This window comes from Acidovorax cavernicola (genome assembly GCF_003581445.1).
Genome location: NZ_QXMN01000016.1, coordinates 55,490 through 110,353 on the forward strand (window position 1 = coordinate 55,490; position 54,864 = coordinate 110,353).

The following is a 54,864-nucleotide window of genomic DNA, read 5'->3' on the forward strand; positions in this document are numbered from 1 at the left end:
CGAGTGCACTCTTGTCTTTAACCTTGGTCATAGTCCCGTCCACCTTCCGAAATTTGATATACCCCGTGATTACCATCGGGGCACTTGCCGCACTGCCGCCCGCTCGCCTGCGCGGTGCCCTTCCCCGCAAGCGGGGCCCCTTCCCGCGCCGCGCTCGCAGTGACAGCGCATCCAGCGCAATTGCGGTCGCAGCGGTCGGCGAGGTAAAGGCATTGCAGGAGGCACGCGCCATCAGCAGAGGGCGTGTCCTGCGGACCGGGCTCTGGCCCTTCGGGTTGAGCCACCGGGTACGGCGTCTCAATCGCTTGCGCGACTAGCGATCCCTCACGCTTCAGGGGGATCACACGCTGTGGGCGGGCTACGTCGCTTTGCGCCGCAGCGATGCTCGGGCCATGGCTGCACGCCATGGAACAGCCGCTCAGCAAGGACGGGGGCGAGGCGAAGGCCCACGCCCGTAGCGCACGCTGTGCCGCGTCATGCGCCGAGACGAAGGGCGCCCCGGCCTGAGTGGCGGGATTCGTGCTCGAGCACTTGGCGGGTTTCACCATGCCGCCCCCAGCGCACGCTCGATCTTGCGTTTGACATGCGTAGGCACCACGTCGCCAGCCTCAGCACGCTGGAACGTACGCAACGACACACCACAATGCTTCGCGCACTCCGGTTGCGTCATACCCTGCTTGACACGCATACGACGAATCGCCGATTGATCGGGATATGCGACATAGGGACCGCGCCGCCCGGCCTGCTTGGCAGGATTCACAGCAAACAGCGTCATGCCGGTGCCAAGAGTGCCGGTAGTCATCGTGATCACAACCGCCCCTGCTGGCCTTCGAGGCGCAGGCATGCGACCTTTGCGCGGTCGGGCTGGACACCACGACGCACGAACGCCGCACACACGGCAGCGTCATCACGGTATTGAGAAGAAGCGACGGCCGACCCGATACGGATGGCCTGCGGAATAGGCGCATTGATCGCCATGAAGGCGCGGCGCTTCCATTCGAGCTTTTCAGCTGCAGTCATTGCAGGCCCTTGGAGCCGTAGAGACCGACCTGCTTCCAGTTGCGATTCGTCAGCGCGAAACGCGTAATGGAGCGCAGCACATCAGCCTCAGAGCAGCCGAGTTCACTGGCGATGCCAGCAATGGTTTGCTTGATCTTGGGATCGTCTGTGAACTCGATACGGCCCTTCGCGGCACGATGCGCACGAACCTTGGCGGCGTTGTCGACGTGAATGGCTGGACGACCAACAGCAGCGCGGACGATGCTCATGCGTGACCCCGCACGACCATTGAAAAACCGTCCGCGACCGCCTCGCGCCCACACTCCAACGAATGGTGCCCGCCAGCCGGCAGGAACTCAGGCGCATCGAGGAGGCCCTCACTCTGCCAATCCCCGAACCACTCCCCACGCCATCCGTCATGAAGATCGAAGACGCTCACAGCGCGCATAGGCACAAACACGCCGCCATAGGGCAACTGGGTGCACGCCCCCGACCCCGACAAGGCTGGAGCCGCCACAGCTTTGACCTCGACGGTTTGAATGGCCGAGGGCGCGCAATCGGCTTGCTGCTGTCGCTGCGCAAAGAGGGAGAAAGAAACTTGGTGCATGGCGGCTCCGGTGGCAGAATGTAGTTACCAGAAGCGGTTTTAGTTATCGCATCTGGTAAGTCACACTTTATCACTTGAGGTAACACATGAGCCAATTGAATGTTCTTATCGAGAAAGGTAAAGACATTTACGGAAGCTATGGCGCCTTAGCAGAAGCGATAGGCGTTCCGAATACCCACATCTCGATGTGGAAAGCGGGCAAGCGCTACTGCAGCCCGCCAGATCGGGCAGCACTCGCAAGCGCGGTCGACGAAGACCCGACCGAAGCAACCATCGAGGCGGTGATCGAAGGAATCAACCTCGAAAGCCCGCAAGGAAAGCGAGCCACCCATGCGCTGCAGGTGGCTCTGTCGAAGATTAAAAAGCTGTAATGACCGACACCGAGTACATGGACCACGCCGAGGCGGCGCTTGCCGCCATCGAGCAGGCCTGCGACCGCATCAACGATGCGACCGACGCCGACATCGACAACCAGCGGGTCGGCGGGATGATCACGATGTCGTTCCAGAACGGCAGCCAGCTGATCGTGAACCTGCAGAAGCCGCTGCATGAAATCTGGCTGGCGGCACGCTCCGGCGGCTATCACTACCGGCACGACGGTCGGGTGTGGGTGGACACCAAGACCGGGGAAGAGTTCTTCGGCAACCTCTCGCGCGAGGCGAGCCTGCAGACGGGGCTGGCGCTGGTGTTCGCGGCGGCCTGAGCCGCCGCTTTCCACCGATTTCCTTCTCTGTCGATCAGTTCCTGAACAGGTCGAGGATGCGGTTGCGCTCCTCGGGTGGCGCCGGCGCGCTGATCGCCGGGCCGCTCAGGGCTTCCGCGGGTGCCACCGGCGCGGAAGACTCCACGCCCAGACTCGATACGCCGCGGCCCGGCGCGTAGTCGTCGTAGTACCACTCGCCGCCGACGCTCACGATGCCCGAGGGCGGCGCGGTCGACAGGTCGGTCACGGGCACGCCCTTGAGGGCGGTTTCCATGTAGGTGATCCAGATCGGCAGGCTCAGGCCGCCGCCGGTTTCGCGGTCACCCAGGTTGCGCGGCGTGTCGTAGCCGATCCACGAGATCGCCGTCATGGTGGGCTGGAAGCCCGCGAACCAGGCGTCGAGCGAGTCGTTGGTGGTGCCGGTCTTGCCGTACAGGTCGGGGCGCTTGAGCATCGCCTGCGCCTTCGCGGCCGTGCCGGCGCGCGTGATGGACTGCAGCAGCGTGTCCATGATGAAGGCGTTGCGCTGCGGGATCGCACGCGACGCCTCGTTGAGCAGCGGCGGCTGGACGTCGACCAGCACGCGGTCCTTGTGGTCGGTGATGCGGGTCACGAGGTACGGATTCACGCGGTAGCCGCCATTGGCGAACACCGAGTAGCCCACCGCCATCTGCATCGGCGTGACGGCGCCGGCACCGAGCGCCATCGGGAGGTAGGCGGGGTGCTTGTCCTTGTCGAAGCCGAAGTTGGTGATCCAGTCCTGGGCGTAGCGCGTGCCGATGGATTGGAGGATGCGGATCGACACCAGGTTGCGCGATTTCATCAGCGCGGTGCGCATCGACATCGGCCCGTCGAAGCCGCCGCCGTAGTTCTTGGGCTCCCAGGGCTGGCCGCCGGTGGTGCCGGCGTCGAAGAACAGCGGGCCGTCGTTGATGACCGTGGCGGGGGTGAAGCCCTTTTCGAGCGCCGCCGAGTAGATGAAGGGCTTGAAGCTCGAGCCCGGCTGGCGCCAGGCCTGCGTGACGTGGTTGAACTTGTTCTTGCCGAAGTCGAAGCCGCCGACCAGCGCCTTGATGGCGCCGTCGCGCGGGTCCATGGCCACGAACGCGCCCTCGACCTCGGGCAACTGGGTGATTTCCCAGGTGTTCTTGGGCGTCTTGGCGACGCGGATCACGGCGCCGCGACGGATCTTGATGTTGGGCGGCGCCTTGTCGGAGAGGCCCGACTGCGCGGGCTTGAGGCCGTCGCCCGTGATCTGCACGGCGTCGCCGTTGGCGCGGATGGCCTGGATTTCCTTGGGTGTGGCCTTGAGCACCACGGCCGCCATCACGTCGCCGTTGTCAGGGTGGTCGTTGAGCACGTCGTCCACCGCCTCGTCGAGTTCCTTGGGGTCGTTCGGCAGGTCGATGAACTTCTCGGGGCCGCGATACACCTGACGGCGTTCGTAATCCATGATGCCCTTGCGCAGGGCCTTGTAGGCGGCGGCCTGGTCGGCGGCGACCAGCGAGGTGTAGACCTTGAGGCCGCGCGTGTAGGTGCTGTCGCCGTACTGCGCATACATCAGCTGGCGCACGGTTTCGGCCACGTACTCGGCGTGCAGGCGGTTCGGATCGGCGGCGTCGCGCAGGTGCAATTGTTCTTTCTTGGCCTCGGCGGCCTGCTCGGCGGTGATGAAGCCGGCCTCTTGCATGCGGTCGATCACGTAGAACTGACGTCCGCGCGCGCGTTGTGGGTTGTTGACCGGGTTGTTCGCGCCGGGGGCCTTGGGCAGGCCCGCGAGCATGGCGGCCTCGGCGATCGACATGTCGGACAGCGGCTTGCCGAAATAGGCTTCGGAGGCGGCCGCGAAACCGTAGGCGCGGTTGCCCAGGTAGATCTGGTTCAGGTAGATCTCGAAGATCTGGTCCTTCGTGAGCAGGTGCTCCAGCTTGAAGGTCAGCAGCACTTCGTAGATCTTGCGGGTCAGCGTCTTCTCGGAGCTCAGGTAGACGTTGCGGGCCACCTGCATGGTGATGGTCGAGGCGCCCTGGCTCTTCACGCGGTTCAGGTTGGCGATGCCGGCGCGGACCAGACCCTTGTAGTCGACCCCGCCGTGGTCATAGAAGCGGGCGTCTTCGGCGGCGAGCACCGCGTCCTTCACGACCTTGGGGATGGCTGCAATCGGGGTGAGGTTGCGTCGTTCTTCCCCGAATTCGCCGATCTGCGTGCCTTCGGCGGAGAACACCCGCAGCGGCAGCTTGGGGCGGTAGTCGGAGAGCTCCGAGATGTCCGGCAGGTTGGGATAGGCGACCGCCAGGGCCACGGCCACCACGCACAGGATGGAAAGCAGGCCCGCCGCAGCGAGCCCCGCACCCCAGAACACGAAACGCAGCAGCCATTTCAGCCAGAAGGGGCGTTCAGGGGGAGGGGTCTTGGCGCGCCCTTGGGGGCTGGAAGTTTCTTGCATGGGGGCCCGGAGAGTCACCGGACATTATAAAAAGCCGCCCCCTCGGCGCCCCTTGATCTTTGTTACCTCGCGCATTCCCTCTCCTGCCGCTAAGCAGAAAGTTACAGAATGCGGCTTTGACGTCACGTTTTGACAACGGTTGGCTGTTCTGGTCTTTCGGCGCGCTTGGTTGGCGCTGTGCCTGCTGCTAGCATGCAACCGAACGCATATTTTTCCATTGGTTACAAATAACAGGGGGAGAGGGACCTAACTTGGCTGCTCTTGGATCATTGTTTCGTCGTCAGAACGCCCCCCTGCTGGGTCTGGACGTCAGTTCGTCCAGCGTGAAGCTGGTGGAGCTCGGCCGCGAGGCCAGCGGCAAGCTGGTTCTGGAGCGCTGCGCCATCGAGCCGCTCGAACGTGGCTGGATCACCGACGGCAACGTCGAGAAATTCGACGAAGTGGCCGAGGCCGTGCGCCGCGTCGTGCGCAAGAGCGGCACCAAGACGCGCAATGTGGCGCTGGCGTTGCCGCCCTCGGCGGTCATCACCAAGAAGATCATTCTTCCGGGCGGCATGAGCGAGCAGGAGCTCGAGATCCAGGTCGAGTCCGAAGCCAACCAGTACATCCCGTTCTCGCTCGATGAAGTGAGCCTCGACTTCTGCGTGACCGGTCCGAGCACGACATCGATCGGCGACGTGGAAGTGCTGATTGCCGCCTCCCGCAAGGAAAAGGTGCAGGACCGCGAAGGCCTGGCGGAAGCCGCCGGCCTGAAGGCGATGATTCTCGATGTCGAGTCTTATGCCTCGCGACTGGCCACGGCGCGTCTGATCGAACAACTCCCGGGCAAAGGCGTGGACGCCATCGTGGCGCTGTTCGAGGTGGGGGCTTTCACCACCAGCATGCAGGTGCTGCGCAACCAGGAAGTGCTGTACGACCGAGACCAGGCCTTCGGCGGCGCGCAGCTGACCCAACTGATCGTGCGCCAGTACGGCTTTTCCGCGGAGGAAGCCGAGACCAAGAAGCGCAGCGGCGACCTGCCCGACGACTACGGCTCGGGCGTGCTCAAGCCTTTTGTCGAAAGCATTGCGCAGGAAATCGCGCGCGCGCTGCAGTTCTTCTTCACCAGCACGCCGCACAACCGGGTGGACTACGTGCTGCTGGCAGGTGGGTCTTCGTCGTTGCCGGGGCTGACCAACGCCGTCACCCGGCAGACCTCTTTCGCGTGCTCGCTCGTGAATCCGTTCGACGGCATGGACTTCGGCCCCAGCATTCGCGAGAAGAAGGTCCGCCGCGAAGCGCCTTCCTATCTGACCTCCTGCGGACTGGCCATGCGGAGGTTTCTGCAGTGATCCTGATCAACCTGCTTCCGCACCGCGAAGCTGCGCGCAAGCGTCGCCGCGAGGCCTTCTACGGCACCCTGGGCGGCGCCGCGCTGCTCGGCGTTCTGATCGCCGGCCTCGGCTACCTCTGGTTCGAGGCGCAGATTTCGGCCCAGCGCTCGAAGAATGGTTTCCTTCAAGCCGAGATCAAGAAACTCGAAGTCGAGATCAAGGAAATTTCCACCCTGCAAGAAGAAATCGCGGCCCTGCGCGCACGCCAACTGGCCGTGGAAGACCTGCAGGGCGACCGCAATCTGCCAGTGCACCTGCTCAACGAACTCGTCCGGCAACTGCCTGACGGCGTCTACCTGACCAGCATGAAGCAGGAGAGCCAGACCGTGACGCTGCAAGGCATGGCGCAGTCGAACGAACGGGTGTCGGAACTGCTGCGCAACCTCGGCAACAACAGCCCCTGGCTGGTGAAGCCCGAGCTGGTCGAAATCACCTCGGCCAATGTGAGCCTGAGCCAGCGTGACCAGCGCCGCGTGGCGAACTTCACGATGCGCATCGGCCTCAAGCGGCCGACGGATGCCCAGAAGGCGGAGGCCGACAAGGCCCTGGCCGCCAAGGCACAGGCGAAGGGGTAACCGATCATGGCCATCAGCAACCGATCCCTCCCCAAAGTCGACGTCGCCACCGCCCTGCGGAACTTCGGCGACCAGTTCCGCGGACTGAATCCGAACGACCCGTCGATGTGGCCGGCGGTACCGCGCTACGCGTTGTGCCTCGCCGTGACCGCCCTGGCATTGGCAGGCCTGTGGTTTCTCTGGCTGACGAACTCCAACGACGAGCTCGAAGCCGAGCGCGCCAAGGAAGTCACGCTCCGGACCGACTACACGAAGAAAGTGGCGCAAGCCGCCAACCTTGACCTGCTGAAGAAGCAGCGCGAGCAGGTGCAGCAGTACGTGATCCTTCTCGAGAAGCAGCTGCCCAGCAAGGCCGAAATGGACGCGCTGCTTTCGGACATCAACCAGGCCGGCCTCGGCCGCAGCCTGCAGTTCGAACTGTTCCGCCCGGGCCAGGTCTCGGTCAAGGATTACTACGCGGAGCTGCCGATCGCCGTGCGCGTCACGGGGCGTTATCACGACATGGGCGCCTTCGCGGCCGACGTGGCCAGCCTGTCGCGCATCGTGACGCTCAACAACGTGACCGTCACACCGCAGAAGGACAAGGACGTGCTGACGATGGACGCCACCGCGCGCACCTACCGCTACCTCGACGAAGACGAGCGGGCCGCCCAGAAACGCGCCACGGCGCCGAAGGCGAAGAAATGAAGGCGGTCGCCAAAGTTTTGTGGCTGGCACTGGCCACGGTCGGCTTGAGCGCCTGCGGCGATTCCGACCAGGAAGACCTGCAGCGCTGGATGGTCGAGCAACGCACCCAGGTGAAGCCCTCGGTGCCGCCGATCTCGGAGCCCAAGAAGTTCACGCCGCAGGCCTATACCGAGGCGTCGTCGTTCGAACCCTTCAACATGCTGAAGCTGACCCAGGCGCTGCGCCGGGAGTCGAACCAGCCGAGCACTTCCGAGCTGATCGCGCCGGAATTGGCCCGCCGCAAGGAAGCGCTGGAGGCGTTTCCGCTGGATTCGATGGCCATGGTCGGCAGCATGAACCGCAACGGCCAGCCGGTGGCGCTCGTGCGTGTGGACAAGCTGCTCTACAAGGTGCGCGTCGGCGAGTACCTGGGACTCAACTACGGGCGCATCACCCGTATCAACGAAACCGAAGTCGCCCTGCGCGAGATCGTGCAGGACGCCGCGGGCGAATGGATCGAACGCGTAGCCACGCTGCAGTTGCAAGAGAGTGCGAAATGAACCAAAAAAAATCAACGATGGCACAGTGGCTGCGCGCCGCCGGGCTGGGTCTGCTGGCTTTCGGTGCCCTGGCCGTTGCCCATGCGCAAAACGCGATCGAATCCGTGACGAGTTCGACGCAGTCGGGCGCGGAAGTGATTCGCATCGACCTGGCCCAACCGCTCACAGCGGTGCCCGCCGGGTTCTCCGTGCAGACGCCGGCGCGCATCGCGCTGGACTTCCCGGGCGTGACGAACGCGATCGGGCGCTCGGCCATCGAGGTCAACCAGGGCAACCTGCGCTCGGTCAATGTGGTGCAGGCCGGTGACCGCAGCCGCGTGGTGCTGAACCTGAAGCAGGCCACGGCTTACAAGGCCGAAATTCAGGGCAAGTCGCTGCTGGTGGTGCTGGAGCCGGTGGCCGGAACGGCGCTCGCGGCTTCCGTCGGAACGACCTTCGCGGAGAACCGCAACCGTGACACCTTGCCGCTGCGCGACGTCGACTTCCGTCTCGGCGCCGACAGCACCGGCCGCGTGCTCGTCGACCTGCCCAACAACCAGGTCGGCGTCGATGTGAAGCAGCAGGGCAAGAGCCTTGTCGTGGAGTTCACGAAGTCGACCTTGCCCGAAGGCCTGCGTCGCCGTCTCGACGTAGCTGACTTCGGCACGCCGGTGCAAATGATCACGTCGCAGCAATCGGGCGACCGCGTGCGCATGACGATCGATGCCAAGGGCGACTGGGAACACAGCGCCTACCAGAGCGAAAACCAGTTCGTGGTGGAAGTCCGTGCCCGCAAGGTCGATCCGAGCAAGCTCACGCAAGGGGTGGGCTACAACGGCGAGAAGCTGTCGCTCAACTTCCAGAACATCGAGATCCGCTCGCTGCTGCAGGTGATCGCCGACTTCACGAACTTCAACATCGTGACCTCCGATTCGGTCAGCGGCGCACTGACGCTGCGTCTGAAGGACGTGCCCTGGGACCAGGCGCTCGACATCATCATGCAGGCGAAGAACCTGGGCATGCGCAAGAACGGCAGCGTGCTGTGGATCGCGCCCAAGGACGAGATCAACGCCAAGGAAAAGCTCGAATTCGAAGCCAAGGCGGCGATTGAGAACCTGGAGCCACTGCGTACGCAGTCGTTCCAGCTGAACTACACGAAGGCCATTGCCATTGCGCAGGGCTTAACTGGGACTGGTGCCTCGGCTGGTGGTGGCGGTGGTGGCGGTAGTGGCAATGCCACCTCGCGCATCCTGAGCCCCCGCGGCAGCGTGATCGCTGAAGCACGGACCAATCAGCTGTTCGTGTCCGACATTCCCTCGCGCTTGGCCCAGGTTACCGACCTGATCCAGAAACTCGACGTCCCGGTTCGGCAGGTGCTGATCGAAGCGCGCATCGTGGAAGCCTCCGACACCTTCGGCAAGTCACTCGGCGTGCGGATGGGCGGCGGTATCTCCCGCGAACGCGTCGCGTCGGCCAACGGCAATCCGGCATACGGCACCTTCGGCGTCATGCCTGCCACCACCAATGGTGGCGGCGTCGGCGGCGCAGCAGCCACCTGGACCAACTCCAACTTCATCAACCTGCCCGCAGGCGATGCAGGCACCGGCGGCAACGCGGCGGGCACCTTTGCGATCTCGCTGTTCAACTCGAGCTTGTCGCGCATGCTGAACCTCGAAATCTCGGCGCTCGAGGCCGACGGCAAGGGCAAGCTGGTGTCCAGCCCCCGCGTCATCACGGCCGACCAGACCAAGGCGCTGATCGAGCAGGGCGAAGAAATTCCCTACCAGCAGGCCACCTCGAGCGGCGCCACCTCGATCTCGTTCCGCAAGGCGGTGTTGAAGCTCGAAGTCACGCCACAGATCACCCCCGAGGGCAACATCATCCTGACGCTGGATGTGAGCAAGGACGCCCGCGGCATCAACACCTCGGCGGGCCCGGCCATCAACACCAAGCACGTGCAGACCGAGGTGCTGGTCGAGAACGGCGGCACGGTCGTCATCGGTGGTATCTTCGAGCTCACCGAAACCAATGACGAATCGCGCGTGCCGGTACTGGGTGAAATCCCCTATATGGGGGCGTTGTTCCGCAAGCGCGAACGTATTGCCAACAAGACTGAAATGCTCGTCTTTATCACCCCGAAGATGATTACCGACCGCAACGCCGCGCGCTGACGCGCGGGCGTAGCAGCCACCGCGTGGCGGTCGCACTTGTCGGGTTGCCCGGCGCCGGAAAGTCCGCAGTGGGCCGGCGGCTGGGCGCTCGGCTGAACACTCCCTTCATCGACACCGATCACGTGATCGAGCAGCGCATTGGCTGCACGATCCGTGATTTCTTCGATCGCGAGGGCGAAGCCGCCTTCCGCGACATCGAGCAGGCGGTCATCGCCGACCTGGCCGCCCACCCCCACGGCGTGCTTGCGACCGGCGGTGGCGCCGTGCTGCGCGAGGCCAACCGCCAGCAGTTGCGCGGCCATTTCCACGTCATCTACCTGCGCTCCTCGCCCGAAGACCTGTTCCGGCGTCTGCGCCACGACGTCAAGCGCCCGTTGCTGCAGGTGGCTGACCCGTTGGGTCGGTTGCGTGAATTGCACGATGCGCGCGACCCGTTCTACCGGGAAACGGCCCACGACGTGGTCGACACCGGCCGGCCGTCGATTGCCGTGCTGGTCAACCTCATCGTGATGCAGCTGGAGTTGGCCGGGGTGGTCGAGCCCGGCGCCCATCCGGAAGAGCCCTCGGACTGACCCCGGCGGGCCCGAGCGCCTAAACTCGCGGCCATGTCCCTGTCCGTTTCGCCCGCACTTTCCGCACCCCCGCAGCCCGAACGCGTCGAGATCCAGCTCGGCGAGCGCAGCTACCCGATCCTGATTGGTGGCGGGCTGCTGGAAGATCCCGCCAGCTTCGGCGTTGTTCCCGCGGCCGCGAGCGCACTGATCGTCAGCAACACCACGGTGGCGCCGCTCTACGCCCAGGCCCTGCGGAACGTGCTGGCCGACCGCTTTCGCACGGTCCACTTGCTTGAGCTGCCCGACGGCGAGGTCTACAAGAACCTCGAAACCCTCAACCTGATCTTCGACGCGCTCCTGGGGCACGGCAGCGATCGCAAGACGGTGCTGTTCGCGCTGGGTGGCGGCGTGGTGGGCGACATGACCGGCTTCGCGGCCGCCAGCTACATGCGCGGCGTGCCCTTCGTGCAGGTGCCGACCACGCTGCTGGCGCAGGTCGACTCGTCGGTGGGCGGCAAGACGGCCATCAACCATCCGCTGGGCAAGAACATGATCGGCGCGTTCTACCAGCCGCAGCTCGTGCTCTGCGACTTGGACACGCTGCAGACGTTGCCCCCGCGCGAGTTGAGCGCTGGCCTGGCCGAAGTCATCAAGTACGGCCCGATCTACGACATGGCCTTCTTCGACTGGATCGAGTCGAACATCGAGGCGTTGGTGGCACGCGATCCGGCTGCGCTGGCGCATGCCGTCAAGCGCAGCTGCGAGATCAAGGCGCTGGTGGTCGGCCAGGACGAGCGCGAGACCGGCCTGCGCGCCATCCTCAATTTCGGCCACACCTTCGGTCATGCCATCGAATCGGGCCTGGGCTACGGCGAGTGGCTGCACGGCGAGGCCGTCGGCTGCGGCATGGTGATGGCGGCGCAGCTGTCGCAACAGCTTGGTGGTGTCGATGCGGCCTTCGTCGAGCGGCTCACCCGCCTGATCGAGCGCGCCGGTCTGCCCATCGTTGGGCCGGCGCTGGGGGCTGAGCGCTACCTCGAGCTGATGCGCGTCGACAAGAAGTCGGAAGCCGGGGAGATCCGCTTCGTGGTGATCGACCGGCCGGGCTCCGCTGTCGTGCGCAGCGCGCCCGACGCCATGGTGCGCGACGTGCTCGCGCAGTGCTGCGCGGCATGAGCCTTGCGGTCTTCGCCTGCCACCCCGCGCGCTCGCGCGGACGGCGCCACGCGGAGCCGCCCGCGCCGACGCGCGACGCCTTCCAGCGCGACCGCGACCGCATCGTCCATTCCACTGCCTTTCGCCGGTTGGTCTACAAGACCCAGGTTTTCCTGAACCACGAAGGCGACCTGTTCCGTACGCGGCTCACGCATTCGCTCGAAGTCGCGCAACTGGGGCGTTCCATCGCGCGCGCGCTGCGGCTCAACGAGGACCTGGTCGAGGCGATCGCGCTGGCCCACGACCTCGGCCACACGCCTTTCGGCCACGCCGGCCAGGACGCGCTCAATGCCTGCATGGCCGCGCACGGCGGCTTCGAGCACAACCTGCAGAGCCTGCGCGTGGTCGATGCGCTGGAGCACCGCTATCCGCAATACGACGGCCTGAACCTCAGCTTCGAGACCCGCGAAGGCATCCTCAAGCACTGCTCGCGCGCCAACGCCGAGCGCATCGAGGCCGCCGAGCCGCAGGGCGTGGCCCGTCGTTTTCTCGACCGCACGCAGCCTGGGCTGGAGGCGCAGCTGTGCAACCTGGCCGACGCCATCGCCTACAACGCGCACGACATCGACGACGGCGTGCGTTCGGGCCTCATCAGCGTCGAGCAGCTGGCCGATGTGGAATTGTTCGAGCGCTACCGCCGCGAGGCGCTGGCCGAGCACCCGCAGCTGCCGGGCCAGGGGCGGCGCGTGCTCTATGAAACCATCCGCCGCATGCTCAGTGCGCAGGTCTACGACGTGATCGACACGACGCGCGCGGCCGTCGAGGCGCTGGGGCCCGTCGATGCCGATGCGGTGCGCCGGGCGCCGCCGCTGGTGGCTTTCAGCGGCGCCATGCAGGCGCAGTCGGAGACGCTCAAGCAGTTCCTGTTCCGCAATCTCTACCGCCATCCGCAGGTCACCCAGACCACAGAGCAGGCGAGCGAGGTCGTGCGCGAGCTGTTCGACGCCTACCTGGCGCGCGGCACCGAAATGCCCGCCTCGTATGCTGAACGCCACGACCGGCACCGCGCCGTGGCCGACTACATCGCCGGCATGACCGATCGCTTCGCCATGCGCGAGCACGAGCGGCTGACCGGCCGCCGGGGCATCGCATGACGGCGGCTGTGCGTTCGAGCGCGTCGGCCCGCGTGCCCGCCGCTGCCTTCGCCGTCGTGCTGGGTGGCGTCAGCGCCGCGCTGCACCTGGGCAAGCTGCCACCGGCCGTGCCGGCGCTGCAGGCTTCGCTCGGCATCGACCTGGTCGAAGCGGGCTTTCTGCTGTCGTTGGTCCAGGTGGCGAGCATGACGCTGGGTCTGCTGGCCGGGCTCGCGGCCGACTCCATCGGCCTGCGCCGCAGCATGCTGGTCGGGCTGGCGGTGCTGACGACGGCCAGCCTGCTGGGCGGCGCTGTCGGCGCCGGCCTGTTGGGCGGCTCGCATGCGGTGCTGTGGCTGTTCGTGCTGCGCGCGGCCGAAGGCATCGGCTTCCTGATGGCGGTGATGCCGGGACCCGGACTCATCCGCGCCCTGACACCACCGGGCGCCGACAAGGCCGCACTGGGCCTGTGGGGCGCCTACATGCCGCTCGGCGTGGCGCTGGCGTTGCTGATCGGGCCGGCCCTGATCGCCTGGGGTGGATGGGCCGACTGGTGGTGGACGCTGTCGCTGGTTTCGGCGGGTGCGGCGCTCTGGGTGTGGCTGGCCGTGCCGCGCGATCGGGCCCGCGTGGCCGGAGCGAGCCTTCAGCCCGCGTCGTCCGGCTGGACCTCGCGGCTGCGCGAGACGGTCGGGGCGCGTGCGCCGTGGCTGATCGCGCTGACCTTCGCCGTCTACTCGTCCCAGTGGATGGCTGTGATCGGTTTTCTGCCCGCCATCTACGCCGACGCGAAGGTGCCGGCCGCCTGGAGCGCGGTGCTGACCGCGCTGGCTGCGGCGATGAACATCGTCGGTAACCTCATGGGCGGCCGCTGGCTGCAGCGCGGCGTGGCACCCGAGCGCCTGCTGCAATGGGGCTTCCTGACCATGGCGCTGGGCGGTGTCGCCGCCTTCGCGCAGGTGGGGCAGGGCGCGGGCGCCGAGGCGCTGGGCCTGCCGCCCGCGCTGCGCTATGCGGCGATCTGCGCCTTTTCGCTCGGCGGCGGCATGGTGCCGGCGACGCTGTTCCTGCTGGGTGTGCGGCTGGCACCGGGCCCGAGCACCGTCTCGACCACCGTCGGCCTGATGCAGCAGGCGTCGTCGCTCGGCCAGTTCCTGGCCCCGCCCGCGGTGGCCTGGGTGGCGCACCGTGTGGGCGGCTGGCACTGGACCTGGACCGCCACGCTCGCGTGCTCGCTCGCCGGCATGGCGATCGCCACGCGTCTTGGGCGCATTCGCCAGGGGGCGGAGGCCACGGCATGACCGACCCGGCGATCCTCGAAGCCGCGCAGGCCGAAGCTGACATCCGGCGCTGGCTTGAGCGCGCCGTGATCGGCCTCAACCTGTGCCCCTTCGCCAAGGCGGTGCATGTGAAGGGGCAGATCCACTACGCCACCTACCTCGACACCCATGAAGGCCGCCTGATCGATGCGCTGCTGGCCGAAGCCCGCGCGCTCGTGGCGCTCGACGCCGAGGTGCGCGACACCACCTTGCTGATCGCCCCCCACGCTCTGACGGACTTTCTCGATTTCAACGATTTCACGGAGCGCGCCGAGCGCAAGCTTGCACGCGCGGGCTTCGAGGGCGTGCTGCAACTCGCCAGCTTCCATCCGCATTTCCAGTTCGCCGGAACCGAGGCCGACGACATCACCAACGCGACCAATCGCGCGCCGTACCCCACGCTGCACCTGCTGCGCGAAGACAGCATGGACCGCGCGGTCGAGGCCTTTCCGGAGGCCGAGGCGATCTTCGAGCGCAACATCGAGACGCTCGAAGCCCTGGGCCCGGCCGGCTGGACCGCGCTCGATGTCGGCCCGGGAAGCGCTACGTCCTGAACAACAGGAAGCCACAAGAACACCATGTCCCGTCCCGCGAAAGCTCACCCCACCCACAAGGCTGCGAAGGCCGAGGCCGAGTTGGCCGAAGTCCTGCGGCCGGGCCAGTCCGTCGAGCTGCTGAAAGAGCTGCACATCCTCACGCGCGAAGGCCGGCTCAACCAGGACTCGCGTCGCAAGCTCAAGCAGGTCTATCACCTGTTCCAGTTCATCGAACAGCTGTTGCGCGAGTTGCCGGGCGAGGGCGCCGAAGCCACCCTGGCTGACCACGGGGCGGGCAAGTCGTACCTGGGCTTCATCATCTACGACCTGTTCTTCCGCGCACGGCAGGGCGGCCATGTCTACGGCATCGAGACGCGCAGCGAGCTGGTCGAGCGCTCCCGCGCGCTGGCGCAGCAGCTGGGCTTCGGGCGCATGTCGTTCCTGAACCTCACTGTGGCCGAGTCGGCGCAGGCGAGCGAACTGCCGGCGCAGATCGACGTGGTCACCGCGTTGCACGCCTGCGACACCGCTACCGACGACGCCATCGCCTTTGGCCTGGCCAAGAAGGCGCGCTACATGGTGCTGGTGCCGTGCTGCCAGGCCGAGGTGGCGGCCTGCCTGCGCGAGACCAAGGCGCTGGCCCTGTCGCGCACGCCGCTGGCCGAACTCTGGCGCCATCCGCTGCACACCCGCGAAATCGGCAGCCAGCTCACCAACGTGTTGCGCTGCCTGTATCTGGAAGCCAATGGCTACAGCGTCACTGTCACCGAGCTCGTCGGCTGGGAGCACAGCATGAAGAACGAACTGATCCTGGCGCGCCACACCGGCCAGCGCAAGGCGAGCGCGGCGGCGCGGTTGCGCGAGCTGCTGGCGCAGTTCGGGCTTGATGCGCTGGGCGATACGCGCTTCCGTCTCGCCAACTGAGTGTCTGGACGGCGTCGTCCATCGTCACCATGGCCCGTCTTCCCCGTCTCACGCTGGCCGGCATGCCGCACCACGTGATCCAGCGCGGCAACAACCGCCAGCCGATCTTCGTCGACCGCGCCGACCACGAAAAACTGCTCGCCCTGCTGGCCACGAACGCCGTGCGCTTTGGCGTCGCGCTGCACGCCTATGTGCTGATGGACAACCACTTCCATCTGCTGGCCACGCCCGACAGCGCCACGGGCCTGCCGCAGTTCATGCAGTCGGTCGGGCGAAGCTACGTGCGCTATTTCAATGACCGCCACGGCCGCAGCGGCACCTTGTGGGAAGGGCGCTACAGGTCGACCCTGATCCAGACCGAGCGCTACCTGCTGACCTGCATGGCCTACATCGACCTGAACCCGGTGCGCGCTGGCATGGTCACCGAAGCGCGCGACTTCCCGTGGTCCAGCCATGGCCACTACGCCGGCCTGCGACAGGACCGGCTGCTGACCCCGCACCCGCTGTACTGGGAACTCGGCAACACGCCCTTCGCGCGGGAGGCGGCGTATGCCGAACTGGTGCGTGCGGGCGTGCGCACGGCCGATCAACAGGCCCTGACCGACGCCACCCTGCGCGGCTGGGCGGCCGGGGACGACGGCTTTCTGGACACCTTGCAGAAGTCCACCGAGCGTCGCGTGATCAAGGCCAAGGCCGGTCGGCCGCCGACACCCATCAAAGACGAAGGCTGAAAGCGGCCGAGAGCCGCTCTCATGCTGGGAGGCTTGCTCTTATTTTTAATATGTCCCCAATTAAATTCTGACAAGAAAACTCAAGATTTAATTCGAATCTGACCCCTATTAAAATGTTTGGCATTCTTTGTGCATCGCAATATGCTCCATTTCCCTGCGAAAACTGAAGGAGCGCGCCATGACGACGGCTGCCGAGATTCAACACCTCCAAGAACACGGTCTGTATTCCGGTGCCGATGAGCACGACGCCTGCGGCGTCGGCTTCGTCGCCCACATCAAGGGCGAGAAGAGCCACGCCATCGTGCTGCAGGGCCTGAAGATCCTCGAGAACCTCGACCACCGCGGCGCCGTCGGCGCCGACAAGCTGATGGGCGACGGCGCCGGCATCCTGATCCAGCTGCCCGACCTGCTGTATCGCGAAGAAATGGCCAAGCAGGGCGTCACGCTGCCCCCGCCAGGCGAATACGGCGTCGGCATGATCTTCCTGCCGAAGGAGCACGCCTCGCGCGAAGCCTGCGAGCAGGAAATGGAACGCGCCATCAAGGCCGAAGGCCAGGTGCTGCTGGGCTGGCGCGACGTGCCGGTGAACCGCGACATGCCCATGTCGCCCACCGTGCGCGAAAAGGAGCCGCTGCTGCGCCAGATCTTCATCGGCCGCGGCAACGACGTGATCGTGCAGGACGCGCTGGAGCGCAAGCTGTACGTGATCCGCAAGACCGCCAGCGCCAACATCCAGCGCCTGAAGCTCAAGCACAGCAAGGAATACTACGTTCCGAGCATGTCCAGCCGCACCGTGGTCTACAAGGGCCTGCTGCTGGCTGATCAAGTTGGCACCTACTACCTCGACCTGCAGGACAAGCGCTGCGTCTCGGCCCTGGGCCTGGTGCACCAGCGCTTCTCGACCAACACCTTTCCCGAGTGGCCGCTGGCCCACCCGTACCGTTATGTCGCCCACAACGGCGAAATCAACACGGTCAAGGGCAACTACAACTGGATGAAGGCACGTGAAGGCGTGATGTCGTCGCCCGTGCTGGGCCCGGACCTGCAGAAGCTCTACCCGATCAGCTTCGCCGGCCAGTCCGACACCGCCACCTTCGACAACTGCCTCGAGCTGCTGACGATGGCCGGCTACCCCATCAGCCAGGCCGTGATGATGATGATTCCCGAACCCTGGGAACAGCACGCCACCATGGACACGCGCCGCCGCGCGTTCTACGAGTACCACGCCGCCATGCTCGAGCCGTGGGACGGCCCGGCCTCCATCGTGTTCACCGACGGTCGCCAGATCGGCGCCACGCTCGACCGCAACGGCCTGCGTCCCTCGCGCTACTGCGTGACCGACGACGACCTCGTCATCATGGCCTCCGAATCGGGCGTGCTGCCCGTGCCCGAGCAGAAGATCGTGCGCAAGTGGCGCCTGCAGCCCGGCAAGATGTTCCTGATCGACCTGGAGCAGGGCCGCATGATCGACGACGAGGAGGTCAAGGCCACCCTCGCCAACAGCAAGCCCTACAAGCAGTGGATCGAGAACCTGCGCATCAAGCTCGACAGCGTCAAGGCCGAGCCGGCCGCGATCCCCGTGAGCCAGGTCGCGCTGCTCGACCGCCAGCAGGCCTTCGGCTACACGCAGGAAGACATCAAGTTCCTGATGAGCCCGATGGCGCAGGCCGGCGAGGAAGGCATCGGCTCCATGGGCAACGACAGCCCGCTGGCCGTGCTCTCCAGCAAGAACAAGCCGCTGTACAACTACTTCAAGCAGCTGTTCGCGCAGGTCACGAACCCGCCGATCGACCCGATCCGCGAAGCCATCGTGATGTCGCTCGTGTCCTTCATCGGCCCGAAGCCGAACCTGCTGGACATCAACCAGGTCAACCCGCCGATGCGGCTCGAAGTGAGCCAGCCGATCCTCGACTTCGCCGACATGGCGAAGCTGCGCGACATCGGCCGCTATACCCAGGGCAAGTTCAAGAGCTACGTGCTCGACATCACCTACCCGCTGGGCTGGGGTGACGAAGGCGTCGAAGCCAAGCTGGCCTCGCTGTGCGCCGAAGCGGTCGATGCCATCAAGGGCGGCCACAACATCCTGATCGTGAGCGACCGTGGCGTCGGCCCGACGCAGGTGGCGATTCCCGCCGTGCTCGCGCTGTCGGCCGTGCACCAGTACCTCGTGCGTGAAGGCCTGCGCACCACGGCCGGCCTCGTGGTCGAGACCGGTTCGGCGCGCGAAGTGCATCACTTCGGCGTGCTCGCCGGCTATGGCGCCGAAGCCGTGCATCCGTACCTGGCGATGGAAACGCTGGCGGCCATGCACGCCGACCTGCCGGGCGACCTGAGCGCCGACAAGGCGGTCTACAACTACGTCAAGGCCATCGGCAAGGGCCTGTCGAAGATCATGTCGAAGATGGGTGTCAGCACCTACATGAGCTATTGCGGCGCGCAGCTCTTCGAAGCCATCGGCCTGAACACCGAGACGGTCAACAAGTACTTCACCGGTACCGCCAGCCGCGTGGAAGGCATTGGCGTCTTCGAGATCGCCGAAGAAGCCATCCGCATGCACAAGGCCGCCTTCGGCGACGACCCGGTGCTCGCCAACATGCTCGACGCCGGCGGCGAATACGCCTGGCGCACGCGTGGCGAAGAGCACATGTGGACGCCCGACGCCATCGCCAAGCTGCAGCACAGCACGCGCGCCAACAACTGGAACACGTACAAGGAGTACGCCCAGCTCATCAACGACCAGAACCGTCGCCACCTCACGCTGCGCGGCCTGTTCGAGTTCAAGATCGATCCGGCCAAGGCCATTCCGGTCGACGAGGTCGAGGCGGCTGCAGAAATCGTCAAGCGCTTCGCCACCGGCGCGATGTCGCTGGGCTCGATCAGCACCGAGGCGCACGCCACGCTCGCCATTGCCATGAACCGCATCGGCGGCAAGAGCAACACGGGCGAAGGCGGTGAAGACCCCGCGCGCTACCGCAACGAACTCAAGGGCATCCCGATCAAGCAGGGCGATTCGCTCAAGAGCGTGATCGGCGCGGCCAATGTCGAGGTCGACCTGCCGCTGCAGGACGGCGACTCGCTGCGTTCGCGCATCAAGCAGGTGGCTTCGGGCCGCTTCGGCGTCACCGCCGAGTACCTGCACTCGGCCGACCAGATCCAGATCAAGATGGCGCAAGGCGCCAAGCCGGGCGAGGGCGGTCAGCTCCCGGGCGGAAAGGTCACCGAGTACATCGGCAAGCAGCGCTATGCCGTGCCGGGCGTGGGCCTCATCAGCCCGCCGCCGCACCACGACATCTACTCGATCGAGGATCTGGCTCAGCTGATCCACGACCTGAAGAACACCGCGCCGCACGCCAGCATCAGCGTGAAGCTGGTGAGCGAGATCGGCGTGGGCACCATCGCGGCCGGCGTGGCCAAGTGCAAGAGCGACCACGTCGTGATCGCCGGCCATGACGGCGGCACGGGCGCCTCGCCCTGGTCGTCGATCAAGCACGCGGGCAGCCCGTGGGAAATCGGCCTGGCCGAGACGCAGCAGACGCTGGTGCTCAACCGCCTGCGCAGCCGCATCCGCGTGCAGGCCGACGGCCAGATGAAGACCGGCCGCGACGTCGCCATCGGCGCGCTGCTGGGCGCCGACGAGTTCGGCTTCGCCACCGCGCCGCTGGTGGTCGAGGGCTGCATCATGATGCGCAAGTGCCACCTGAACACCTGCCCGGTGGGCGTGGCCACGCAAGACCCGATCCTGCGCAAGAAGTTCTCGGGCAAGCCCGAGCACGTCGTCAACTACTTCTTCTTCGTCGCGGAAGAAGTGCGCCAGATCATGGCCCAGCTGGGCATCCGCAAGTTCGACGACCTGATCGGCCGCGCCGACCTGCTCGACATGCGCAAGGGCATCGAGCACTGGAAGGCTTCGGGCCTGGACTTCAGCCGCCTGTTCGCACTGCCGACCGTGCCGGCCGACGTGCCGCGCTTCCATGTCGAGAACCAGGACCACGGCCTCGAGCGCGCACTCGACGTGAAGCTCATCGAGAAGTCGCGTCCCGCCATCGACAAGGGCGAGAAGGTGCAGTTCATCGAGGTGGCGCGCAACGTCAACCGCTCGGTGGGCGCGATGCTCTCGGGCGCGCTGACCAAGGTGCATCCGCAGGGTCTGCCCGACGATTCGATCCGCATCCAGCTCGAAGGCACGGGCGGCCAGTCGTTCGGCGCCTTCCTGGCACGCGGCATCACGCTGTACCTGATCGGCGACGCCAACGACTACACCGGCAAGGGCCTGTCGGGCGGCCGTGTGGTGGTTCGCCCCAGCCTCGATTTCCGTGGTGAAGCCGCACGCAACACCATCGTCGGCAACACCGCGCTGTACGGCGCGACCACCGGCGAGGCCTACCTGTGTGGCGTGGCCGGAGAACGCTTCGCGGTGCGCCTGTCGGGTGCCACGGCGGTCATCGAAGGCACGGGCGACCACGGTTGCGAATACATGACCGGCGGCACGGTCGCCGTGCTCGGCAAGACGGGCCGCAACTTCGCGGCCGGCATGAGCGGCGGCGTCGCCTTCGTCTACGACGAAGACGGCCAGTTCGCCTCGCGCTGCAACCTCTCGATGGTGTCGCTCGACAAGGTGCTCACCTCGGCCGAACAGACCGCCAGCGTGCATCGCAAGATCTGGCACGGCGGCGAGACCGACGAAGCACAGCTGAAGAAGCTGCTCGAAGAGCACCACCGCTGGACCGGCAGCAAGCGCGCGCGCGAGCTGCTCGACAACTGGGCCGAGTCGCGCACCAAGTTCGTCAAGGTGTTCCCGAACGAGTACAAGCGCGCCCTGGCCGAACTGCACGACCGTCAGGTCGAGCTGGCCAGCAGCGGCAACAACGCCCACGTGGGGCTCGAGCCGCACGCACTGGCCGCACCCGCTGCGCCTGCCACGGCCGCCGTCTGAGCGCGCCATAGATACGAAGAACAGAGGACAGCACGATGGGAAAAATCACCGGCTTCATGGAGCATGAGCGTGTCGAAGAGGGCTACAAGCCCGTCGAAGAACGCGTCAAGCACTACAAGGAATTCGTTGTCGGCCTGGACACCGCGCAAGCCAAGGTACAGGGCGCACGTTGCATGGACTGCGGCACACCGTTCTGCAACAGCGGCTGCCCGGTCAACAACATCATTCCGGACTTCAACGACCTCGTGTACCGCGACGACTGGCAGAACGCCTTCGCGGTGCTCGACTCGACCAACAACTTCCCCGAGTTCACCGGCCGCATCTGCCCCGCACCCTGCGAGGCGGCCTGCGTGCTCAACGTGAACGACGACGCGGTCGGCATCAAGTCGCTGGAGCACGCGATCATCGATCGCGCCTGGGACGAAGGCTGGGTGGCGCCGCGCGTCGCCAAGCACAAGACCGGCAAGAAGGTTGCCGTGGTGGGCGCGGGCCCGGCCGGCATGGCCGCCGCGCAGCAGCTCGCGCGCGCCGGTCACGACGTGACGCTGTTCGAGAAGAACGACCGCATCGGCGGCCTGCTGCGCTACGGCATTCCCGACTTCAAGATGGAGAAGTCGCACATCGATCGCCGCGTCGAGCAGATGAAGGCCGAAGGCGTGGTCTTCCGCACCGGCGTGATGGTCGGTGCCGCGAAGGATCCGCTGGGCAAGGGCTCCAAGGTCACCAACCTGGCCAAGGAAACCATCACGCCCGAGCAGCTGCAGAAGGACTTCGATGCGGTGCTGCTCACCGGCGGCGCCGAGCAATCGCGCGACCTGCCCGTGCCAGGCCGCGACCTCGACGGCATCCATTTCGCGATGGAGTTCCTGCCGCAACAGAACCGCGTCAACGCGGGCGACAAGGTCAAGGGCCAGCTGCGCGCCGACGGCAAGCACGTCATCGTGATCGGCGGCGGCGACACCGGCTCCGACTGCGTCGGCACCAGCAACCGCCACGGCGCCGTGAGCGTCACGCAGTTCGAACTGATGCCGCAGCCGCCGGAAGAAGAAAACCGTCCGCTGACCTGGCCTTACTGGCCGATCAAGCTGCGCACCAGCTCCAGCCACGAAGAAGGCTGCGAGCGCGAGTTTGCCATCTCGACCAAGGAATTCATCGGCGAAAAGGGCAAGGTCACCGGCCTGAAGACCGTTCGCGTCGAATGGAAGGACGGCAAGATGCAGGAAGTGGCCGGCAGCGAGCAGGTCCTCAAGGCCGACCTCGTGCTGCTGGCCATGGGCTTCATCAGCCCCGTGGCCACCGTGCTCGACGCCTTCGGTGTCGAGAAGGACGCCCGCGGCAATGCGCGCGCCACGGTCGACTTCATCGGCGGCTACGCCACGAATGTGCCCAAAGTGTTTGCAGCAGGCGATATTCGCCGCGGCCAGTCACTGGTTGTGTGGGCCATTCGCGAAGGACGTCAAGCGGCCCGCTCGGTAGATGAATTTTTGATGGGATTCAGCCACTTACCACGCTGATTTTTGTTTCAGTGAAGCGGCGCCGTTCACGGCCCCGTTATCATCCGCGGAAACCGCATGCCGGGATGCCTGAGAAGGCGCCCGGCTTTTTTATTGAGATGGACCCAGCCACACCACCGTCTTCCTCCTTCGTCGAGTTCCGCGATGTCACGTTCGGCTACGGCGCGCGCGCGATCCTCGACGGCGTGTCGTTCTCCGTGCCTCGCGGCAAGGTGACGGCGTTGATGGGGGCGTCGGGTGGCGGCAAGACCACCGTGCTGCGCCTGATCGGCGGCCAGCAGCGCGCGCAACGCGGCGAGGTGCTGTTCGACGGGCAGGACGTCGGTCGCTTCGATGTCGCGGCGCTGTACGCAGCGCGGCGCCGCATGGGCATGCTGTTCCAGTTCGGTGCACTGTTCACCGACATCAGCGTGTTCGACAACGTGGCCTTTCCGCTGCGCGAGCACACGCAGTTGTCGGAAGCGCTGGTGCGCGACATCGTGCTCATGAAGCTCGACGCCGTCGGCCTGCGCGGCGCGCGCGACCTGCTGCCCAGCGAGGTGTCGGGCGGCATGGCGCGGCGCGTGGCGCTGGCGCGCGCGATCGCGCTCGACCCCGACCTCGTCATGTACGACGAGCCTTTTGCGGGGCTCGACCCGATCTCGCTCGGCACGGCCGCGCGATTGATCCGGCAGCTCAACGATGCGCTCGGTCTCACTAGCATCATCGTGTCGCACGACCTTGAAGAAACCTTCCGCATCGCGGACCACGTGATCATCCTGGCCAACGGCGGCATCGCCGCACAGGGGCGGCCCGAGGAGGTGCGTGAGAGCGCCGATCCGCTGGTGCATCAGTTCGTCAACGCGTTGCCTGACGGGCCGGTTCGGTTTCACTACCCCGGTGTCAGCATCGAAGCCGATTTCGGCAATGGTGAAGGGGGGCGCTCATGAGCTGGTGGAAGCCCGCCGATGTCGGCTTTGCCGTGCGCAGCCAGCTGGCCGACATGGGCCATGCTGCCAAACTCTTCCTGCGCCTGCTCGGCCCGGGCGCGCAGATCATGCGCCGTTTCGGGCTGGTGCGTGACCAGATCCATTTCCTTGGCAACTACTCGCTCGCGATCATCGGCGTGTCGGGCCTGTTCGTGGGCTTCGTGCTGGGACTGCAGATGTACTACGCGCTGCAGCGCTACGGCTCGTCCGAAGCACTCGGCCTGCTGGTGGCGCTGAGCCTCGTGCGCGAACTGGGACCTGTGGTGGCGGCCTTGCTGTTCACCGGCCGGGCCGGCACTTCGTTGACGGCCGAGATCGGCCTCATGAAAGCCAACGAGCAGTTGAGTGCGATGGAGATGATGGCGGTCGATCCGGTGCAGCGCATCCTTGCGCCGCGCTTCTGGGCCGGCGTCATCACCATGCCGCTGCTGGCGGCCGTGTTCAGCGCGGTCGGCATCATGGGCGGCTACGTCGTGGGCGTGATGATGCTGGGTGTCGACCCCGGCGCGTTCTGGGGCCAGATGCAAGGCGGCGTCGATGTCTGGCGCGACGTCGGCAACGGCGTCATCAAGAGCATCGTGTTCGGTTTCACCGTGACCTTCGTCGCGCTGCTGCAGGGTTTCGAGGCCCAGCCGACGCCCGAAGGCGTGTCGCGCGCGACCACGCGGACCGTGGTGATGGCGTCGCTGGCGGTCTTGGGGCTGGACTTCCTGCTCACCGCCATGATGTTCAGTATCTAAAAGGGCCCCGGCCCCATCGTTCTAGAGAGTGCAAACCATGCAACGTTCCACCAACGACATCTGGGTCGGCCTGTTCGTGCTGATCGGCGGCGCCGCCTTGCTGTTCCTGGCGCTGCAGTCGGCCAACCTGCTGAGCCTGAACTTCCAGAAGACCTACACGGTGACCGCGCGTTTCGACAACATCGGCGGACTCAAGCCCCAGACAGCGGTCAAGAGCGCTGGCGTGGTGGTCGGTCGTGTGGAATCCATCGCGTTCAACGACAAGGCCTTTCAGGCCGACGTGACGCTGGCGCTGCAAAACCGTTACAGTTTTCCCAAGGACAGCTCGCTCAAGATCCTGACCAGTGGCCTGCTCGGTGAGCAGTACATCGGCATCGAGGCGGGCGCCGAGGAAAAGAACCTGCAAGCCGGCGACACCATCACCGCGACCCAATCGGCCGTGGTGCTGGAGAACCTGATCAGCCAGTTCCTGTACAGCAAGGCCGCCGACGGGAGTACGGCGCCGGGAACAGCCAATAAGAAATGACCACACGACTTCTTTCGTCGAATGCTATTAAAAGTGTAGCTAGCTCCGCCCGCTGGGCCACCGCAACTGCCTGTCTTGCGCTCGTTGCCGGATGTGCCACCGGACCCGGCGCGAGCCCGGCCGACCCCTTCGAGCCCTTCAACCGCGGCGTGACGCGCTTCAACGACACCGTCGACGAGGCGGTGCTGGAGCCCGTGGCCAGCACCTACCAGAAGGTGGTGCCCTCGCTGGTGCGCCAGGGCGTGACCAACTTCTTCAGCAACCTGGGCGACGTCTGGAGCCTGGCCAACAACGTGGCCCAGCTCAAGCTGCAGAACAGCGCCGAGACCTTCATGCGGCTGAACGTGAACACCTTCTTCGGGCTGGGCGGCCTGCTCGACGTCGCCTCCGAGGCGCGGCTGCCGCGCCACGAGGAAGACTTCGGCCAGACGCTGGGCTACTGGGGTGTGGGCGCCGGCCCGTACGTCGTGCTGCCGCTGCTCGGGCCGTCCACGCTGCGCGACACCATCGCCCGGCCGCTCGACATGTACGGCGACGCGCAGGGCCACATCCACGACATCGCCTGGCGCAACTCGCTGGCCGTCCTGCGCGTGGTCGACACGCGCTCGCGCTACCTGGGCGCGACCCGCCTGCTCGACGACGCGGCGCTCGACAAGTACTCGTTCACGCGCGACGCGTTCCTGCAGCGCCGCCGCAATCAGGTCTACGACGGCAATCCGCCGGACGACGACAACGCCGGCAAGTGATGGCGGCGCGGCGGACGGGAAGCCTGCTTGCATCCGGTTGCAGGCTTCACCTCCGCTTCAGGAACCCGGTCGGCCTGGCGCCTGTCGAAACCGTTCCTGTCTCAGCACGAGGCCGTTTGCCGCCCTGTGCCGGGAAGACAATTCAACCTGAGGGACTCACCATGAACAACAAGATCTTGCTGCAACGACGCGACATGGGCCGCCTGGCATTGGCTGGCGCACTGCTTTTCGGGGCCGCCACCGCCTTCGTGCACCAGCCTGCCCATGCGGCCGACGAGGCTCCCGACGCGCTCGTCAAGCGCCTGTCGACCGACGTGCTGGAGACCATCAAGGCCGACGCGTCGATCAAGGCCGGTGACATCAACAAGATCATGCTGCTGGTCGACAGCAAGATCATGCCCAACGTCAACTTCCAGCGCATGACCGCCTCGGCTGTCGGTCCGGCCTGGCGCCAGGCCACGCCCGAGCAGCAAAAGCGCCTGCAGGACGAGTTCAAGACCCTGCTGGTGCGCACCTACGCCGGCGCGCTCGACCAGGTGAGCGACCAGACCGTCACCATCCGCCCGTTCCGTGGTGCGCCCACCGACACCGACGTGCTCGTGCGCACCGAGGTCAAGGGCCGCGGCGATCCGGTGCAGCTCGACTACCGTCTCGAGAAGACGCCGGGCCAGGGCGCCGGCTGGAAGGTCTACAACCTGAATGTGCTGGGCGTCTGGCTGGTCGACACCTACCGCACCCAGTTCGCGCAGGAAATCAACAAGAGCGGCATCGATGGCCTGATTGGCGTGCTGGCCGCGCGCAACAAGAGCAACGGCAAGGGCTGACGGGGCGCACGCCATGCTGGTCCTTCCCTCCAGGCTCACCCACGACGAGGCTCCCGCCTGCATGCGCATGCTGCAGCAGGGGCTCAAGGGCCAGACCGACTCGACCTCCACCGTGGTCGACGCCACGGCGCTGGCCCAGTTCGACTCCTCCGCGCTGGCGGTACTGCTCGAATGCCGGCGCGAATCGAGCGCGCTGGGCCGGGGGTTCTCGGTCAAGGGCCTGTCGCCGCGTCTGCGTGAGTTGGCCGCGCTGTACGGCATTGCAGGCCTTTTGCCCGCCGCGCCCTGAAAAAGTAACAGCCCCGTAAAATCGCGGGCTCCCATGCCCGCGATCTCATTCCAGTCGGTCTCCAAGACCTACCCTCCCTCCCGTCAGCAACGCGCCCAAGGCAAGCAGGGGCTGCGCGCGGTCGACGAGGTTTCCTTCCAGATCGAGCCGGGCGAGTTCTTCGGCCTGCTCGGCCCCAACGGCGCGGGCAAGACCACCCTGATCAGCATGCTCGCGGGCCTGTCGCGGCCCACGGCGGGTGCGATCAGCGTGCACGGCTTCGACGTGCAGCGGGACTACGCCGAAGCCCGGCGCCAGCTCGGCATCGTGCCGCAGGAGCTGGTGTTCGACCCCTTCTTCAACGTGCGCGAGTCGCTGCGCATCCAGTCGGGCTACTTCGGCATCAAGAACAACGAAGCCTGGATCGACGAGTTGCTGCAGAGCCTGGGTCTGGCCGACAAGGCCACGGCCAACATGCGCCAGCTCTCGGGCGGCATGAAGCGCCGCGTGCTGGTGGCGCAGGCGCTGGTCCACAAGCCACCGGTGATCGTGCTCGACGAGCCCACCGCCGGTGTCGACGTCGAGCTGCGGCAGACGCTCTGGCAGTTCGTCGCGAAGCTCAACAAGCAGGGCAGCACCGTGCTGTTGACCACCCATTACCTCGAAGAGGCCGAGGCGCTGTGCAGCCGCATCGCGATGCTCAAGCTCGGCAAGGTGATCGCGCTCGACCGCACCAGCGAGCTGCTGAAGTCGGCCGCGAGCAACGTGCTGCGCTTCAAGACCGACGCCATGCTGCCCTGGGCGATCGCCCAGCACGCGCGCATCACCGGGCGCATCGTGCAGCTGCCGGCGCAGAACGCGCATGAAGTCGAACAATTGCTGGCCGCGATCCGCGAAGCCGGCGTCGCGGTGGAAGATGTGGAAATGCGCAAGGCCGACCTGGAAGACGTGTTCATCGACCTGATGGCAGGCGAGCAGACGCCGCTGGAGGTGTCGCGATGATGGCCGTCACGGGTTGGCGCGCGCTGCTCTACAAAGAGACCCTGCGCTTCTGGAAGGTCGGCTTCCAGACCGTCGGCGCGCCGGTGCTCACCGCGCTGCTGTACCTCATGGTGTTCGGCCATGTGCTCGAAGGCCGCGTCACGGTCTATGGCACCGTCGGCTACACCGCTTTCCTGATTCCCGGCCTCGTGATGATGAGCGTGTTGCAGAACGCGTTCGCGAACAGCTCGTCCTCGATCATCCAGAGCAAGATCATGGGCAACCTCGTGTTCGTGCTGCTCACGCCGCTGTCGCACTGGGGCTGGTTCTTCGCCTACGTGGGCTCCTCGGTGATCCGCGGGTTGGCCGTGGGCCTGGGCGTGTTCGCGGTGACGGTCTTCTTCGCGGTGCCGAGCTTCGTGGCGCCGGTCTGGATCGTGGTGTTCGCGCTGTTGGGCGCCGCCATGCTCGGCACGCTGGGGCTGATCGCCGGGCTCTGGGCCGAGAAGTTCGACCAGATGGCCGTGTTCCAAAATTTCCTGATCATGCCCATGACCTTCCTGTCGGGCGTGTTCTATTCGATCGGCTCGCTGCCGCCGTTCTGGCAATCGGTGAGCCACCTGAACCCCTTCTTCTACATGATCGACGGTTTCCGTTATGGCTTCTTCGGGGTGAGCGATGCCTCTCCCTGGCTGAGCTTCGGGATCGTCGGCACCGCCTGGCTGGTGGTGAGCGCCATCGCTGTCCACCTGCTTCGCATCGGCTACAAAATCCGCGGCTGAAGTCATGACTCTCCCCCAGTCTTCGCGCACTTCGTGTCGCTACGCCAACCCCCTTCCGGGGGCAACACCTGCGGCCCGGCAAAGCCGGTTCCGCGGTGTTTCCCGATGAATACCTATTCCAATGACCGCTGACGAACTCCAAGCCATCATCGCTGCCCATCTCCCGTGCGAGCACATCACGCTCGAGGGCGACGGCCGACATTGGTACGCGACCATCGTCTCGGCCGAATTCGAGGGCAAGCGCGCCATCCAGCGCCACCAGCGGGTCTACGCCACCCTCGGTGCGAAAATGCATACCGACGAGGTGCATGCGCTCTCGATGAAGACCTACACGCCGGCCGAATGGGCGGCAGTGGACAAATGACTTTCCGGCCCTGGCGGGCCTCCTGATTTCGCTGGATCCTTCATGGACAAACTTCTGATTCGCGGCGGGCGAGAGCTCCGCGGCGAAGTGCTCATTTCCGGCGCCAAGAACGCTGCGCTGCCCGAGCTGTGCGCGGCGCTGCTGACCGACCAGCCCGTGGTGCTGCACAACGTGCCGCGCCTGCAGGACGTGTCGACCATGCTCAAGCTGGTGCGCAACATGGGCGTGACGGCCGAGCGTGACGACAACGGCACCGTGCGCCTGAACGCCGGCGCGCTCGGCAACCCCGAGGCCCCCTATGAACTCGTGAAGACCATGCGCGCCTCGGTGCTGGCCCTGGGCCCGCTGCTGGCGCGCTTCGGCCACGCCAAGGTCTCGCTGCCGGGCGGCTGCGCCATTGGTTCGCGACCGGTCGACCAGCACATCAAGGGCCTGCAGGCCATGGGCGCAGAGATCGTGGTCGATCACGGCTACATGGTCGCGCGCCTGCCCGAAGGCCGCACGCGGCTGAAGGGCGCGCGCATCCTGACCGACATGGTCACGGTCACCGGCACCGAGAACTTCCTGATGGCGGCCGCGCTGGCCGAGGGCGAGACGCTGCTGGAGAACGCCGCGCAGGAGCCCGAGATCGTCGACCTGGCCGAAATGCTGATCCGCATGGGCGCGAAGATCGAAGGCCACGGCACCAGCCACATCCGCATCCAGGGCGTCGAGAAGCTGAACGGCTGCGAGCACGCCGTGGTGGCCGACCGCATCGAGGCGGGCACTTTCCTGTGTGCCGTGGCAGCCACGGGCGGCGAGGCCTTCCTGCGCCATGCGCGCGGCGACCACCTCGACGCCGTGATCGACAAGCTGCGCGAAGCCGGCTGCACGGTCGTGACGGAGCCGGACGGCATCCGCATCGGCTCGCAAGGCCCGGCCTACGACCACCTGAAGGCGCAGAGCTTCAGCACCACCGAGTACCCCGGCTTCCCGACCGACATGCAGGCCCAGTTCATGGCCCTGAACGTGATCGCGCGTGGCGCCTCGATGGTCACCGAGACCATCTTCGAGAACCGCTTCATGCACGTGAACGAGATGGTGCGCCTGGGCGCGCGCATCCACGTCGAAGGCAAGGTGGCGATGGTCGAGGGCGTGCAGCAGCTCTCGGGCGCCACCGTGATGGCCACTGACCTGCGCGCCTCCGCCAGCCTCGTCATCGCCGGCCTCGTGGCCGAGGGCGAGACGCTGGTCGATCGCATCTATCACCTCGATCGGGGCTATGACCGCATGGAAGCCAAACTCCGCGCCCTGGGCGCCGACATTGAACGCGTGACCGGAGCCGCCGCATGATCACCCTGGCTCTTTCCAAAGGCCGCATCTTCGAAGAGACGATGCCCCTGCTGGCCGCCGCCGGCATCGAGGTCACCGAAGACCCCGAGAAGTCGCGCAAGCTCATCCTGGAAACCACCCGCCCCGACGTGCGCGTGGTGCTGGTGCGCGCCTCCGACGTGCCCACCTACGTGCAGTACGGCGGCGCCGACCTCGGCGTGACCGGCCTCGACGTGCTGCTCGAGCACGGCAACCAGGGCCTGTACCAGCCGCTGGACCTGCGCATCGCGGCCTGCCGCCTCAGCGTGGCCGTGCGCGCCGACTACGACTACGCCTCGGCCGTGAAGCAGGGCTCGCGCCTGCGCGTGGCCACCAAGTACGTGGGCCTGGCGCGCGACTTCTTTGCCACCAAGGGCGTGCACGTCGACCTGATCAAGCTCTACGGCAGCATGGAGCTGGCGCCGCTCACGGGCCTGGCCGATGCCATCGTCGACCTGGTCTCGACCGGCAACACGCTCAAGGCCAACCATCTCGTCGAGGTGGAACGCATCATGGACATCAGCGCCCGGCTGGTCGTCAACCAGGCCGCGCTCAAGCTCAAGCGCGAACCCATCCGCCGCATCATCGACGCCTTCGCGTCAGCCATTCCCTCCGCCTGAACCTCAAGCACATGACTCTGCAAGCAGCCCCCGCCCGACTGTCCACGAACTCAGCCAGCTTCGACGCTGAATTCAAGGCGCGGCTGCATTGGTCCGCGGACGACGACGCGGCCATCGAGAAGGTGGTGGCCGACATCCTGGCCGACGTGCAAACGCGCGGCGACGAGGCGGTGCTCGAGTACACGAACCGCTTCGACAAGCTCGGCGCGAAGACGCTGCCGGAGCTGGAGCTGACGCAGGCCGAACTGAAGGCCGCCTTCGAATCGCTGCCCGCCGCGCAGCGCGATGCGCTCGAAGCCGCCGCGCGCCGTGTACGCAGCTACCACGAGGCGCAGAAGAAGGCCTCCGGCGAAAGCTGGAGCTACCGCGACGCCGATGGCACGCTGCTCGGCCAGAAGGTCACGCCGCTCGACCGCGTGGGCATCTACGTGCCGGGCGGCAAGGCCGCCTACCCGTCGAGCGTGTTGATGAACGCCATTCCCGCGCACGTCGCGGGTGTGGGCGAGATCATCATGGTCGTGCCGACCCCCAAGGGCGAGAAGAACCAGCTCGTGCTTGCCGCCGCCTACGTGGCCGGCGTGACGCGCGGCTTCACCATCGGCGGCGCGCAGGCCGTGGCCGCGCTGGCCTATGGCACCGCCACCGTGCCCGCTGTCGACAAGATCACCGGCCCCGGCAACGCCTACGTGGCCGCCGCCAAGCGCCGCGTGTTCGGTACCGTGGGCATCGACATGATCGCGGGCCCGAGCGAGATCCTGGTGCTGGCCGACGGCTCCACGCCGCCCGACTGGGTGGCCATGGACCTGTTCAGCCAGGCCGAACACGATGAGCTGGCGCAGAGCATTCTGCTGTGCCCCGACGCCGCCTACATCGACCGTGTACAGGCCGAGATCGACCGCCTGCTGCCGACCATGCCGCGCGCCGAGATCATCGCCGCCTCGCTCAACGGCCGTGGCGCGCTGATCCACACGCAAAGCATGGAAGAGGCCTGCGAGATCAGCAACCGCATCGCGCCCGAACACCTGGAAGTGAGCAGCAGCGAGCCGCACCGCTGGGAGCCGCTGCTGCGCCACGCCGGCGCGATCTTCCTGGGCAACTTCACGAGCGAGAGCCTGGGCGACTACTGCGCTGGCCCGAACCACGTGCTGCCGACCAGCGGCACGGCGCGCTTCTCGAGCCCGCTGGGCGTCTACGACTTCCAGAAGCGCTCCAGCCTCATCGAAGTGAGCGAGGCCGGCGCGCAGGTGCTGGGCCCGATCGCCGTCACGCTGGCCGAAGGCGAGGGCCTGCAGGCCCACGCAGAAGCTGCGCGGATGCGCCTGCGTAAGATCTGAGGCTCCAACAACCCCGCTTCAGGGAGGAGCACGCCAGATGATTCAACATCTCTATCGTTCGCGATTTTTCCGCTTTGCCACCGGCCTCATTGCCGGTGCCGCCTTGCTGGCCGCCTGCAACCAGATGCCGCAGACGCGCACCGAGACGGCTGCGATGTCCGCCACCTCCAGTGCTGCAAAGCCCGCACCCGCGCCGGCCCAGCTCGGCACGCAATGGGGCGAGGGCATCGAGTCGAAGACCCGCACGGTCCATGCCAAGCGCCTGTCCGACCAGCCCGACGACGTGGCCTCGCTCGGCTACAACGACGCGGCCAGCGTGCGCCGCGATGCGGGCAGCAACCCCGAGCGCCGGCTCAACCTGCAACTGGCCCAGGGCGACGTCGAATGGTCGGTGCTCGACGAGAACGGCCGTCCGTTGCCGCTGCAGCGCGCACGCCGCAGCCACAGCGATGACATGTTCCGCCTCGCCGGCGTCGAGGGTGCGCGCTACACGCTGCGCTTTCGCAACCTCAGCGACCGCAGCTACGAGGTGATCGCCACCGTCGACGGCCTGGATGTGCTCAATGGCAAGCCCGGCAGCCTGCGCAACGGTGGCTACGTGCTGCGCCCGCAGCAGACGCTCAACATCGAGGGTTTCCGCAAGAGCCAGAGCGAAGTGGCTGCCTTCCGTTTCGCCGTGCCGGGCCGTGCCTACGCCGCGAACACCGAAGCCGGCGACGTGCGCAACATCGGCGTGATCGGCGCCGCGCTGTTCGAGCTCGAAGAGCCGAACGCACCGCGCCGCACCCGCCGCGATGCCTCGCCGTCGCAGCCCAGCGCTTTCCCCGCCGACGGCACGTACGCCCCGCCGCCGCGCTACCGCAAGTAAACCCGTGAGGCCATGAAACGCGCCGCCGTCCTGCTGTTGCCGCGCCTGCCGGCGCTGCTGCTCGCACTGGCGGCCGGTGCGATCGGCGTCGGCGCGCAGGCCATGAGCATCCGCGAGCTGCGCACGCTCGAAGCCGGCGAGAAGGACGGCAAGGCCTACGCCAGCTACTACCTCGTCGGCGTGCTCGAAGGCTTGCGCGAGGGTGTCGAATCGTCGCAGCGCAACGGCCGAAATGGCCAGGTGCCGCCGTTCTGCATCGAGGGCCGCCGCCTCGAACCCTCGATGGCCCGATCGCTCTACCAGACCGAGCTGACCCGCAACGCCGACAGCTACGAAGCCGACATGCCCGTGCAACTGGTCATGGCCGGCGCCCTGAAAAACAGTTACCGCTGCACCCGATGACCGCCCCTGAATCCGTCCGCCCCCCGATCGACCGCATCCGCACCGACGTGCGCGCCATGCATGCCTATGCGGTGCAGGACGCGCGCGGCTTCCTCAAGCTCGACGCGATGGAGAACCCCTACGGCCTGCCGCCCGCGCTGCAGGCCGAATTAGGCGCGCGCCTGGGCGCGCTGGCGCTCAACCGCTACCCCGGCGACCGTGGCGCCGACCTGCAGCGCGCGCTGGCCGCCCACGCGGGCCTGCCGGAAGGCTTCGGACTGATGCTGGGCAACGGCTCGGACGAGCTCATCTCGCTGCTCGGCATCGCCTGTGACCAGCCCGGCGCCACGGTGCTCGCGCCCGTGCCCGGCTTCGTCATGTACGCCATGAGCGCGCAGCTGCAGGGCCTGCGCTTCGTCGGCGTGCCGCTCACGGCCGATTTCGAGCTCGACGAGGCCGCCATGCTGGCTGCCATCGCGCGCGAGAAGCCGGCCATCGTCTACCTCGCCTATCCGAACAACCCCACTGCCAACCTCTGGGACGACGCCGTCATCGAGAAGATCGTGCAGGCCCAGGGCGCGCAGGGCGGCCTGGTGGTGATCGACGAGGCCTACCAGCCCTTCGCCGCCCGCAGCTATATCGACCGGCTTGCCGGCCACCGCCACGTGCTGCTGATGCGCACCCTGAGCAAGTTCGGCCTGGCCGGCATCCGCCTGGGCTACCTGATGGGCCCCGCCGCGCTGGTTGCCGAGATCGACAAGGTGCGCCCGCCCTACAACATCAGCGTGCTGAACTGCGAAGCCGCGCTGTTCGCGCTGGAGCACGCCGAGGTGTTCGAGGCGCAGGCGCGCCAGATCCGCGAAGGGCGCGACCAGCTGATGGCCGCGCTGGCCCGGCTGCCGGGCGTGAAGACCTGGCCCAGCGACGCCAACATGATCCTGCTGCGCGTGCCCGATGCCACTCGCACCTTCGAGGGCATGAAGGCCCGCGGGGTGCTGGTGAAGAACGTTTCTAAAATGCATGAACTGCTCGCCAACTGCCTGCGCCTCACCGTCGGAACGGCCGACGAGAACGCGCAGATGCTGGCGGCGCTCGAAGCCTCACTATGACCACCCCCACGACCCCGGGCAGCACCGATCGCATCGCGACGGTCTCCCGCAACACCGCCGAGACGAAGATCACGGTCAGCGTCAACCTCGACGGCACCGGCAAGGCCAAGCTCTCCACGGGCATCGGCTTCTTCGACCACATGCTCGACCAGATCGCCCGCCACGGGCTGATCGACCTGGACATCCACTGCGAGGGCGACCTGCACATCGACGGCCACCACACGGTGGAAGACGTCGGCATCACGCTGGGCCAGGCCGTGGCCAAGGCCATCGGCGACAAGAAGGGCATCCGCCGCTACGGCCATGCCTATGTGCCGCTGGACGAGGCGCTCAGCCGCGTCGTCATCGACTTCTCGGGCCGACCGGGCCTGGAGATGCACGTGCCCTTCACCAGCGGCATGATCGGCACCTTCGACAGCCAGCTCACCTACGAGTTCTTCCAGGGCTTCGTGAACCACGCTTTCGTCACGCTGCACATCGACAACCTGAAGGGCGTGAACGCGCACCACCAGTGCGAGACCGTGTTCAAGGCCTTCGCCCGCGCCATGCGCGGCGCGCTGGAGCTCGACCCGCGCTCCGTCGGCGTCATTCCGTCAACCAAGGGTTCGCTCTGAAAATCTCCAGCGAACAGCCATGAAATCTGCAGCAGCAAATTCCGTCGCGGTCGTCGACTACGGCATGGGCAACCTGCACTCCGTGTCGCAGGCCGTGCGCCATGCGGCCGACCAGGTGGGCGTGGAGGTGTTTGTCACCTCCGACCCCGAGGTGGTGCGCAAGGCCACCCGCGTGGTGCTGCCGGGGCAGGGTGCGATGCCCGACTGCATGCGCGAGCTGCGCGACTCCGGCCTGCAGGAGTCGGTGCTCGAGGCCGCGGCGAACAAACCGCTCTTCGGCGTGTGCGTGGGCATGCAGATGCTCCTGTCGCGCAGCGACGAAGGCCCGACCGACGGCCTGGGGCTCATTCCCGGCGAGGTCATCAAGTTCGACCTGGCCGGTCGCCTGCAGCCTGACGGCAGCCGCTTCAAGGTGCCACAGATGGGCTGGAACCAGGTGCGCCAGGCCCAGCCGCACGCGGTGTGGGCGGGCATTCCCGACCAGAGCTACTTCTATTTCGTGCACAGCTTCTACGCGCGCCCGGCGGATGCCCGGCACAGCGTGGGCGAGGCAGATTACGGGGCATGCTTTACCGCGGCCATCGCACGCGATAACATTTTTGCCACCCAGTTCCACCCGGAGAAGAGTGCGGACCACGGGCTGCAGCTGTATCGCAACTTCCTCCACTGGAACCCCTGAACCCATTTTCCCGACCGGGCCGAACCTTCCGAAGCCCGGCTTTCGCACACTCGCGTCACTTCCATGCTCCTCATTCCCGCCATTGATCTCAAAGACGGCCACTGCGTTCGCCTCAAGCAGGGCGACATGGACCAGTCCACCATCTTCAGCGAAGACCCCGCTGCCATGGCCCGCAAGTGGGTCGAGGCCGGCGCGCGCCGGCTGCACCTGGTCGATCTGAATGGTGCCTTCGCCGGCAAGCCGCAGAACCACGCGGCCATCAAGGCGATCCTGAAGGAAGTCGGCGAGGACATCCCCGTGCAGCTGGGCGGCGGCATCCGCGACCTGGACACCATCGAGCGCTACATCGACGACGGCCTGCGCTACGTGATCATCGGCACCGCCGCGGTGAAGAACCCCGGCTTCCTGAAGGACGCCTGCAGCGCCTTCGGCGGCCACATCATCGTGGGCCTGGACGCCAAGGACGGCAAGGTCGCCACCGACGGCTGGAGCAAGCTCACGGGCCACGAGGTGGCCGACCTGGGCAAGAAGTTCGAGGACTACGGCGTCGAGTCGATCATCTACACCGACATCGGCCGCGACGGCATGCTCTCGGGCATCAACATCGACGCCACCGTGAAGCTCGCGCAGGCGCTGACCATTCCGGTGATCGCCTCGGGCGGCCTGTCGAACATGCTCGACATCGAGCAGCTGTGCGCCGTCGAATCCGAAGGCGTCGAGGGCGTGATCTGCGGTCGCGCCATCTATTCGGGCGACCTCGACTTCTCGGCCGCCCAGGCGCGTGCCGACGAACTGGCCGGTGACTGAGAAGGCGTGAACGAACCCGCCATGTCCGCTCATCCCGTCCAGACACGCCCCCTCTGCGTTGCAAATGCTCGCCGTAGCGTCTGCTACGGCTGCGCTTTGCGCCTTGAGGGGCCGCGCCTGGGCGGGCTGCTCGGCCACGCCGGATTCATTCACACCTTCTGAGCCGGCTCGCCACGCGCGTGCTCTCCGCGCTGGCCATCGCCAACTACCGCTCGCTGCGCCAGCTGACGGTGCCGCTCGGCCGGCTCACGGTCGTGACCGGGCCCAACGGCAGCGGCAAGTCGAGCGTGTACCGCGCGATGCGGCTCCTGGCCGACATCGCCAACGGTGGCGTGATCCGCTCGCTGGTGCGCGAAGGCGGGCTGTCCTCCACGCTGTGGGCCGGGCCCGAGCGTTTCTCGGCGGCCATGCTGCGCGGCGAGCAGCCGGTGCAGGGCACCACCCGCAGCGAGCCGGTCGCGCTGAAGCTGGGCTTTGCCGGCGTCGAAGCCGACGATTTCGGCTACGCCATCGACATCGGCCTGCCGCCGCCGATCCCGTCCTCGGCTTTCTCGCGCGACCCGCAGATCAAGCACGAGGCGATCTGGAGCGGCCCGCTCTTGCGCCCCTCCACGCACCTGGTCGACCGCAAGGGCGCGGCGCTGCGCCTGCGCGACGGCAAGGGCTGGCAGGCCATCGGCCGGCCGATTGCGGCCTTCGCCAGCATGATGACCGAGCACGCCGACCCGCGCGACGCGCCCGAGATGCTCACGCTGCGCGAGCAGATGCGCTCCTGGCGCTTCTACGACCACTTTCGCTCGGATGCCGAGGCGCCCGCGCGCCAGCCGCAACTGGGCACCTACACGCCCGTGCTCGCCAACGACGGGGCCGACCTGGCCGCGGCGCTGCAGACCATCCGTGAGATCGGCGACAGCGAGGCGCTCGACAGCGCCGTGGACGACGCCTTTCCGGGCGCCCGCGTCGAGGTGCACGCGAACGGCGACCGCTTCGAGACGCTGATGCACCAGCACGGCCTGCTGCGGCCCCTGACGGCCGCCGAACTCTCGGATGGCACCCTGCGCTACCTGCTGTGGATCGCGGCGCTGCTGACGCCCCGTCCGCCCGCGCTGCTGGTGCTCAACGAACCGGAAACCAGCCTGCACCCCGACCTGCTGCCCGCGCTCGGCCGCCTCATCGCGCAGGCCGCGCGGCAGTCGCAGGTGATCGTGGTGTCGCACGCGGCCCGGCTGATCGCCGCCCTCGACGACAGCGAAGGCCTGCAACAGGTGGTGCTGGAGAAGCGCTTCGGCGAGACCCGCATCGCGAACCTCGACATGAGCGAGATTCCGCGCTGGGAGTGGCCGACGCGCTAGGGAAAGGGCGAACCGGCCTACTCGGCCTTCACCGCCATCGTCTGGATGATCGTTTCCAGCTGCGCGCTCATCGGCAGGTTCAGGCTTTCCCCCGAGGGCAGCTTGCGCATGAACCAGCGCTTGTACTGCCGATGGATCTCGCCGTCTTCCGCCAGCACCTGGAAGGTGTCGATCACCACCTTGTTCAGCTGCGGATCGTCCTTGCGGAACATCACCGCATACGGGTCGTAGGAGAGGAAGTCGCCGACCACCTGGTACTGGGCCTTGGCGGCGTCGCGCGCGATGAGGCCGTAGAGCAGCACGTCGTCGGTGGCGAAGGCGTCGGCCTGGCCTTCCTTCACGAGCGCGAACGATTCGGCATGGTCGCGTGCCACCTTCAGGTCGATGTCGAGCTTGAACTTCTGGGACAGGTCGCGCAGCGTCTTTTCGTTGGTGGTGCCGGCCGTCACGGCCACCTTCTTGCCGGCGAGGTCGCGGAACGACTGGATCGGCGAACCCTTCTTCACCAGCACCTTGGTGCCCGAGACGAACATCGTCGGCGAGAAGGCCACGCGCTTCTGGCGCTCCAGGTTGCTGGTGGTGGAGCCGCACTCGAGGTCGACCTGGCCGCCGATGACCGCGTCGAAGCGTGAATCGGAGGTGACGGGCACCCACTTGATCGTGAGGCTCCTGTTGACCGTGTCCTCGATGGCCGTGACGAGCGCGCGGCACAGCTCGATGGAATAGCCGATCGGCTCCTTGCGCGCATTGAGGTACGAGAACGGCACGGACGATTCGCGGTAGCCGATGGCGATGGTGCCGCTCGCGCGCACCTTGGCCAGCGTGCCGCTGAGCACGGTAGGCGCCTGTTCCTGGGCCGGCGCGGGGGCCGCTCCCAGGAGCAGGCACAGTCCGGCGGCCAGGCTGGCGAAGAGGCTGTGGCCGGGGCGCTTCATGGTCGGGCTCACGTGTGCGCCGGGTGGGCGAGGGTGGCGGCCGCTTCCTCGTCGAGCACCTTGGCATTGGCCTCGGCGTCGCTCTCGGACAGCAGTTCGCCCTCCCACTTCGCGACCACGGCCGTGGCGATGGAATTGCCCACCGCGTTGGTGGCCGAGCGGCCCATGTCCAGGAAGGTGTCGACGCCCAGGATCAGCAGCAGGCCGGCCTCGGGGATGTCGAAGTGGTTCAGCGTGGCGGCGATCACCACCAGCGAGGCGCGCGGCACGCCGGCCATGCCTTTGGAGGTGAGCATCAGGATCAGCAGCATGGTGATCTGCGTGCTGACCGGCATGTGGATGTCGTAGGCCTGCGCGATGAAGAGCACGGCGAAGGTGCAGTACATCATCGAACCGTCGAGGTTGAACGAGTAGCCCATCGGCATCACGAAGCTGGAGATCTTGCGCTTCACGCCGAAACGGTCGAGCGCCTGCAGGATCTTCGGGTAGGCGGCTTCCGAGCTGGCGGTGGCGAACGACAGCAGGAAGGCTTCCTTGATGAGCACCAGCAGCTTGAACACGCGCGGCCCGAGGAACAGCAGGCCCGCCATGATCAGCACGCCCCACAGCACGAACAGGCCCAGGTAGAAGTCGCGCATGAACACGGCGAACTTGATCAGGATGCCCAGCCCGTTCACGGCCACGGTGGCGGCCATGGCGGCCAGCACGGCCAGCGGCGCGAGCTTCATGACATAGCCGGTGATCTTGAGCATGGCGTGCGACAGCTCTTCGATGGCCGCCACCAGCGTCTTGGCCTTGTCTCCGAGCGAGGCCAGCGCCACGCCGAAGAACATCGAGAACACGACGATCTGCAGGATCTCGTTGTTGGCCATCGCCTCCACGAAGGACTTGGGCACCGTGTGGCTCACGAAGTCCTTGAAGGTGAACTTGTTGGTCGCCAGGTTGGCCGAGGCGCCGATGTCGGGCAGCGGCAGGCCCAGGTTCTCGCCGGGCTTGAGCAGGTTGGCCATGACCAGACCGATCACCAGCGAGATCAGCGAGGCCGTGAGGAACCAGCCGATGGCCTTGCCGAACACGCGGCCGACCGACTTGGCGTCGCCCATGTGCGCGATGCCCACCACCAGTGTGGAGAACACCAGCGGGCCGATCAGCATCTTGATCAGGCGCAGGAACACGTCGGAGACGATGGAGACGTAGTCGGCGATTTCCTTGGCGGCCTTCTTGTCAGGAAAGCTCGTGAAGATCATGTAACCGACGATGATGCCGAGCACCATGGCGATCAGGATCCAGGCGGCCATGGGCAGCTTTTTCTTCATGCGTATCCCCTTTTGTCGTATGAGAGTGATTCTTTTCGAGTGCACGGGACCGACCCGGCACAGGGTATCCAAGAAAGGCAGATGCACGCAATGGCCTGCGGCCCCGATGCGGTGGCTGCCTACAATTCCTCACATGGATATCCGCTCGATCGAGTTTCGAGGCCAGCCGGCGTTGCACGCCGTGGCGGCCGATGGCAGCACCCTGACAGTGGCGCTGCATGGCGCCCAGGTGCTTTCGTGGGCCCCGGCCCGCGGTGGGGAGCGACTGTATCTGAGTCCGAAAGCCGTTTTTGACGGCCAAACAGCCATCCGCGGCGGCATTCCCCTGTGCTGCCCCCAGTTCAACCAGCGCGGCATGCTCCCCAAGCATGGCTTCATGCGCAATCTGCCTTGGATTCGCGAGGAATCGGGCGTGTCCGACACCTTGCGGCTCGTGCTGCGCGACAGCGAGGCCACCCGCAAGCTCTGGCCGCATGCCTTCGAGGCGCGGCTGGACGCCACGCTTGCGGCCGGCCAGCTGCGCACCGCGCTCACCCTGACCAACACCGGCGATGCGCCCTGGCCGTTTTCGGCGGCGCTGCACACCTACCTGCGCGTGGACGACATCGCCACGGCGCGCCTCGAAGGCCTGCAGGGCGCTCCGCGCTGGGACGCCGTGCGCGACGTCCGCCAGACTGAAACAGCCGCCGCGCTGCAGTTCGATGCCGAATTCGACAGCGTCTACACCGCCCCGGCGCAACCGCTGCGGCTGGTGCAGCCCGGCGGCATGCTCGAAATCTCCCAGAGCGCCAGCTGTACCGAAACCGTGGTCTGGAACCCCGGCGCCGCGCTCGGTGCGACACTCGCGGACATGCCCGAAGAGGGCTTCCGCCACATGCTCTGCGTCGAAGCGGCCCGCATCGACGAGCCTGTCGTGCTGGCCCCCGGCGCTCAATGGCAGGGCTGGCAGCAGCTCCGCGTTCTCTGACTGATTTCTCCCTGGTTTACCCCCCATGCTTGCCAAACGCATCATTCCCTGCCTCGACGTCACCGGCGGCCGCGTCGTCAAGGGCGTCAACTTCCTTGAACTGCGCGATGCCGGCGACCCGGTCGAGATCGCGGCGCGCTACAACGCGCAGGGCGCTGACGAGCTCACCTTCCTGGACATCACGGCCACCAGCGACGGTCGCGACCTGATCCTGCCGATCATCGAAGCGGTAGCCTCGCAGGTCTTCATTCCGCTGACCGTGGGCGGCGGCGTGCGCACCGTGGCCGACGTGCGCCGGCTGCTCAACGCGGGTGCCGACAAGACCAGCTTCAACTCCGCCGCCATCGCCGATCCGCAGGTGATCAGCGACGCGGCCCAGAAGTACGGCTCGCAGTGCATCGTGGTCGCCATCGACGCCAAGCGCCGCAGCGCCGAAGACGCCGCCACGCGCGGCGCGGGCTGGGACGTCTACAGCCACGGCGGGCGCAAGAACACCGGCCTGGACGTGGTGCAGTGGGCGACCGAGATGGCGCGCCGCGGCGCGGGTGAGATCCTGCTCACGAGCATGGACCGCGACGGTACCAAGAGCGGCTTCGACCTGGCCCTGACGCGCGCCGTGAGCGACGCGGTCAACGTGCCGGTGATCGCCTCGGGCGGCGTCGGCAACCTCGACGACCTGGCGGACGGCATCCAGAAGGGCGGCGCCGATGCGGTGCTGGCCGCAAGCATCTTTCACTACGGCGAGTACACCGTGGGCGAAGCCAAGGCCTGCATGGCCGCGCGCGGGATTCCCGTGCGCATCGACGCCTGAGACGCGTCCGAAGGGTCTTTCCTATCCTCGACAATACCTCCATGAATTGGCTCGATGAAGTGAAGTGGGACGCGAACGGGTTGGTGCCCGTGATCGCCCAGGAGCAAGGCTCCAACGACGTGCTCATGTTCGCGTGGATGAACCGCGAGGCGCTCGAAAAGACCGCCGAGCTGGGCCGCGCGGTGTATTTCAGCCGCTCGCGCAACAAGCTGTGGTTCAAGGGCGAGGAATCGGGCCACGTGCAGACCGTGCATGAGATCCGCCTCGACTGCGACAACGACGTGGTGCTGCTCAAGGTCACCCAGCTCGGTCACGAGCCGGGCATCGCCTGCCACACCGGACGCCACAGCTGCTTCTTCAGCAAGTACGAAAACGGCCAGTGGACGGCGGTCGATCCGGTCTTGAAAGACCCGGAATCCATCTACAAATGACGGCAACCGTGAATCCCAACACCTCCGACGCCCTCGCACGCCTGGCCGCGGTGCTCGAAAGCCGCCTGCCCGCGAACGGCGGCGACCCCGAGAAGAGCTATGTCGCCCGGCTGCTGCACAAGGGCCCGGACGCCTTCCTCAAGAAGATCGGCGAGGAAGCCACGGAGGTCGTGATGGCCGCCAAGGACGCCGACCACGGCGGCGACCGCTCGAAAATAGTGAACGAAGTGGCCGACCTGTGGTTCCACACCATGGTGGCGCTGGCGCACTACGGTTTCTCGCCGGCCGACGTCGTCGCGGAGCTCGAGCGCCGTGAAGGCACCAGCGGCATCGAGGAAAAGGCCCTGCGCAAGGTGCAGGCCCGCGAAGCGTCCAACGACTGACTGATCGATAGAAAGGGCATCGACATGGCCAACGACATCGTGAACGTGGAACCCGACGACTCCCTCAAGACCTGGGGCTGGGTCAGCTATGTGCTGCACCTCATCGTGGCCATCGGCGCGGTCGTGCCAGGCGCACAGGCGTCCGTGCTGTTGCTGCTCATCGCCTTGCTGATCGATTTCGTGAAGCGCGACGACGCGGCCGGCACCTGGCAGGCCTCGCACTTCAGCTGGCGCATCCGCTCGGTGCTGTGGGCCGGCCTGCTGTACATCGTCACCTCGTGGCTCTGGCTGCTGCTGTTCGTGCCGGGCTGGATCGCCTGGAGCCTGATTTCGCTGTGGTTCCTCTACCGGATCGTGAAAGGCATGATCCGCATGAACGACGGCCGTCCCATGGAACCCAAAGATGTCATCTGATCCGAACTGCGTCTTCTGCAAAATCATCGAAGGCAAGATCCCCTCGCGCAAGGTCTACGAAGACGACGACCTGTTCGGCTTCCACGACATCGCGCCCTGGGCGCCGGTGCATTTCATGCTGGTGCCCAAGAAGCACATCGCCTCGATGGCGCAGCTCACGCCCGAGGATTCGGCGCTCATGGGCAAGATCATGACGCTGGCCCCCAAGCTGGCGCTGGAAGAGGGCTGCCGGCCCTACCCGGACGGCGGTTTCCGGGTCGTCGTCAACACCGGCGCCGAAGGCGGGCAGGAGGTTCACCATCTCCATGTGCACGTCATGGGTGGCCCCCGCCCTTGGCTTCGTGGTTGAGCCGGGTTAATCCAAACTGTCACATTCCCCCCGACTAAAATCGGACACATTCTTAGGAGTTCTCCATGGGTTCTTTTTCCATCTGGCACTGGCTGATCGTGCTGCTCGTCGTGGTCATGATCTTCGGCACCAAGAAGCTGCGGAACATGGGTTCGGATCTTGGTGGCGCCGTCAAGGGCTTCAAGGACGGCATGAAGGACGGCTCGGCCACCGACGCCGCCGCCGCACCGGCCCCCACGCAACAGGTGACCGGCCAGCCGGCCAACAGCGACAAGTCGACGATCGACGTCGAAGCGCGCCAGAAGTCCTGAGCACCGCAGGCGCACATCCGTGATCGACCTCGGCATCGAGAAGCTGGCGCTCATCGGCGTCGTGGCGCTGATCGTGATCGGGCCGGAGAAGCTGCCGCGTGTTGCACGCACGGTGGGTACCCTGCTCGGCAAGGCACAGCGCTACGTGAACGACGTCAAGGCCGAAGTCAACCGTTCGATGGAGCTCGACGAGCTCCGCAAGATGAAGACCACGGTCGAGGACGCGGCGCGCGACGTGGAGCACAGCATCCACACCGGCGCCAGCGAGTTCGAAAAGCAGTTCTCCGGCGCATCCGGCGACACCCTGTCGGCGCTGGCCGAGCCTGAACAGGCGGTGCCCGAATACCGGCACCCCCGCAAGAACTGGCGCCTGAAGCAGGGCGCCACGCCCAACTGGTACAAGGCGCGCAACGGCGTGCGCACCAAGGCGCTGTCGGGCGCAGCGCGGGTTGCGCGCTTCCGGCCCCACAAGATCAACTGACGCGGCTTCCTGCGGCGCTTTCCGGCGCCCGGAGCGCCTCGTGTTCCCCACGCTTTCCCTTCTCTCTTCCCAATGGCCGATTCCGACAACAAGAACAAAGAAGACGAGCTGGCGGGCACCGAGCAGCCCTTCGTGCAGCACCTGGTCGAGCTTCGGGACCGGCTGCTGTACTGCGTCTACGGCCTCGTGGTCGCGGGCGTCGTGCTGGCCATCTGGCCCGGCCCGAGCGGCCTCATGGACATCATCGCCATGCCGATCAAGGCGCACATGCCGCCGGACGCCAAGCTGATCGCGATCGGCGTGTTCTCGCCGTTCTTCGTGCCGCTCAAGGTGCTGATGATGGCAGCGGTGCTGCTGGCGCTGCCCTGGCTCATGTACCAGGCCTGGATGTTCGTTGCGCCGGGTCTGTACAGCCACGAGAAGCGCTTTGCGCTCCCGCTGATCTTCTTCGGCAGCGCGCTGGCCTACGGCGGCATCGCCTTCGTGCAGCTGTTCGTGCTGGACAAGATGTTCGGCTTCATCCAGAAGTTCACGCCCGCCGCGGTGGCGGCCACGCCCGACATCTCGTCCTACGTCGAGGCCATCCTGTCGCTGTACATCGCCTTCGGCGTGGCTTTCCAGGTGCCGATCGTGGTGATGCTGCTGGTGCGCTTCGAGATGGTCACCATCGAGAAGCTGCGCTCGTTCCGCGGCTACTTCATCGTGATCGCCTTCGTGGTGGCCGCGGTGCTCACGCCGCCCGACGTGGTGTCGCAGTTGGCGCTGGCGGTGCCGATGTGCCTGCTGTACGAGGTGGGGATCATCGGGGCGCGCTATTTCTCCGGTGTCGGCAAGGCGCCTGAAGGGGAAGAAGAGAGCGCAGGGTCGGGGTCTTCCGGCAGCAGTTCCTGATTCGAGTCGACCGGCCCTGTTTTCAGCGGTCAGACCCAAAACAAAAGCGGCCCTCGGGCCGCTTTTTTGTTGCTGTCTTGTCGGGTGGTCTGCGGCCGCAGCCGCATCCCACGTTTCCCGCTTACTCGTTATTGGGCAACTGCTGCCGGATCGGACTCTTCGGCCGCAGCCCCGGCGTCACATCGAGTTCCATCTTGTCGGTGCCGCGCTGCAGCGCGAAGCGGGCGGTGTCGCCCGGCTTGAGGCCGGCCACGGCGGTCAGCAGGGCCTGGACGCTGTCGGTCTTCTTCTCGCCCACCGAGGTGATCACGTCGCCCGGGCGAATGCCAGCCTTGGCGGCGGGGCCGTTCTGCAGCACGCCGGTGATGATCACGCCCGCGTCGGCCTTCACGCCGAAGGTCTCGGCCAGTTCGGGCGACAGGTCGCTCGGCTCGACGCCGATCCAGCCGCGGCGCACCTGGCCTTCCTTCACGATGCCCTCGAGCACGATCTTGGCCATCGACACCGGAATGGCGAAGCCGATGCCCATGCTGCCGCCCGAACGCGAGTAGATGGCGGTGTTGATGCCCTGCAGGTTGCCGTTGACGTCGATCAGCGCGCCGCCCGAATTGCCGGGGTTGATGGCCGCGTCGGTCTGGATGAAGTTCTCGAACTGGTTGATGCCCAGCTGGTTGCGGCCCAGCGCCGAAACGATGCCGCTGGTCACGGTCTGGCCGACCCCGAAGGGGTTGCCGATGGCCAGCACCTGGTCGCCCACCAGCAGCTCGTCGGAGTTGCCCAGCACGATCACCGGGAGCTTGTCGAGTTCGATCTTGAGCACGGCCAGGTCGGTGTCGGGGTCGGTGCCGATCACCTTGCCGCGCGCGTGGCGGCTGTCGTTCAGGGTGACCTCGATTTCGTCAGCGCCCTCGACCACGTGGTTGTTGGTGAGGATGTAGCCGTCGGTGCTCACGATCACGCCGCTGCCCAGGCCCACCTGGGGCTGGTCGGCCTGGTCGCCGAAGAAGAAGCGGAACCACGGGTCGTTGCTGCGCGGATGGCGCTGCGCGGCCTTGCTGGTGTTGATGCTCACGACCGCCGGCGAGGCCTTCTTGGCCGCGGCGCTCAGGCTGCCTGCCGCCGGCACGGCCGGTGCGCCGCTGGGCGCTTCGACGATGGACACCACGCCGCCCAGCGAGGTCGAGCGCTTGTGGATCCACTCGGGCTTGAGCGTCGCGACGACGAAATAGGCCGCCAGCAGGACGGTCACGGCTTGGGCAAAGAGCAGCCAGGTGCGTTTCATGAAGATGGGGTGAAAGGGCGTTGGAAATGCGCCGCCAGCCGGGGCGCCGCCTGCGATTGTCCCTCAACGGGCTGACGATGGATCGCGCGGCTGGACGCCAATTGGGCCTTCATCAGGCTGTGAATAAGGGGTAACCCTTAAAATCGACCATCGGTCCGACCCGGACCGTCCCCTCAGGCCTTCCGTGCTGCCCACCCGGCGGGTGCGGTCAGGCAACTCTTCCGGCGGCGCGCCACTCCCGTTTCCCACCCCATCCAGGTGCGGCGGGTGTGCGGCCACGATGTTCCTGCCAGCCATGACCTCACAAGCAACCCATTCGAACGGCACGCAGTCCGTTCCCGCACGCACGCTCGATGCGCGCGACTACAAGACCCTGGCCCTGTCCGCACTCGGCGGCACGCTCGAGTTCTACGACTTCGTCATTTACGTCTTCTTCGCGACCGTGCTCGGCGCGCTGTTCTTCCCGGCCGACATGCCCGACTGGCTGCGCCAGCTGCAGACCTTCGGCATCTTCGCGGCGGGCTACCTCGCGCGTCCCGTGGGCGGCATCGTCATCGCGCACTTCGGCGACCTGCTGGGCCGCAAGCGCATGTTCACGCTGTCGATCTTCCTGATGGCAGCGCCCACGCTGGTGATCGGCCTGCTGCCCACCTACGCGAGCATCGGCGTCGCGGCGCCCCTGCTGCTGCTGGCGATGCGCGTGCTGCAGGGCGCGGCCATCGGCGGCGAAATGCCCGGTGCCTGGGTGTTCGTCGGCGAGCACGTGCCGGCCAGGCACTACGGCTTCGGCATCGGCACGCTGACGTCAGGCATCACGGGCGGCATCCTGCTCGGATCGCTGGTGGCCGTGGCCATCAACCGCTACTACGGGCCCGAGCAGGTGCACGACTTCGCCTGGCGCATTCCCTTCATCCTGGGCGGCGTGTTCGGGCTGTTCTCGGTCTACCTGCGGCGCTTCCTGCACGAGACCCCGGTCTTCAAGGAGCTGGCCGGTCGCAAGACGGTCGCCCGCGAGCTGCCGCTGCGCACCGTGCTGCGCGAGCATCGCATGGCGAGCGTGTATGTGGGGCTGCAGACCTGGGTGCTGTCGGCTGCCATCGTGGTGGTGGTGCTGTACACGCCCACCTACCTGCAGAAGGTGCACCAGATCCCAGCCGCGCTGGCGCTCGAGGCCAACGCGCTCGCCACGTTGACCCTGACCATCGGCTGCGTGATCGCCGGCTGGGCCAGCGACCGCATCGGCACGCGCGCGGTGATGCTGATCGGCTGGGGCGGTCTCTTTGCCTCCGCCTACCTGTTCTATACCGGGTTGCCCGGCACGTCGGCCACGCTGTTCTGGCACTACGGGCTGGTCGGCCTGTTCGTGGGCACCATCGCCACGGTGCCGATCGTTGGCGTTCGCGCATTTCCGGCGCCGGTGCGTTTCACGGGGCTGTCCTTCGCCTACAACATGTCGTACGCCATCTTCGGCGGCCTGACGCCGGTGATTCTCACGCTCTGGCTGCAGCACGATCCCATGGCGCCGGCGCACTACGTCGCCGCCCTGGCGGCGCTGGGCTTCCTGCTGGCCTTGTGGCCCCTGGCCGCGCGCGGCCACCCGATGCGCGATGGTGCGCCGGCCGCCGGGAGCGCGACAATGTCGCGATGAGCACCACACGCCACGAACTGCTTCACGCATTCGACCTGCTGCTGGCCCCCGGGCGCTTCAAGGACTACGGACCCAACGGCCTGCAGGTCGAAGGGCGCACCGTGGTCCGCAAGATCGTCTCGGGCGTGACCGCCAGCCGCGCGCTGATCGAGGCCGCGATCCACGCCGAGGCCGATGCCATCTTCGTCCACCACGGCTTGTTCTGGCGCGGCCAGGACGGTTGCGTCACCGGTTGGATGAAACAGCGCCTGGGCCTGCTGCTGGGTGACGACGTCAACCTCTTCGCCTATCACCTGCCGCTCGATGCGCATCCCGAACTGGGCAACAACGCGCAGCTCGGCCTGCAGCTGGGGCTTGTGGCGCATCCCGGGTCGGCCGGCCGTTTTGGGGAGCAGGAGCTGGGTTTCCTGGGTGCACGCGAGAACGGCGAGAACTTCACCAGCGCGAAGGCCCTGGCAACCCATGTCGAGAAGGTGTTGAAGCGGCCCGTCACGCTGGTCGACACGGCCCATCGCCCGATCAAGAGCATTGCCTGGTGCACGGGCGGCGCCCAGGGCTACTTCGAGGCCGCCATCGCGGCCGGCGCCGACGCCTTCATCACCGGCGAGATTTCCGAGCCACAGGCGCACTACGCCCGCGAGCTGGGCGTGGCCTTCCTGGCCTGCGGCCACCACGCCACCGAGCGCTACGGTGCGCAGGCTGTGGCCGCCCATGTGGCGGCCCAGCTCGGGCTGAAGCACGAGTTCATCGACATCGACAACCCGGCATGACGGCGCCGATCGCGATCACGCTCGGCGACCCGGCAGGCATCGGCCCCGAGATCATTGCCAAGGCCTTCCGCGACGCGCCCGACGCTGTGCGCGGTGCGTTCGTGGCCGGTGACGTCGGCACGCTGCGCAGCGCCTCCCAGGCACTCGCGGCGCCGGGGCGCTTGGCGTGGCCCGTCGTGGAGATCGCCAGCGTCACCGAAGCAGTCACTGTGCCGCCCGGCTGCATCCCGGTGCTGCAGGTGATCGCGCCGCCCCAGGGTATCGTGCAGGGCCACATCAGCGCCGAGGCAGGGCGCGCTGCCGGCGACTGCGTCGTATGGGCCGCGCGAGCCGCGCTGCGCGGCGAGATTTTAGCGATCGTCACTGCGCCGCTGCACAAGGAGGCGCTGGCCGCGGCCGGCTTTCCGTACCCCGGCCATACCGAACTGCTGCAGGCCGAGGCCGCTGCCCACCTGGGCCGCCCGGTGGCCGACGTGCCCGTGCGCATGATGCTGGCCAACGATGAATTGCGCACCGTGCTCGTCAGCATCCACATGTCGCTGCGCGACGCCATCGAGGCCGTGCGCTTCGAGGGCGTGCTGGACACCCTGCGCATCACCCATCGCGCGCTGACCCACGCGCTCGGCCGGCCGCCGCGCATCGGCGTGGCCGGGCTCAATCCGCACGCGGGTGAGGGCGGCCTGTTCGGTTCGGAAGAACGCACCGTCATCACGCCGGCCATCGAGGCCGCGCGCGTCGAGGGCATCGACGCCCATGGCCCCCATGCGCCGGACACTGTCTTCATGCGCGCGCGCGCCAAGGCCGGCGTGCCGTCGAGCGGCGAGTTCGATGTGGTGATCGCGATGTACCACGACCAGGGGTTGATCCCGGTCAAGTACCTCGGGGTGGAGAAGGGCGTGAATGTGACGCTCGGGCTGCCGCTGGTGCGGACCAGCCCGGATCACGGCACCGCGTTCGACATCGCGGGCCAAGGCGTGGCAGATGCGTCGAGCCTCGTCGAGGCGTTGCGCATGGCGCGAACGCTGGCCGGCGCCTGAGCGCGCGGCCAGAAAGGCTCAGGGGCGCTTGAGACTGTCGCGGATCTCGCGCAGCAGCGTGATGTCTTCAGGCGTGGCGGCCGGCGCTGCGGGGGCGGCCTCTTCCGTCTTGCGCAGCTTGTTGATCTGCTTGACCATCATGAAGATGATGAAGGCGAGGATCACGAAATTGACGGCAATCGTGATGAAATTGCCATACGCCAGCACCGGCACACCGGCCTTCTTCAGCTCTGCCAGCGTGTTCGTCACGCCCGGCGGCACCGCGCCCAGGATCACGTAGAGGTTCGAGAAGTCGAGCTTGCCGAACACCATGCCCACGAGCGGCATGATGATGTCGGCCACGAGCGAGTCGACGATCTTGCCGAACGCCGCCCCGATGATCACGCCGACGGCGAGGTCGACGACGTTGCCCTTGACGGCAAATTCCTTGAATTCGCTGAGGATGCTCATGATTCGGTAAGGGTGCTGAAGACCTGCTGTTGAAAGGGGTACCAGTATGCCTGCGGAAGCAGGCCGCTCAGACGCAGTGGCGCGCCGGCTGATGCCGGGCTGCAACTGAGGAATGAGCGCCAGCGGCGCCCGTCCGACTCACCCGCAACGGACGGAAGGTACCCATTTTCAGTAGTCAATTGCGATCGGATGCGGATTGGAACGTCTTGTTTCCAATTTCGCGGGAAGGGTAGAACCGGGTGGATACGCCGTGTTTTGCTCTCGGAAAGTAGGGCGAAGTGCTCTGATCAGGCGATCCGGAAGCATCCTGGAACGCAGACACGACCCCATTGACAGGGCACTGCACTGGTACGATGAGAAGGGAGCAGTGGGGAGCGGCCGCGCGAAATCGACCTTCAAGACTTCTGTCTGTCAGAGTGCATTCGCCCCGGGGTGCGCGTGGATCATGCGTGATCCAGCGACGAATTCTGCACCTTTGTTGCCTGAGTTTGCCAATTTCAGCGCGACTATAGCTGTTCAAATTTTTACATCAATGGTGTCGCGTAGTGGCGGCGATCACAAGTGTTTGAAAAAGAAGCGCGATACAACAGAACGGATGTGCGAGCCTCGCATGCCTTCGGGAATTGTTCTGTCGCCGCTTCGTTGTTGATGAGACTGACTGACTTTCAAGGGACCTGAATTGAGAAGAAATGCGAAAGCCCTCGCGTGGGTAGCGCTTGCCGGTGCGGTATTGCTCCAGGGCTGTGCCGTGGTGCCCGGCATGGGTTCGGTGGAGCCTTACGAAGCGGGCGGCGAGTTGCCGTCACAGTTCCGCTACCTGCCCGACGAAGCGCCTGAGGGCGAAATCACGCCGATCTCGCTGGCGCTGGTGCGCACGCTGGCGGAGGTGTCGCCCAAGGGCGTGCCGCCTGAGGTGCAGGCGCTGTTTGGCAAGGGGGCTCGCTACACCATCGGGTCGGGCGACGTGGTGGGCGTGATCGTGTATGACCACCCAGAGCTTTTGCCCAATGCGGGGGCTGTGATTTCGCAATCCGCCGACCCGACCGGTGTGCAGGTGGCGCCGGGCTTCATCGTCGATGCTGACGGCGAGATTGCCTTTCCCTATATCGGTCGTGTGCGCGTGGCGGGCTTGAGTGAAGGCGATGCTTCCGACTTGATCGGCAAGCTGCTTCGGCCCCACGTTCGTGATCCGCAGGTGACGGTGCGCATTCAGTCCTTCAGAAGCCGCCGCGCTTACGTGGAGGGCGAAGTGCGCGCTCCGGGGTCGCAGATCTTCACCGACGTGCCCATGACGCTGAACGAAGCGATCAACCGCGCCGGAGGCATGACGTCGAATGCCAATCGCTCGGCCGTCACTCTCATTCGCGACGGCCGTTCGGTCCCGATCGATATGACCCGGTTGCGTGAGGCTGGCTACGACGGGAACAACATCCCCCTGAAGAACGGCGACACCGTCCGCGTGGCGCATCGGGAAGACTCCAAGGTCTTCGTCATGGGCGAAATCATGGCGCCTGTCGCCCTGTCCATGCGAAGCAATGGGCGCTTGAGCTTGAGCGAGGCCTTGGGCGAGGCGGGTGGTCCGATGACGACGACCTCTAATGCTGGCCAGATTTACGTGATTCGCCAAGGGGCGACTGGCGCGCCGGCCATCTTCCATCTGAATGCCAAGAATCCCGCCACGATGGCCCTTGCAAGCCAGTTCCGGCTGCAGTCGCAGGATGTCGTGTATGTCGACCCGGTGCCGCTGGTCAAGTGGAACCGCGTGGTTAGCTTGATCCTGCCGTCGGCGCAGGTGGTCAATAACGCCAGTGAGGTTTACGTCAGGCATCGCTAGTCGAGCCTGGGTCCGGACTGAATTCTCGAGTTCAGGTCACGGGTCCGAATGCTTTTGAAGTCAGCAGCCGCGAATGCGGTGTGGCGGCATGGCTCTTGGCTGAGTCTGTCGCCAATTTTTCGTCTCCAGTGCTTTCAACATGCAAGTCATTCAATCAACTCAACCCATTGCGATCATCGGTCTCGGCTATGTGGGCCTTCCCCTCGCCGTGGAGTTTGGCAAGAAGCGCCGAGTGGTCGGTTTCGACATCAATGCCAAACGCATCACGGAACTGCAGGGTGGACACGATCACACGCTCGAGACCACCAGCGAAGAGTTGAAGGCGGCAACGCAGCTGGCGTTCACATCGCATGCCGATGATTTGCGTGACTGCGCTGTTTTTGTAGTGACCGTGCCTACACCGATCGACAATGCGAACCGGCCCGACCTGACGCCGCTGGTCAAGGCCAGTGAAACCGTCGGCAAGGTCATGTCGAAGGGGGCAATCGTCATCTTCGAATCGACGGTCTATCCCGGTGCGACAGAAGAAGTGTGCGTGCCCGTGCTGGAGAAATTCAGCGGCAAGAAATTCAACGTCGATTTCTTCTGCGGCTACAGCCCGGAACGGATCAACCCCGGTGACAAGGTCAACACGCTCACCAAGATCAAGAAGATCACGAGTGGCAGCACGCCCGAGGTGGCCGATGTGGTGGATGCTCTCTACAACGAGATCATCACTGCCGGCACACACAAGGCCGCCAGCATCAAGGTGGCCGAAGCCGCCAAGGTGATCGAGAACACGCAGCGAGACCTGAACATCGCGCTGGTCAATGAGCTGTCCGTCATCTTCGAGCGCCTGGGCATCGACACCCTCGACGTGCTCGAGGCCGCAGGCAGCAAATGGAATTTCCTGCCTTTCCGTCCAGGCCTTGTGGGTGGGCATTGCATCGGCGTGGACCCGTACTACCTCACGCATAAAGCGGAGCAGGTCGGCTACCACCCGCAGGTCATATTGGCCGGGCGCCGCATCAACGACAACATGGCGCGCTACGTGGCCCGCAACACCATCAAGCTGATGCTGAAGAACGGCATGGACGTGCCGCGTTGCCGTATCGGCGTGCTGGGCATCACCTTCAAGGAAAACTGCCCGGACATCCGCAACAGCAAGATCGTCGACATGGTTCGCGAGTTCGAGGCATGGGGTGCTTCCGTGGAAGTCGTAGACCCATGGGCTGACGCTGAAGAAGTGACAAGCGAATACGGACTTCAACTCGGCCAGGTCGATGCAGGCCACCCGGTCGATGCGCTCGTCGTTGCCGTGGGCCACAACGAGTACCGCGGCGCGACGATGACCGAACTGCGTGCCCTGTGCCGAGGCGAGCAGCCCGTGCTGGTCGACGTCAAGAGCCTGTTCAACGCACAGGAAGCCCGCGACAGCGGCTTCTCTTTGTTCCGCCTGTAAGCCATTTCTCGTTTCTTTTTTGACATGAAAAACTTTGCACTGATCGGCGCTGCCGGATACATCGCCCCGCGTCACATGCGCGCCATCAAAGACACGGACAACCATCTGGCGGTGGCCTACGACATCAACGATTCGGTCGGCATCATCGACAGCATTTCGCCGCAAAGCGAGTTCTTCACCGAGTTCGAGCGCTTCTACGAGCACGCGCAGCAGCTCAAGCGCAACCCCGCCACTGCGCTGGACTATGTGGCGATCTGCAGCCCCAACTACCTGCACCACCCGCACATTGCCGCCGGCCTGCGCCTGGGTTGCGACGTGATCTGCGAGAAGCCCCTGGTGCCGACGCCGGACCTCGTCGACGAACTGCAACGTGTTGAAAAGGAAACCGGCAAGCGCGTCTTCAACATCCTGCAGCTGCGCCACCACGAGGCCATCCTGAAGCTGCGTGACAAGGTCGCCTCCGCCCCCGCGGATACCAAGTTCGATGTGGAACTGACCTACATCACTTCTCGCGGCAAGTGGTACATGGAGAGCTGGAAGGGCGACAACCGCAAGTCGTTCGGCGTGGCGACCAACATCGGCGTGCACTTCTACGACATGCTGCACTTCATCTTCGGAAAGCTCCAACGCAACGTGGTGCACTACAGCGGCACGGCCAAGGCGGCTGGCTACCTCGAATACGAGCGCGCACGTGTGCGTTGGTTCCTGTCCATCGACGCCAACGATCTGCCGGCCGACGTGAAGGGCAAGAAGACCACCTTCCGCAACATCGACGTCAGCGGCGAGAAGCTTGAGTTCTCGGAAGGCTTCACCGACCTGCATACGGTGAGCTACAAGGAAATTCTGGCCGGCCGCGGCTATGGCCTCAAGGATGCGCGTCACTGCATCGAGACCGTGAACGTGATTCGCAGCGCCACGCCCG

General features: G+C 66.1%; 60 protein-coding genes (2 of these 60 only partly in view). 50 read left to right on the forward strand and 10 right to left on the reverse strand.

The genetic code is table 11. From position 1 onward, the window contains the following. From D3H34_RS14650 to D3H34_RS14665, 5 genes are all read right to left on the reverse strand, one after another. Positions 1-31, reverse strand: partial view of a replication initiation factor domain-containing protein gene (locus tag D3H34_RS14650; RefSeq protein WP_119554306.1) — the 5' end (the start) only. The gene continues 1,163 nt to the left of window position 1, outside the view; the window shows 31 of its 1,194 coding nt (coding positions 1-31); the start codon lies at positions 29-31; its stop codon lies beyond the left edge, outside the window. A 510-nt stretch (positions 32-541) separates the two neighbouring features. After that, positions 542-811, reverse strand: coding sequence for a helix-turn-helix domain-containing protein (locus D3H34_RS14655; protein ID WP_205736727.1), 270 nt, complete (start codon positions 809-811; stop codon positions 542-544). After that, a complete protein-coding gene (locus D3H34_RS33950) occupies positions 808-1,020 on the reverse strand; it encodes a hypothetical protein (RefSeq protein WP_147400432.1) in 213 nt (70 codons plus the stop codon). Before D3H34_RS33950 ends, D3H34_RS14655 begins: the two co-directional genes overlap by 4 nt. Beyond that, positions 1,017-1,268: a hypothetical protein gene (locus D3H34_RS14660; protein WP_099795279.1), complete on the reverse strand. Its 252-nt coding sequence runs from the start codon at positions 1,266-1,268 to the stop codon at positions 1,017-1,019. The genes D3H34_RS33950 and D3H34_RS14660 overlap by 4 nt, the downstream gene beginning before the upstream one ends. Beyond that, complete coding sequence (locus tag D3H34_RS14665; protein WP_119554240.1) at positions 1,265-1,606, reverse strand: hypothetical protein; 342 nt, start codon at positions 1,604-1,606, stop codon at positions 1,265-1,267. The genes D3H34_RS14660 and D3H34_RS14665 overlap by 4 nt, the downstream gene beginning before the upstream one ends. Positions 1,607-1,692: 86 nt before the next feature. Between D3H34_RS14665 and D3H34_RS14670 the strand changes: the two genes are divergently transcribed. Then, positions 1,693-1,977, forward strand: a complete 285-nt coding sequence (locus D3H34_RS14670; RefSeq protein WP_119554241.1) for a helix-turn-helix domain-containing protein — start codon at positions 1,693-1,695, stop codon at positions 1,975-1,977. Continuing rightward, positions 1,977-2,309 carry an iron donor protein CyaY gene (gene cyaY, locus D3H34_RS14675; protein ID WP_119554242.1) on the forward strand — a complete coding sequence of 111 codons (333 nt, stop codon included), beginning with the start codon at positions 1,977-1,979 and terminating at the stop codon, positions 2,307-2,309. Before D3H34_RS14670 ends, cyaY begins: the two co-directional genes overlap by 1 nt. Before the next feature lie 34 nt (positions 2,310-2,343). Here the strand turns inward: cyaY and D3H34_RS14680 are convergent, their stop codons facing one another. Next, on the reverse strand, positions 2,344-4,755 hold the full coding sequence (locus tag D3H34_RS14680) for a penicillin-binding protein 1A (protein WP_167481207.1): 2,412 nt from the start codon (positions 4,753-4,755) through the stop codon (positions 2,344-2,346). 251 nt (positions 4,756-5,006) lie between these two features. On the opposite strand from D3H34_RS14680, the gene D3H34_RS14685 reads away from it, so the two are divergent. The 33 genes from D3H34_RS14685 (at position 5,007) to D3H34_RS14845 (ending at position 38,191) form a co-directional block, all read left to right on the forward strand. Beyond that, entirely contained in the window at positions 5,007-6,086 is a 1,080-nt protein-coding gene (locus tag D3H34_RS14685; protein ID WP_119554244.1) for a pilus assembly protein PilM, read from the forward strand. Further along, complete coding sequence (locus D3H34_RS14690) at positions 6,083-6,703, forward strand: PilN domain-containing protein (RefSeq protein ID WP_119554245.1); 621 nt, start codon at positions 6,083-6,085, stop codon at positions 6,701-6,703. The genes D3H34_RS14685 and D3H34_RS14690 overlap by 4 nt, the downstream gene beginning before the upstream one ends. A 6-nt stretch (positions 6,704-6,709) precedes the next feature. Beyond that, a complete protein-coding gene (locus tag D3H34_RS14695; RefSeq protein WP_119554246.1) occupies positions 6,710-7,390 on the forward strand; it encodes a type IV pilus inner membrane component PilO in 681 nt (226 codons plus the stop codon). Then, complete coding sequence (locus tag D3H34_RS14700) at positions 7,387-7,929, forward strand: pilus assembly protein PilP (protein ID WP_119554247.1); 543 nt, start codon at positions 7,387-7,389, stop codon at positions 7,927-7,929. Before D3H34_RS14695 ends, D3H34_RS14700 begins: the two co-directional genes overlap by 4 nt. Continuing rightward, a complete protein-coding gene (locus D3H34_RS14705) occupies positions 7,926-10,079 on the forward strand; it encodes a type IV pilus secretin PilQ (protein WP_119554248.1) in 2,154 nt (717 codons plus the stop codon). Before D3H34_RS14700 ends, D3H34_RS14705 begins: the two co-directional genes overlap by 4 nt. 23 nt (positions 10,080-10,102) lie before the next feature. After that, a complete protein-coding gene (locus D3H34_RS14710) occupies positions 10,103-10,651 on the forward strand; it encodes a shikimate kinase (RefSeq protein WP_119554249.1) in 549 nt (182 codons plus the stop codon). A gap of 33 nt (positions 10,652-10,684) precedes the next feature. Further along, positions 10,685-11,809 carry a 3-dehydroquinate synthase gene (aroB, locus tag D3H34_RS14715; RefSeq protein ID WP_119554250.1) on the forward strand — a complete coding sequence of 375 codons (1,125 nt, stop codon included), beginning with the start codon at positions 10,685-10,687 and terminating at the stop codon, positions 11,807-11,809. After that, complete coding sequence (locus tag D3H34_RS14720; RefSeq protein WP_119554307.1) at positions 11,806-12,942, forward strand: deoxyguanosinetriphosphate triphosphohydrolase; 1,137 nt, start codon at positions 11,806-11,808, stop codon at positions 12,940-12,942. The genes aroB and D3H34_RS14720 overlap by 4 nt, the downstream gene beginning before the upstream one ends. Next, a complete protein-coding gene (locus D3H34_RS14725; protein WP_119554251.1) occupies positions 12,939-14,222 on the forward strand; it encodes an MFS transporter in 1,284 nt (427 codons plus the stop codon). The genes D3H34_RS14720 and D3H34_RS14725 overlap by 4 nt, the downstream gene beginning before the upstream one ends. Next, positions 14,219-14,794 (forward strand): DUF1415 domain-containing protein, encoded by a 576-nt coding sequence (locus D3H34_RS14730; RefSeq protein ID WP_119554252.1) that lies wholly within the window; start codon positions 14,219-14,221, stop codon positions 14,792-14,794. The genes D3H34_RS14725 and D3H34_RS14730 overlap by 4 nt, the downstream gene beginning before the upstream one ends. A gap of 24 nt (positions 14,795-14,818) precedes the next feature. Beyond that, on the forward strand, positions 14,819-15,700 hold the full coding sequence (locus tag D3H34_RS14735; RefSeq protein ID WP_119554253.1) for a class I SAM-dependent methyltransferase: 882 nt from the start codon (positions 14,819-14,821) through the stop codon (positions 15,698-15,700). A 29-nt stretch (positions 15,701-15,729) separates the two neighbouring features. Beyond that, positions 15,730-16,431: a transposase gene (locus D3H34_RS14740; RefSeq protein ID WP_119554254.1), complete on the forward strand. Its 702-nt coding sequence runs from the start codon at positions 15,730-15,732 to the stop codon at positions 16,429-16,431. A 178-nt stretch (positions 16,432-16,609) separates the two neighbouring features. Continuing rightward, a complete protein-coding gene (locus tag D3H34_RS14745) occupies positions 16,610-21,364 on the forward strand; it encodes a glutamate synthase-related protein (protein ID WP_119554255.1) in 4,755 nt (1,584 codons plus the stop codon). A 35-nt stretch (positions 21,365-21,399) separates the two neighbouring features. Next, positions 21,400-22,878, forward strand: a complete 1,479-nt coding sequence (locus tag D3H34_RS14750; RefSeq protein WP_119554256.1) for a glutamate synthase subunit beta — start codon at positions 21,400-21,402, stop codon at positions 22,876-22,878. Positions 22,879-22,943: 65 nt separating this feature from the next. Continuing rightward, a complete protein-coding gene (locus D3H34_RS14755; RefSeq protein ID WP_119554257.1) occupies positions 22,944-23,807 on the forward strand; it encodes an ABC transporter ATP-binding protein in 864 nt (287 codons plus the stop codon). Then, positions 23,804-24,586, forward strand: coding sequence for a lipid asymmetry maintenance ABC transporter permease subunit MlaE (gene mlaE, locus D3H34_RS14760; RefSeq protein WP_119554258.1), 783 nt, complete (start codon positions 23,804-23,806; stop codon positions 24,584-24,586). Before D3H34_RS14755 ends, mlaE begins: the two co-directional genes overlap by 4 nt. Positions 24,587-24,623: 37 nt before the next feature. Beyond that, positions 24,624-25,112 carry an outer membrane lipid asymmetry maintenance protein MlaD gene (gene mlaD / locus D3H34_RS14765; protein ID WP_101491008.1) on the forward strand — a complete coding sequence of 163 codons (489 nt, stop codon included), beginning with the start codon at positions 24,624-24,626 and terminating at the stop codon, positions 25,110-25,112. Further along, positions 25,109-25,858 carry an MlaA family lipoprotein gene (locus tag D3H34_RS14770; protein ID WP_119554259.1) on the forward strand — a complete coding sequence of 250 codons (750 nt, stop codon included), beginning with the start codon at positions 25,109-25,111 and terminating at the stop codon, positions 25,856-25,858. The genes mlaD and D3H34_RS14770 overlap by 4 nt, the downstream gene beginning before the upstream one ends. Before the next feature lie 161 nt (positions 25,859-26,019). Next, entirely contained in the window at positions 26,020-26,682 is a 663-nt protein-coding gene (locus tag D3H34_RS14775; protein WP_119554260.1) for an MlaC/ttg2D family ABC transporter substrate-binding protein, read from the forward strand. Continuing rightward, positions 26,639-26,971: an STAS domain-containing protein gene (locus D3H34_RS14780; protein ID WP_350308481.1), complete on the forward strand. Its 333-nt coding sequence runs from the start codon at positions 26,639-26,641 to the stop codon at positions 26,969-26,971. Before D3H34_RS14775 ends, D3H34_RS14780 begins: the two co-directional genes overlap by 44 nt. A gap of 33 nt (positions 26,972-27,004) precedes the next feature. Continuing rightward, positions 27,005-27,952, forward strand: a complete 948-nt coding sequence (locus tag D3H34_RS14785) for an ABC transporter ATP-binding protein (RefSeq protein WP_070059934.1) — start codon at positions 27,005-27,007, stop codon at positions 27,950-27,952. Continuing rightward, a complete protein-coding gene (locus tag D3H34_RS14790) occupies positions 27,949-28,713 on the forward strand; it encodes an ABC transporter permease (protein ID WP_119554262.1) in 765 nt (254 codons plus the stop codon). The genes D3H34_RS14785 and D3H34_RS14790 overlap by 4 nt, the downstream gene beginning before the upstream one ends. Positions 28,714-28,834: 121 nt before the next feature. Beyond that, the gene (locus D3H34_RS14795; protein WP_062471708.1) at positions 28,835-29,077 is read left to right on the forward strand and encodes a BolA family protein; all 243 of its coding nucleotides are present in this window, start codon (positions 28,835-28,837) and stop codon (positions 29,075-29,077) included. Positions 29,078-29,119: 42 nt separating this feature from the next. Then, positions 29,120-30,409: a UDP-N-acetylglucosamine 1-carboxyvinyltransferase gene (gene murA / locus D3H34_RS14800; protein WP_119554263.1), complete on the forward strand. Its 1,290-nt coding sequence runs from the start codon at positions 29,120-29,122 to the stop codon at positions 30,407-30,409. Beyond that, a complete protein-coding gene (gene hisG, locus D3H34_RS14805) occupies positions 30,406-31,047 on the forward strand; it encodes an ATP phosphoribosyltransferase (protein WP_119554264.1) in 642 nt (213 codons plus the stop codon). The genes murA and hisG overlap by 4 nt, the downstream gene beginning before the upstream one ends. Positions 31,048-31,058: 11 nt before the next feature. Next, complete coding sequence (gene hisD, locus D3H34_RS14810) at positions 31,059-32,381, forward strand: histidinol dehydrogenase (RefSeq protein ID WP_119554265.1); 1,323 nt, start codon at positions 31,059-31,061, stop codon at positions 32,379-32,381. A gap of 37 nt (positions 32,382-32,418) precedes the next feature. Further along, a complete protein-coding gene (locus tag D3H34_RS14815; protein WP_119554266.1) occupies positions 32,419-33,249 on the forward strand; it encodes a hypothetical protein in 831 nt (276 codons plus the stop codon). A 12-nt stretch (positions 33,250-33,261) separates the two neighbouring features. Next, entirely contained in the window at positions 33,262-33,651 is a 390-nt protein-coding gene (locus D3H34_RS14820) for a hypothetical protein (RefSeq protein ID WP_119554267.1), read from the forward strand. After that, positions 33,648-34,739: a histidinol-phosphate transaminase gene (gene hisC, locus D3H34_RS14825; RefSeq protein ID WP_119554268.1), complete on the forward strand. Its 1,092-nt coding sequence runs from the start codon at positions 33,648-33,650 to the stop codon at positions 34,737-34,739. The genes D3H34_RS14820 and hisC overlap by 4 nt, the downstream gene beginning before the upstream one ends. Further along, positions 34,736-35,353 (forward strand): imidazoleglycerol-phosphate dehydratase HisB, encoded by a 618-nt coding sequence (gene hisB, locus D3H34_RS14830; protein WP_119554269.1) that lies wholly within the window; start codon positions 34,736-34,738, stop codon positions 35,351-35,353. The genes hisC and hisB overlap by 4 nt, the downstream gene beginning before the upstream one ends. Positions 35,354-35,372: 19 nt before the next feature. Further along, the gene (gene hisH / locus D3H34_RS14835; protein WP_119554270.1) at positions 35,373-36,032 is read left to right on the forward strand and encodes an imidazole glycerol phosphate synthase subunit HisH; all 660 of its coding nucleotides are present in this window, start codon (positions 35,373-35,375) and stop codon (positions 36,030-36,032) included. Between the two features lie 63 nt (positions 36,033-36,095). Next, a complete protein-coding gene (gene hisA, locus D3H34_RS14840; RefSeq protein ID WP_119554271.1) occupies positions 36,096-36,839 on the forward strand; it encodes a 1-(5-phosphoribosyl)-5-[(5-phosphoribosylamino)methylideneamino]imidazole-4-carboxamide isomerase in 744 nt (247 codons plus the stop codon). Between the two features lie 179 nt (positions 36,840-37,018). Next, positions 37,019-38,191: an AAA family ATPase gene (locus tag D3H34_RS14845; RefSeq protein ID WP_119554272.1), complete on the forward strand. Its 1,173-nt coding sequence runs from the start codon at positions 37,019-37,021 to the stop codon at positions 38,189-38,191. Positions 38,192-38,208: 17 nt separating this feature from the next. On the opposite strand, the gene D3H34_RS14850 is transcribed toward D3H34_RS14845, so the two are convergent. After that, on the reverse strand, positions 38,209-39,126 hold the full coding sequence (locus tag D3H34_RS14850) for an amino acid ABC transporter substrate-binding protein (protein WP_119554308.1): 918 nt from the start codon (positions 39,124-39,126) through the stop codon (positions 38,209-38,211). An 8-nt stretch (positions 39,127-39,134) separates the two neighbouring features. After that, the gene (locus D3H34_RS14855; RefSeq protein WP_119554273.1) at positions 39,135-40,442 is read right to left on the reverse strand and encodes a dicarboxylate/amino acid:cation symporter; all 1,308 of its coding nucleotides are present in this window, start codon (positions 40,440-40,442) and stop codon (positions 39,135-39,137) included. A 133-nt stretch (positions 40,443-40,575) separates the two neighbouring features. Here D3H34_RS14855 and D3H34_RS14860 point away from each other — a divergent pair, with 133 nt between their 5' ends. The 9 genes from D3H34_RS14860 to tatC all read left to right on the forward strand — a co-directional run bounded on the left by D3H34_RS14860 (position 40,576) and on the right by tatC (position 45,480). Next, on the forward strand, positions 40,576-41,409 hold the full coding sequence (locus tag D3H34_RS14860; protein WP_119554274.1) for a D-hexose-6-phosphate mutarotase: 834 nt from the start codon (positions 40,576-40,578) through the stop codon (positions 41,407-41,409). A 25-nt stretch (positions 41,410-41,434) separates the two neighbouring features. Next, entirely contained in the window at positions 41,435-42,220 is a 786-nt protein-coding gene (hisF, locus tag D3H34_RS14865) for an imidazole glycerol phosphate synthase subunit HisF (RefSeq protein WP_119554275.1), read from the forward strand. Between the two features lie 41 nt (positions 42,221-42,261). Then, entirely contained in the window at positions 42,262-42,651 is a 390-nt protein-coding gene (hisI, locus tag D3H34_RS14870) for a phosphoribosyl-AMP cyclohydrolase (RefSeq protein ID WP_119554276.1), read from the forward strand. Next, positions 42,648-43,034, forward strand: a complete 387-nt coding sequence (locus D3H34_RS14875; protein ID WP_119554277.1) for a phosphoribosyl-ATP diphosphatase — start codon at positions 42,648-42,650, stop codon at positions 43,032-43,034. Before hisI ends, D3H34_RS14875 begins: the two co-directional genes overlap by 4 nt. A gap of 24 nt (positions 43,035-43,058) precedes the next feature. After that, entirely contained in the window at positions 43,059-43,448 is a 390-nt protein-coding gene (locus tag D3H34_RS14880) for a DUF4870 family protein (protein WP_056572726.1), read from the forward strand. Next, positions 43,438-43,797, forward strand: a complete 360-nt coding sequence (locus tag D3H34_RS14885) for a histidine triad nucleotide-binding protein (protein WP_119554278.1) — start codon at positions 43,438-43,440, stop codon at positions 43,795-43,797. The genes D3H34_RS14880 and D3H34_RS14885 overlap by 11 nt, the downstream gene beginning before the upstream one ends. Before the next feature lie 65 nt (positions 43,798-43,862). Then, the gene (tatA, locus tag D3H34_RS14890) at positions 43,863-44,108 is read left to right on the forward strand and encodes a Sec-independent protein translocase subunit TatA (RefSeq protein ID WP_119554279.1); all 246 of its coding nucleotides are present in this window, start codon (positions 43,863-43,865) and stop codon (positions 44,106-44,108) included. Between the two features lie 19 nt (positions 44,109-44,127). After that, positions 44,128-44,589, forward strand: coding sequence for a Sec-independent protein translocase protein TatB (gene tatB / locus D3H34_RS14895; RefSeq protein WP_119554280.1), 462 nt, complete (start codon positions 44,128-44,130; stop codon positions 44,587-44,589). A 72-nt stretch (positions 44,590-44,661) separates the two neighbouring features. Further along, entirely contained in the window at positions 44,662-45,480 is an 819-nt protein-coding gene (gene tatC / locus D3H34_RS14900; protein WP_119554281.1) for a twin-arginine translocase subunit TatC, read from the forward strand. 121 nt (positions 45,481-45,601) lie between these two features. Here tatC and D3H34_RS14905 read toward each other — a convergent pair whose 3' ends face one another. Next, positions 45,602-46,762 carry a S1C family serine protease gene (locus tag D3H34_RS14905; protein ID WP_062473641.1) on the reverse strand — a complete coding sequence of 387 codons (1,161 nt, stop codon included), beginning with the start codon at positions 46,760-46,762 and terminating at the stop codon, positions 45,602-45,604. A 295-nt stretch (positions 46,763-47,057) separates the two neighbouring features. Between D3H34_RS14905 and D3H34_RS14910 the strand changes: the two genes are divergently transcribed. The 3 genes from D3H34_RS14910 to pdxA are packed head-to-tail and all read left to right on the forward strand — an operon-like array spanning position 47,058 to position 50,217. Beyond that, complete coding sequence (locus D3H34_RS14910) at positions 47,058-48,410, forward strand: MFS transporter (RefSeq protein WP_119554282.1); 1,353 nt, start codon at positions 47,058-47,060, stop codon at positions 48,408-48,410. Beyond that, on the forward strand, positions 48,407-49,180 hold the full coding sequence (locus D3H34_RS14915) for a Nif3-like dinuclear metal center hexameric protein (protein WP_119554283.1): 774 nt from the start codon (positions 48,407-48,409) through the stop codon (positions 49,178-49,180). Before D3H34_RS14910 ends, D3H34_RS14915 begins: the two co-directional genes overlap by 4 nt. Further along, positions 49,177-50,217: a 4-hydroxythreonine-4-phosphate dehydrogenase PdxA gene (pdxA, locus tag D3H34_RS14920; protein ID WP_119554284.1), complete on the forward strand. Its 1,041-nt coding sequence runs from the start codon at positions 49,177-49,179 to the stop codon at positions 50,215-50,217. The genes D3H34_RS14915 and pdxA overlap by 4 nt, the downstream gene beginning before the upstream one ends. An 18-nt stretch (positions 50,218-50,235) precedes the next feature. On the opposite strand, the gene mscL is transcribed toward pdxA, so the two are convergent. Further along, entirely contained in the window at positions 50,236-50,667 is a 432-nt protein-coding gene (mscL, locus tag D3H34_RS14925; protein WP_119554285.1) for a large conductance mechanosensitive channel protein MscL, read from the reverse strand. 760 nt (positions 50,668-51,427) lie between these two features. On the opposite strand from mscL, the gene D3H34_RS14930 reads away from it, so the two are divergent. The 3 genes from D3H34_RS14930 to D3H34_RS14940 all read left to right on the forward strand — a co-directional run. Further along, positions 51,428-52,501: a polysaccharide biosynthesis/export family protein gene (locus D3H34_RS14930; RefSeq protein ID WP_119554309.1), complete on the forward strand. Its 1,074-nt coding sequence runs from the start codon at positions 51,428-51,430 to the stop codon at positions 52,499-52,501. Between the two features lie 139 nt (positions 52,502-52,640). Further along, complete coding sequence (locus D3H34_RS14935) at positions 52,641-53,942, forward strand: nucleotide sugar dehydrogenase (protein ID WP_119554286.1); 1,302 nt, start codon at positions 52,641-52,643, stop codon at positions 53,940-53,942. 24 nt (positions 53,943-53,966) lie between these two features. Further along, positions 53,967-54,864, forward strand: partial view of a Gfo/Idh/MocA family protein gene (locus tag D3H34_RS14940; RefSeq protein ID WP_119554287.1) — the 5' portion only. The gene runs 50 nt beyond the window's last position; the window shows 898 of its 948 coding nt (coding positions 1-898); its start codon is at positions 53,967-53,969; the stop codon falls past the right edge of the window.

What these genes read in the sequence shown, in the direction of transcription:
- D3H34_RS33950 (WP_147400432.1), bottom strand. Translation starts at nt 1,020, where the DNA reads ATGACTGCAGCTGAAAAGCTCGAATGGAAGCGCCGCGCCTTCATGGCG.
- D3H34_RS14660 (WP_099795279.1), bottom strand. Translation starts at nt 1,268, where the DNA reads ATGAGCATCGTCCGCGCTGCTGTTGGTCGTCCAGCCATTCACGTCGAC.
- D3H34_RS14665 (WP_119554240.1), bottom strand. Translation starts at nt 1,606, where the DNA reads ATGCACCAAGTTTCTTTCTCCCTCTTTGCGCAGCGACAGCAGCAAGCC.
- D3H34_RS14670 (WP_119554241.1), top strand. Translation starts at nt 1,693, where the DNA reads ATGAGCCAATTGAATGTTCTTATCGAGAAAGGTAAAGACATTTACGGA.
- cyaY (WP_119554242.1), top strand. Translation starts at nt 1,977, where the DNA reads ATGACCGACACCGAGTACATGGACCACGCCGAGGCGGCGCTTGCCGCC.
- D3H34_RS14680 (WP_167481207.1), bottom strand. Translation starts at nt 4,755, where the DNA reads ATGCAAGAAACTTCCAGCCCCCAAGGGCGCGCCAAGACCCCTCCCCCT.
- D3H34_RS14695 (WP_119554246.1), top strand. Translation starts at nt 6,710, where the DNA reads ATGGCCATCAGCAACCGATCCCTCCCCAAAGTCGACGTCGCCACCGCC.
- D3H34_RS14700 (WP_119554247.1), top strand. Translation starts at nt 7,387, where the DNA reads ATGAAGGCGGTCGCCAAAGTTTTGTGGCTGGCACTGGCCACGGTCGGC.
- D3H34_RS14705 (WP_119554248.1), top strand. Translation starts at nt 7,926, where the DNA reads ATGAACCAAAAAAAATCAACGATGGCACAGTGGCTGCGCGCCGCCGGG.
- aroB (WP_119554250.1), top strand. Translation starts at nt 10,685, where the DNA reads ATGTCCCTGTCCGTTTCGCCCGCACTTTCCGCACCCCCGCAGCCCGAA.
- D3H34_RS14720 (WP_119554307.1), top strand. Translation starts at nt 11,806, where the DNA reads ATGAGCCTTGCGGTCTTCGCCTGCCACCCCGCGCGCTCGCGCGGACGG.
- D3H34_RS14725 (WP_119554251.1), top strand. Translation starts at nt 12,939, where the DNA reads ATGACGGCGGCTGTGCGTTCGAGCGCGTCGGCCCGCGTGCCCGCCGCT.
- D3H34_RS14730 (WP_119554252.1), top strand. Translation starts at nt 14,219, where the DNA reads ATGACCGACCCGGCGATCCTCGAAGCCGCGCAGGCCGAAGCTGACATC.
- D3H34_RS14735 (WP_119554253.1), top strand. Translation starts at nt 14,819, where the DNA reads ATGTCCCGTCCCGCGAAAGCTCACCCCACCCACAAGGCTGCGAAGGCC.
- D3H34_RS14740 (WP_119554254.1), top strand. Translation starts at nt 15,730, where the DNA reads ATGGCCCGTCTTCCCCGTCTCACGCTGGCCGGCATGCCGCACCACGTG.
- D3H34_RS14745 (WP_119554255.1), top strand. Translation starts at nt 16,610, where the DNA reads ATGACGACGGCTGCCGAGATTCAACACCTCCAAGAACACGGTCTGTAT.
- D3H34_RS14750 (WP_119554256.1), top strand. Translation starts at nt 21,400, where the DNA reads ATGGGAAAAATCACCGGCTTCATGGAGCATGAGCGTGTCGAAGAGGGC.
- D3H34_RS14755 (WP_119554257.1), top strand. Translation starts at nt 22,944, where the DNA reads ATGCCTGAGAAGGCGCCCGGCTTTTTTATTGAGATGGACCCAGCCACA.
- mlaE (WP_119554258.1), top strand. Translation starts at nt 23,804, where the DNA reads ATGAGCTGGTGGAAGCCCGCCGATGTCGGCTTTGCCGTGCGCAGCCAG.
- mlaD (WP_101491008.1), top strand. Translation starts at nt 24,624, where the DNA reads ATGCAACGTTCCACCAACGACATCTGGGTCGGCCTGTTCGTGCTGATC.
- D3H34_RS14770 (WP_119554259.1), top strand. Translation starts at nt 25,109, where the DNA reads ATGACCACACGACTTCTTTCGTCGAATGCTATTAAAAGTGTAGCTAGC.
- D3H34_RS14775 (WP_119554260.1), top strand. Translation starts at nt 26,020, where the DNA reads ATGAACAACAAGATCTTGCTGCAACGACGCGACATGGGCCGCCTGGCA.
- D3H34_RS14785 (WP_070059934.1), top strand. Translation starts at nt 27,005, where the DNA reads ATGCCCGCGATCTCATTCCAGTCGGTCTCCAAGACCTACCCTCCCTCC.
- D3H34_RS14790 (WP_119554262.1), top strand. Translation starts at nt 27,949, where the DNA reads ATGATGGCCGTCACGGGTTGGCGCGCGCTGCTCTACAAAGAGACCCTG.
- D3H34_RS14795 (WP_062471708.1), top strand. Translation starts at nt 28,835, where the DNA reads ATGACCGCTGACGAACTCCAAGCCATCATCGCTGCCCATCTCCCGTGC.
- murA (WP_119554263.1), top strand. Translation starts at nt 29,120, where the DNA reads ATGGACAAACTTCTGATTCGCGGCGGGCGAGAGCTCCGCGGCGAAGTG.
- hisG (WP_119554264.1), top strand. Translation starts at nt 30,406, where the DNA reads ATGATCACCCTGGCTCTTTCCAAAGGCCGCATCTTCGAAGAGACGATG.
- hisD (WP_119554265.1), top strand. Translation starts at nt 31,059, where the DNA reads ATGACTCTGCAAGCAGCCCCCGCCCGACTGTCCACGAACTCAGCCAGC.
- D3H34_RS14815 (WP_119554266.1), top strand. Translation starts at nt 32,419, where the DNA reads ATGATTCAACATCTCTATCGTTCGCGATTTTTCCGCTTTGCCACCGGC.
- D3H34_RS14820 (WP_119554267.1), top strand. Translation starts at nt 33,262, where the DNA reads ATGAAACGCGCCGCCGTCCTGCTGTTGCCGCGCCTGCCGGCGCTGCTG.
- hisC (WP_119554268.1), top strand. Translation starts at nt 33,648, where the DNA reads ATGACCGCCCCTGAATCCGTCCGCCCCCCGATCGACCGCATCCGCACC.
- hisB (WP_119554269.1), top strand. Translation starts at nt 34,736, where the DNA reads ATGACCACCCCCACGACCCCGGGCAGCACCGATCGCATCGCGACGGTC.
- hisH (WP_119554270.1), top strand. Translation starts at nt 35,373, where the DNA reads ATGAAATCTGCAGCAGCAAATTCCGTCGCGGTCGTCGACTACGGCATG.
- hisA (WP_119554271.1), top strand. Translation starts at nt 36,096, where the DNA reads ATGCTCCTCATTCCCGCCATTGATCTCAAAGACGGCCACTGCGTTCGC.
- D3H34_RS14850 (WP_119554308.1), bottom strand. Translation starts at nt 39,126, where the DNA reads ATGAAGCGCCCCGGCCACAGCCTCTTCGCCAGCCTGGCCGCCGGACTG.
- D3H34_RS14855 (WP_119554273.1), bottom strand. Translation starts at nt 40,442, where the DNA reads ATGAAGAAAAAGCTGCCCATGGCCGCCTGGATCCTGATCGCCATGGTG.
- D3H34_RS14860 (WP_119554274.1), top strand. Translation starts at nt 40,576, where the DNA reads ATGGATATCCGCTCGATCGAGTTTCGAGGCCAGCCGGCGTTGCACGCC.
- hisF (WP_119554275.1), top strand. Translation starts at nt 41,435, where the DNA reads ATGCTTGCCAAACGCATCATTCCCTGCCTCGACGTCACCGGCGGCCGC.
- hisI (WP_119554276.1), top strand. Translation starts at nt 42,262, where the DNA reads ATGAATTGGCTCGATGAAGTGAAGTGGGACGCGAACGGGTTGGTGCCC.
- D3H34_RS14875 (WP_119554277.1), top strand. Translation starts at nt 42,648, where the DNA reads ATGACGGCAACCGTGAATCCCAACACCTCCGACGCCCTCGCACGCCTG.
- D3H34_RS14880 (WP_056572726.1), top strand. Translation starts at nt 43,059, where the DNA reads ATGGCCAACGACATCGTGAACGTGGAACCCGACGACTCCCTCAAGACC.
- D3H34_RS14885 (WP_119554278.1), top strand. Translation starts at nt 43,438, where the DNA reads ATGTCATCTGATCCGAACTGCGTCTTCTGCAAAATCATCGAAGGCAAG.
- tatA (WP_119554279.1), top strand. Translation starts at nt 43,863, where the DNA reads ATGGGTTCTTTTTCCATCTGGCACTGGCTGATCGTGCTGCTCGTCGTG.
- tatC (WP_119554281.1), top strand. Translation starts at nt 44,662, where the DNA reads ATGGCCGATTCCGACAACAAGAACAAAGAAGACGAGCTGGCGGGCACC.
- D3H34_RS14905 (WP_062473641.1), bottom strand. Translation starts at nt 46,762, where the DNA reads ATGAAACGCACCTGGCTGCTCTTTGCCCAAGCCGTGACCGTCCTGCTG.
- D3H34_RS14910 (WP_119554282.1), top strand. Translation starts at nt 47,058, where the DNA reads ATGACCTCACAAGCAACCCATTCGAACGGCACGCAGTCCGTTCCCGCA.
- D3H34_RS14915 (WP_119554283.1), top strand. Translation starts at nt 48,407, where the DNA reads ATGAGCACCACACGCCACGAACTGCTTCACGCATTCGACCTGCTGCTG.
- pdxA (WP_119554284.1), top strand. Translation starts at nt 49,177, where the DNA reads ATGACGGCGCCGATCGCGATCACGCTCGGCGACCCGGCAGGCATCGGC.
- mscL (WP_119554285.1), bottom strand. Translation starts at nt 50,667, where the DNA reads ATGAGCATCCTCAGCGAATTCAAGGAATTTGCCGTCAAGGGCAACGTC.
- D3H34_RS14930 (WP_119554309.1), top strand. Translation starts at nt 51,428, where the DNA reads ATGGGTTCGGTGGAGCCTTACGAAGCGGGCGGCGAGTTGCCGTCACAG.
- D3H34_RS14935 (WP_119554286.1), top strand. Translation starts at nt 52,641, where the DNA reads ATGCAAGTCATTCAATCAACTCAACCCATTGCGATCATCGGTCTCGGC.